This is a genomic window from Hydrogenophaga sp. L99, from assembly GCF_058731905.1.
Map to the genome: position 1 here is coordinate 4030276 of NZ_CM178972.1, position 55426 is coordinate 4085701.

Sequence of the window (55426 nt, forward strand, 5' to 3'; positions counted from 1 at the left end):
TCGTCACCAACCGCAGCTTCATCGAGAGCCGCACCTTTGACGGCTTTCGCAAGACCGTGGCGGCCGAGTTCAGCGACATTTACGTGGTGGACCTGGGTGGCGACGTGCGCGCCAACCCCAAGCTCAGCGGCACCAAACACAACGTGTTCGGCATCCAGACCGGCGTGGCCATCAGCTTCATGGTCAAGCGCCTGGCCGCCACCAAAGACAAACGGCCCGCCCGCGTGTACTACGTGCGCCGCCCCGAGATGGAGACCGCCGACGAAAAACTCGCCTTCATCGCCAGCCACCCCATGCGCGCGCTGCCGTTTGACGAGGTGTCGCCCGACAAGAACGCCAACTGGGTGAACCTGACCAACAACGATTTTGAGACGCTGCTGCCGTTGGCGAGCAAGGAGACCAAGGCGGCGAAGACAGCGGGGAAGGAGCGGGCGATCTTCAAGAACTTCTCTCTCGGTTCATCTACAAACCGTGATGAGTGGGTTGTCGATTTTGATGAGGTAGCGCTCGCAGAAAGAATGCGTTGGTTTGCGGTTGAGTTTGCAAAGGCTGCTAAGTTGGGTGCGCATCCTGACCACCTGAAGTGGTCAAGAAATCTGAAACGACGGATGAACCAAGGTCGGATGGAAGACTTTGATCCATCGATGATCAAACTGACGACCTACAGGCCATTTGTTCGACAGGCTTTGTACGATTCGACGCTCTTCGTTGACGAGAGGGGCGAGACCTCAGCGTTTTTCCCACACGGTTCGACTCGAAATCCCGTCATGTGCGTAATCGCGGGCGATCGTCAGCCGTTTGCATTGATTGCCTCGGACGCGGTGCCAAACTTGAATCTGTATTCAGCGGATGCGACCAAATACGCTGGTCCGTACAGATTCGATGAGACGGGTCAGCGAGTCGACAACATCACCGACTGGGCACTCAAACAATTCGCCGCCCACTACGCCGACGAAACCGGCAAAGGCAAGGGCGCGCGCAAGATCACCAAGGAAGCGATCTTTCACTACTGCTACGCCGTCTTGCACGACCCGCTGTACCGCGAGAAGTACGCGCAGAACCTCAAGCGCGAATTTCCGCGCATCCCCTTCTACGCGGGCTTCTGGCAGTGGGCCGAGTGGGGCGAGCAGCTCATGGCGCTGCACATCGGCTATGAAGCGGTGGCGCCCTTCGCCCTGACCCGGCACGACGAACCCGACGCACGAGCCCGCGCAGCCGGCCAGGCCCCGAAAGCTCTGCTTAAGTCCGACCCGGCCGCAGGCAGCATCACGCTGGACAGCGAAACCACCCTGCGCGGCGTGCCCCCGCAAGCCTGGGCCTACAAACTCGGCAACCGCTGCGCCATCGACTGGGTGCTCGACCAGCACAAAGAAAAGAAACCGAAAGACCCGACCATCCGCGAACGCTTCAACACCTACCGCTTCGCCGACCACAAGGAAAAGGTGGTGGACCTGCTGGCCCGCGTGACCACCGTGAGCGTGGAGACGGTGAAGATCACCGAAGCGATGAAAGGTGCGGCGAGATGATGGATTTGGCGGATGTGACCCGTTTGCTGGACGAGTTCCGAGGCTTGCCGGCAGAAACCGAATGGCTGGACTTCAAAGAGGCCAAACAGTCGTTCGATATGGATGAACTGGGGAAATACCTTTCGGCCCTGGCCAATGAGGCGAACCTTCATGAGCAGGATGGCGGCTGGCTGGTGTTCGGCGTCAAGGACAAACGTGAAGCGGCATCGGGATTGCGCCCTGTGGTGGGCAGCAGCTACAAGGCCAGCGCGGCTGCTTTGAATGAACTCAAATTGCTGATGGCGCAGGGGACGTCCCCCTCCATCACCTTCACCCAGATTTTTGAAGTGTCACACCCTGACTGCGCGCCTGGGAGTCGCGTGTTGGTGTTCCAAATACCGCCGGCTCCGCGCGGGCAGCCCATTGCATGGAAAGGGCATTTCTACGGACGGGCGGGAGAGTCACTCGTTGCGCTGGGCTCGAAGTTTGAAGCGATCCGCATGCAGTCGGCCGCGCTGGACTGGACGGCGCATTGTGTGACCACCGACTGGAGCTGCTTGTCTTCGGGTGCGTTGGCCCGTGGCCGTGCACTTTATGTGCTGAAGCATCCCCGCCGCGCCGACGAGGTGAGCGGCTGGAGCCATGAGCGTTTTCTTGCCGAGCTGCGATTGGCGCGCAATGGCTCGTTGACGCGGGCAGCGTTGTTGCTGTTCGCTCAACCGGGCGCTGTGGCGACGTTGGGCGATGTGTCGCCGCGCCTCACCTGGCAGTTGCTCACGGAACGCGACGAGCCGCTGGACTACCAGCATTTCGGTCTGCCCTTCGCGCTTTCGGTGGATGAGGTGGTAGCCAAAATTCGTATCCACACCGTGCGAATCCTGCCACCCGGTCAGCTCGCCCCGCTGGAGGTGCCCAACTACGACGCCTGGGTGATTCGCGAGGCTTTGTTGAACTGCATTGCGCACCAAGACTACGCCTTGGGTGGACGGGTGCAGGTCAAAGAGTCGCCATCGGCGCTCCTGTTTTCGAACGCGGGTGCTTTCATACCGGGCACGGTTGAGCAAGTTCTGGATGCATCCCACGCGGTTCACCTGTATCGCAACCCTTGTCTGGCGGATGCGATGGTGGAACTGGGGCTGATCGACACGATTGGCAGTGGCATCAAGCGGATGTACCGCACCCAGCGGGAACGGCACTTTCCGATGCCGGATTTTGAAATTGCGTTGGCGCCCCCCACGGTCACCGTGCGTATCCACGGTCGCGAAATTGATCCTGCCTTCACGCGGGCGCTGCTTTCTGCCTCCAGTCTCACGCTGTCCGAGGTGATTGCACTGGATCATGTGCAGAAGCGCCGCCCCATTGATACGAAGATTCTGGCCGATCTTAGGCGCCGGAAGTTGGTGGAAGGGCGCTCGCCTGCTGTGCATATTGCTGCGTCTGTGGCCGATGCCGTTAACCAGCGAGGGCAGTACACCCGCCATGCCGGTTTGCAGAAGCCAGCGCTCAAGCAACTGGTACTCAGCCTGCTCGACAGGTTTGGCAGGGCCACCCGTGAAGAGATTGATCAAACGCTGCTCGAAGCCATGCCCTCTGGTTTGACGCCTCAGCAAAAAGCCAATCGTGTGAAGAATCTGCTGAGCGAAATGTCTGACAAAGACAAGACCATTGTGGCCAACCGCCGTGGCGTGGGAGCCGTCTGGACGCGGAGTCTGCCATTGTCTAAATCATCTGAGTCGGCGGAGGATTCAGACAATATCTAGACAACTGACAGAGAAAAAGTCATAAAAATCAACGGTTTAAATTGGATTCTCGGTGCCGGGAGACCGATATTTAAGCCAATCCAAATCGAGAGCGCACAGCCCTCAACCCTTTAGCAACCGCGCCAGATACCGCCCGGTGTAGCTGCCCTCATGCGCGGCAATGTTTTCCGGTGTACCCTGCGCCAGCACCATGCCACCGCCCGAGCCGCCCTCGGGCCCCATGTCGATCAGCCAGTCGGCGGTCTTGATCACGTCCAGGTTGTGTTCGATCACCACAATGGTGTTGCCCGCGTCGCGCAGCTGGTGCAGCACTTTCAGCAGCAGTTCAATGTCGGCAAAGTGCAGGCCGGTGGTGGGCTCGTCCAGGATGTAGAGCGTGCGCCCGGTGTCGCGTTTGCTCAGCTCCAGCGCCAGCTTGACGCGCTGCGCCTCGCCGCCGCTGAGGGTGGTCGCGCTCTGGCCGAGCTGGATGTAGGTCAGGCCCACGTCCATCAGGGTTTGCAGCTTGCGGTGCAGCGTGGGCACGGCGCCAAAGAAGGCGTGGGCCTGCTCCACCGTCATGTCCAGAATTTGGGCAATGTTTTTGCCCTTGTACTGCACGTCCAGCGTTTCGCGGTTGTAGCGCTTGCCGTGGCAGACCTCGCAGGGCACATACACGTCGGGCAAAAAGTGCATTTCCACTTTCACCACACCGTCGCCCTGGCAGGCTTCGCATCGGCCCCCGGCCACGTTGAAGCTGAAGCGGCCCGGGCCGTAGCCGCGTTCGCGGGCGGTGGGCACCTCGGCCATGAGCTCGCGGATGCCGGTGAACAGGCCCGTGTAGGTGGCGGGGTTGCTGCGCGGCGTGCGGCCAATGGGGCTTTGGTCGACGTTGATGACCTTGTCGAAATGCTCAATGCCTTCTATGGCTTCGTGTGCGGCAGGCTCTTCGTGCGAGCGGTACAGCGTGCGCGAGACGGCCGCAAATAGCGTGTCGTTCACCAGCGTGGACTTGCCCGAACCGGACACGCCGGTGACGCAGGTGAGCAGGCCCACGGGGAACGCCACACTCACGCCCTTGAGGTTGTGACCGGTGGCGTTGATCACGCGAATTTCTTGCAGGTCGCCCAGGGAAGCGATGTGTGCGGCCTCGCGCGCGCTGCGGCGTTCGGCTGCGGGGCTCATGGGAAAGCGTGACTTGATCGGCGCTGCCACTTTGGTTTTCACCACCGGCAGCCAGGGCGTGCGCTGGGCGGGCACGGCAATGGCGCGCGCGCCGCTGAGGTACTGGCCGGTGAGCGAGCCCGGCGTGGCCATCACTTCAGCGCAGGTGCCTTGCGCCATCACGCGCCCACCGTGCACGCCCGCGCCCGGCCCCATGTCGATCACATGGTCGGCGGCGTGCATCATGTCTTCGTCGTGTTCCACCACCAGCACCGTGTTGCCCAGGTCTCGCAGGTGTTGCAGGGTGGCAATCAGGCGGTCGTTGTCGCGCTGGTGCAGGCCAATGCTGGGCTCGTCCAGCACATACATCACCCCGGTCAGGCCGCTGCCGATCTGGCTCGCCAGGCGGATGCGCTGGGCCTCACCGCCGCTCAGCGTGTCGGCGCTGCGGTCCAGGCTCAGGTAGTTCAGGCCCACGTCGTTCAAAAACTTCAGCCGCTGGCGAATCTCGTTGATCACCCGCGCCGCAATGTCGCCCTTGGCGCCAGGCAGGTGCAGCTTTTGAAAGTACGCCAGCGACTCGCCCAGCGTGATGTGGCTGATTTTGTAGATGGGCTGCTTGAGCTCGCCTTCGCCCACGAACACGTGGCGCGCTTCTTTGCGCAGGCGCGAGCCGCCGCAGTCGGGGCAGGGCTGGGTGGCGCGGTAGCGCGACAGTTCTTCGCGCACGGCGGGGCTGTCGGTTTCACGGTAGCGCCGTTCAAAGTTGCGGATGATGCCTTCGAACGGGTGCTTTTTGCTGATCTTTTTGCCCGCGCGTTCGCCCGATTCCAGTGCATAGCTGAACTTGATCTCGTCCAGTCCAGAGCCATACAACAGCACCTGCTGTACCGCTTCGGGCAGGCTGTCCCAGGCCGCCTCGGCGTCAAAGCCGTAGTGCGCCGCCAGGCTCTCGATCATGGCGAAGTAGTAGCCGTTGCGCCGGTCCCAGCCCTTGATGGCGCCACTGGCCAGGCTCAGCGTGGGGAAGGCCACCACGCGGGTCGGGTCAAACACCTCGGTGTGGCCCAGGCCGTCGCAGGTGGGGCAGGCGCCCATGGGCGAGTTGAAGGAAAACAGGCGCGGCTCCAGCTCGCCCACGGTGTAGCTGCACACCGGGCAGGCGAACTTGGCCGAAAAACCGTGCTCCGCGCCGCCGTCCATTTCCAGCGCAATGGCCTTGCCGTCGGCCAGGCGCAGCGCCGCTTCAAAGCTTTCGGCCAGGCGCTGGCGTTGTGGGTTGGTGGTTTCTTCTTCTGCCGAGCGCACCTTGATGCGGTCGATCACCACGTCGATGTTGTGCTTCTCGGTCTTCTTCAGCGCGGGCAGGGCCTCGGCCTCCACCACAGCACCGTTGAGCCGAAAACGCACGTAGCCCTGGGCCTGCATGTCGGCAAAGAGTTCGGTGAATTCACCTTTTTTCTCGCGTGCCACCGGCGCCAGAATCATCAGCCGTGTGCCTTCGGGCAGGGCCAGCACCGTGTCCACCATTTGAGCCACGCTTTGCGCCGCCAGCGGCAGGTCGTGCTCCGGGCAGTAGGGCGTGCCGGCGCGGGCGTACAGCAGGCGCAGGTAGTCGTGGATCTCGGTCACCGTGCCCACGGTGGAGCGCGGGTTGTGGCTGGTGGCCTTCTGCTCGATGGCAATGGCCGGCGACAGGCCTTCGATCAGGTCCACGTCGGGCTTGTCCATCAGCTGCAAAAACTGCCGAGCGTAAGCGCTCAGGCTTTCCACATAGCGGCGCTGGCCCTCGGCGTACAGCGTGTCAAACGCCAGGCTGGACTTGCCCGACCCGGAGAGCCCGGTGATCACCACCAGTGCGTACTTGGGGATGTCGAGGTCGATGTTTTTCAGGTTGTGCGTGCGCGCACCGCGCACCGACAGCAGCGCGGCCGAGCGCATGGCCGCTGTGTGGGCGGGCGACGGCACCGGCGGTGCCGCTGACGGCATATCCAAGAGCGAGGGGGGCAGAATCTGGTTCAAAGCGGTGCACCAGCGCGGGTTCTGGCGTCAAAAAGGCAACCCGACATGATAAGGCGCCAAGCGCTTTTTCACAGGGCTCGCGGGCCTTCGCGCTGTGCCGCACGAGCCTTTCCCGCCGCCAGCGCCGCGTTTGGGCCGCGCCTGTGGGCGCCGCAGGCGGCTTGTGGGCTGCTTTCAGCCCGTGGTGGCGGCGTGGTGCAGCGTCGAGACCAACACGTCACCCGCCGACTGGTTCAAAACCCGCTGGCCCTTGGAGCGTTGCAGGACGTCCCGCATGAGCGAGGCGTCTCGCTTGCCGATGACCGTCAGGTTGATCCCCCGCGCGCTTTGAAGGGACACCAGCTCGCGGGCCGGCTCTCCATAGGCCACAAAAATGTCGGCGGCCTGTCCGGGGGGCACGTGTTGGTCGATCACCTCGCGCAGATAGACCTGCGCGAGCTGGCGTTCGGCGGCACGTCGCTCGTCCAACGACAGCGCCGGTTGTGCGCGGTCCGTGGCTGCGCTGGGGCGCATCACCTGGTTGTCCAGGGCGTGAAAGACGGACATTCTGGTGCTTTGCCCTCCCAGCAGCCCCCAGGTCAGCAGGTGTTCTGATCCCGCTTTCAGGTCGAGCGCCACCAGGGTGTGGCGGTAAGGTTCGGTGGCGGGCCCCTTGACCACCAGCACCGGGCAGCGGCTCGCACGCAGCAGTTGATCGATGACCGAACGCTTGACCAACCCGTCCAGCTTGCCGCACAGGCTGTGGTGCATCACCAGCAGGTCCGCACCCACGGCCGCCGCCTTCACGCTTTTCAGCGTGGCGTCTGCGTTGTCGGCGGGTTCAATCACGATGTTGTGCTGGCGGCCCAAGGCCCGGCAGCGCTGCACCAGGCGGGCCTGGGGATCGGGGTAATGGCTTTTGCCGCCACCCGCAAAGTACACCAGGCGCAGCGGTGCGCGGTGCTGGGCGGCCAGCAGCGCCGCCCGCGACAGCGCCCGTTCGGATTCCACGGACAAGTCTGTGATGGCGACGATCAAGCCCAGCGCCGCCGGCTCGGTGGTCGTGTCACCCGCCAGCGCCATGGGCGAGGGGTGTTCAGGTTGTGAAGTCACCACTGGCCTCCGGCTGAAACAGGATGCTGACGATGTCGGCCTCGCAGACGTCACCGTTGGGCGTGCACCAGGACGCGGTGTCGCCCACGCGCAGGCCCAGCAGGCCCGCGCCCACCGGCGAGAGCACCGAAACAAAACCCGACACCGGTTCGGCGTCGGCCGGGTACACCGGTGTGAGCTGGCGGCGCAGACCGGTTCCCCGCATGCAAATTTCCACTTGCGAGTACATGGTGATCACATCACCGGGCACCTCGCGCGCGTTGACCAGGTCTGCGACCGGCAGGTGGTCGTCCAGCGCATCGGGCAGCAGACCGCCGTTGAGCTTGCACAGCCGGGTGAAATCCAATTGGGTGAGCGTGCGCCCCCCACCTTTGACTGCAGGCATAAAGCACTCCATCAAACGCGGCCGCTCCACCATCAAAAAGGAACGGCCGCAACAGCGCTGGGCAGGTGCCCGGCGATAGCGGTTGTGCGCAAAAGGGAAGGAGGTGTATCGCCGGGCTTAGGAATGTGCGGCCGGCTTATGCAAGCCGTGCGGGCGCATGGCTGCGCCCTTCCTGACGTGGTGTGCCCGGGCCTCAGCCAGGGTCGTCAGGAAGCCAATACAGGTGTTTGGCTGGGAATGCATGGCCGCAGTGTACGGCTTCTGGGCACCGGCCGTGCGTGGCCACCGCGGTGTCCAGCGGAGATGGTTGGCCCTTGGCCTGCCGGGGCGCCTGTAGACACCGGGCGGAGCGCCAGCTGCGCCGCCTTGGCGCACAATATTGGTCTTTGCCAAACACCCCCCGGTATGGCCCAGGCATTGCCTGCGGGTCGCCGGCCTTCACACCGTGTCGCTTTCGCCCGCCGCTCATTCCCCCGATTCTCCCGCTCCGGCCGATGACGCAGCCACCCGCATGACGGGGGCCGAGCGGCGCGCCAGCGCCTCGCTGGCGGCCATTTTTGCGTTGCGCATGCTGGGGCTGTTTCTGGTGTTGCCGGTGTTTGCGCTGGAAGCTTCGCGCCTGCCCGGTGGCGACGACGCCGCCCGTGTGGGCCTGGCCATGGGCATGTACGGTCTCACGCAGGCGTTTTTGCAGATTCCGTTTGGCTTGGCGTCTGACCGCTTCGGGCGCAAGCCCACCATCGTGGCCGGCCTGCTGCTGTTTGCCCTGGGCAGCGGTATTGCGGCCTGGGCGCCCGATCTCACCTGGCTGACCATTGGGCGAGCCGTGCAGGGCGCCGGCGCCATTTCTGCTGCGGTCACCGCGTTTTTGGCCGACGTGACGCGCGACGGTGTGCGCACCAAGGCCATGGCCATGGTGGGTGCCAGCATTGCGCTCATGTTTGCGCTCTCGCTGGTGTTGGCGCCGCTGCTGGCCGCCGGCATTGGTTTGGCCGGTATTTTCACGCTCACAGGTGCGCTGGCGCTGGTCGGCATCGCGGTGGTGATCTGGGTGGCACCGCCCGAGCCGGTGGTGCACAAGCCGTCCGACATGCGCCAGGTGCGCAGTGGTCTGGGCGAAGCGCTGCGCCACCCCGGTTTGCTGCGCCTGAACCTGGGCGTTTTTGTGCTGCATGCCGTGCAGCTCGCCATGTGGATGGCGGTGCCCGCGCTGCTGGTGCAGGCCGGGCTGGCCAAGGTGAATCACTGGCAGGTGTATTTACCCGCTGTGGTGGCTTCGCTGGTGGTCATGGGCGGTGTGCTGTTTCCCATGGAGCGGCGCGGCAAGCTGCGCGGCGTGTTTCTGACGGCCATTGGCCTGATTGCGCTGGTGCAGCTGGGTCTGTGGTGGGTGGCCTCGGGCGGCGGCGGAGCTGCACCGGGTCTGTGGACGCTGGGCTTGCTGATGTTCGTGTTTTTCATCGGCTTCAACACCCTGGAAGCCAGCCAGCCCAGCCTGGCCTCGCGCCTGGCGCCAGCACACGCACGCGGTGCCGCGCTGGGCGTTTACAACACGCTGCAGTCGGTGGGTTTCTTTGTGGGCGGCGCGGTGGGCGGCTGGCTGGCCAGCGTGCACGGTGCCACCGGCCTGTTTGCGGTGTGTGGCGCGGCCATGCTGGTGTGGCTGGTGCTGGCCTGGCCCATGCGGGTGCCGGCGCCCAAGCCCAGCAGGTCAGCGCCCGCCTGAGTTTTCGGGTGCGTAGGCGGGCGCTTGCGGGGTTTTATGCCCTTGCAGCGAGCGCATCATGAGGGTCGACATCGTGCTGTACAGCGGCCGGCTGATCATGCGCGACAGCAGGCTGGCGAGCAACGCGCAGGCCATCAGGCTCAGCACCATGCTGTGACCGTCGGTCATTTCCATCACGATGATCATGGCGGTGATGGGCGTTTGCGTGACCGCCGCCAGAAAGCCGCACATGCCCAGCGCAATCAGCGCCGCGCCGTGCGGCGAGTCCAGCAGCCAGGCCACGTCAGCACCCAGCCCGGCGCCAATGGACAGGCTGGGGCCAAAAATACCGCCCGGCACACCGGCCCAGGCCGACAGCCAGGAGGCCACAAACTTCAACCCGGTGAACAGCAGCGGCTGGTGGGTCTCGGCGGCGGCGCCTGCGGCGGCCTGGTCCAGCAAGGTGTGTGTGTGCTGGTGCCCCACGCCCACGGCGGCGCCGTCGCTCACCACCGCAATCACGGCCACCGCAAACCCGCACAGGGCTGCAAACGTGACCGGGCGCTTGCGGCGGTAGGCACAAAAGCGGTCGGGCAGTCCGGTGAACGAGGCCAGCATCAGCCGCGACAACAACCCCCCCAGCAGCCCGCAACCGAGGGCCACCAAGGCGCCGGGCGCCAGCAGGCTCCACCACGACACCGATTCCGCCCGCACCCGGCCGAAATACGACAGGTTGCCAAACGCAGACACGGCCACCAGACCGGCCACCACAATCGCCGCCAGCATCAGGCCGCTGCTGCGCTCTTGCAGCCGGCGCGACAGCTCTTCGATGGCAAACACAATGCCGCCCAGCGGGGTGTTGAACGCTGCGGCAATGCCCGCGGCGCCACCGGCCACCAACAGTTCGCGGTCGCTGATGCCCGAACGCGGCGACAGCCAGCGCCGGGCGTGCAGCATCACCCCGGCAGCCACCTGCACCGAAGGCCCTTGCCGCCCGATGGACAAGCCCGCCAGCAACCCGCCCGACACCGCCAAAATTTTGGCGATGCTGAGCCTGAGTGAGATGAAGCGCGAGCGCTCGTGCAAGGGCGTTTCGGGCGCCAGTGCGGTCAGCAACTGCGGCACGCCCGAGCCGGCCGCGCCAGGCGCCCAGCGCCGAATGGTCCAGACCACGGCCGCGGTCAGCAGCGGTGTCCAGAGCAGCGGCGCCCACCAGGCGGCGCTTCGCAGGCTCTGGTACAGACCAAACGCCGCGTCTGCCAGCAAGGTGAAGCCCACCACCGCCAAGCCGGCCAGCACCGCGTAGGCCATCACGACGACCCGGTCCATCCACTGCCGCCCGTCGCCCATTTCGGTGCGCAGGTTGTGCAGGAAGTCCGGTTCGCCTTTCATGGATGCGAAGTGTAGGCGCTGCCCGCCGGGTGGTGGCAGTCGGCGGGTGGCGTATTGGGCGGCGGCGGTACTTGCGGCACAATGTCTGACCCAATCGCGGCCCGGGTTTCCTGCGCCGCCCGCATTTTTCTTCAGGGCAACACACCATGGCATCCGTCAACAAAGTCATCCTCGTCGGCAACTGCGGCCGCGATCCCGAAATCCGCTACCTGCCCTCGGGTCAGGCCGTGGCCAATGTCAGCGTGGCCACTTCCAGCCGCCGCAAAGACAAAAACAGCGGCGAGACCATTGAAGACACCCAGTGGCACCGCGTCACGTTCTATGACCGCCTGGCCGAAATCGCTGGCGAATACGTGAAAAAAGGCCGTCCGATTTACGTGGAAGGCCGCTTGAAATACGGCACCTATGTGGACAAAGCCACCGGCGTGGAAAAAAATACGGTGGACATCATTGCCACCGAATTGCAGTTGCTCGGCGGCCGCGAAGGCATGGGCGGTGCCGGTGAAGAAGGCGGCGGTGGCGGTTATTCGCGCCCGGCCGCTGCGCCACGCCAGGCCGCGCCCGCACCCCGTCCGCCAGCGCCAGCGCCCGCACCGGCCCGCCAGTCCAGCGGTTTTGACGACATGGACGACGACATTCCGTTCTGACAGCTACCTTTTTAAATCCGATAAGCCCGACCGGCTCCCAGATTTCAACCGCTCGAAGACGCGGTTGAAACCCCGGTGTGCTTTTTGCCAGCGATGCCTGACCCCGCCCATGGGCTGCGCAAGGAACCTCCAGGGGTGGAGCTGATCCATAGGTATCCGGTGCGTGGTTTCGTCCATGCACCCTCTCTCCCCGGCGCTGGCGCCGGACACCCCCAGAAAGGCAGAGCATGCAAGTTCAAGTCAATACCGACGATCACATCCACGGTGGCGAGTCCCTGGCCCAATGGGTCAATGACGAAGCCCTCAGCCGCCTGAGCCGGTTCCGCGACCACATCACCCGCCTGGAGGTGTTTCTTACCGATCTGGATGGCAGCAAGTCGGGCGTGAAGGACAAACGCTGCCGCCTTGAAGCCCGTGTGGCCAGCCGCCAGCCGGTCAGCGTCACGGCCGATGGCGACAAAATGGCCTCCGCCTTCATGGACGCGGTGGACAAGCTGATTCGGGCGCTGGACGCCGACCTGGGCCGTGTGAAGGACCGCAACGGTCGCGACACCATTCGCAACGCGGCCGACCAGGGCGACTGAGCATCCAAGCCGCAGCGGCCCGGAGCGCTGTCAGGCGCTGCCGGGCATTTTTTTGGGCGGTCGCACCCCGTGTGTGTTTGTGCCATCCCCCATCAGCGGACTGGGCAAGATGAAAATCGGTTGCCGGGTCCGGGGTGGGCGGGCAACGAACTGTCGGCACAATGCTGCCCATGGACACATCTTCCACCCTCGAACCCGGCCTGCTGCCCGACAACGACCCCCAGCGCGAGCTGCTGCACAACGAGGTACACGCGCGCCCGTCGGCCCGCATCCGGCTGCCGGCCCTGATTGTGTTTGTGGCCGTGCTCAACGACGGCGTGACGCGCGAGCAAGAGGGCGATCACCTGCGCCGCCTACCGGGCCTGGCGCAGCTGCCGCAGGAGCGTTTGCAGGGCAATTTTCTGCGGTTGCGCTTTGAAGAGCACACGCTCAAGTGGGAACGCCACACCGAGTTCACCCGCTATTCCATCGTCCAGGAATTGCCCGAGGATGCTGGGCTGGGCAGCACCGACCCGGCGCTGCTGGACGCGCTGGTGACGCCGCCCGGCTGGCTGCGCGACATTCCTGGGCGCACGGTGGCGGCCATCAAGCTGGTGATGCTGCACGCCGACCTGCCCGAGCAAACGCCTGCGGCGCAGGCCGCGCTCATGGGCCCGGCGCAACAGTGGTTTGGCGACCGCGCGGTGGTGGCCTCGCAGCTGGGGGGCGGGCATTCGTGGGCGCTGACCGACTTTGCCCTGCGCCCCACGGGCTTTGAGCGCATGCTGGTGCTGGCGCCGCCGGGCACCACAGAGACCCGCGCCGGCCGCATTTCGCAGCGCCTGCTGGAACTGGAAACCTACCGCCTCATGGCACTGCGGGGCTTGCCAGTGGCCAAGGCGCTGTCGCCCATGCTGGCCGACGCGGAAGCCCAGTTGGCCACCATCACAGCGCAGCTGGAAAACAAGTCAACCTCTGAGCAGGCGCTGCTGGACCAGCTGGTATCACTGGCCGCGAAGGTGGAACGCGCCACGGCCGAAAACAACTACCGCTTTGCGGCCACGCGGGCTTACGACGCGCTGGTCACCCAGCGCATCAGCGAACTGCGCGAAAAACCGATTCCGGGCACGCAGACCCTGGGTGAATTCATGCAGCGGCGGCTCTCGCCGGCCATGGCCACCGTGGCAGCCACGGGGCAGCGCCTGGCCTCGTTGTCCGAACGCGTGTCGCGCACCAGCGCCTTGCTGCGCACGCGGGTGGACATCGTCACCGAAGCGCAAAACCAGCAGCTGCTGGAAAAGCTCACCAAAGGGCAAGAGCTGCAGCTGCGCTTGCAGAGCACGGTGGAAGGCTTGTCGATCGCGGCCATCTCGTACTACGTGGTGAGTCTGGTGTTGTACCTGGGCAAGGCGGGCAAGGCAGCGGGCCTGCCGCTCAACCCCGAAATGCTGGCCGGCGGCATGATCCCGCTGGTGCTGTGGGGCGTGTGGCGCACCACCAAGAAGATCCACGCCAAGCTGCACGCGCCGCACTGAGCGGCAGGCCGCCGCCTGCCTTGGCTCAGACGGCGGTGGCCGCGTCGGTGGTGATCACGCCGCCACCCAGGCAAATGTCGCCGTCGTACACCACGGCGCTTTGGCCGGGCGTCACGGCCCATTGGGGTTCGGTGAAGCGCAGCGCAAAGCCGGTCTCGCCTTGGGCTTCAAACTGACACGGCGCGTCGGCCTGGCGGTAGCGGGTTTTGGCAGCCAGCGCACCCGCTGCGGGTGGGTGGCCCGCCACCCAGCTCGCGTCTTGCGCACGCAGCGCGGGGGACAGCAGCCACGGGTGGTCGTGGCCTTGCACCACCCACAGGGTGTTTTTTTCCATGTCTTTGCGCGCCACAAACCAGGGCGCGTGTTCGTTGCCCCCTTTTTGCGCGCCCTTTTCGCGCACACCGCCAATGCCCAGGCCCTGGCGCTGGCCCAGGGTGTAGAAGCTCAGGCCCACATGCTGGCCCAGCACCCGGCCTTTTTCGTCCTTGATGGGGCCGGGCTCTTTGGCGATGTAGCGGTTCAGAAAGTCGCGAAACGGCCGCTCGCCGATGAAGCAGATGCCGGTGCTGTCTTTCTTTTTGGCGTTGGGCAGCCCAATTTCAGTCGCGATGCGGCGCACCTCGGTTTTGGGCAGTTCGCCCACCGGGAACAGCGTTTTGCTCAGCTGCGCCTGGTTCAGGCGGTGCAAAAAATAGCTCTGGTCTTTCAGCGGGTCCAGGCCCTTGAGCAGTTCAAACGCGCCGTTGCGTTCGCGCACGCGGGCGTAGTGTCCGGTGGCAATCTTCTCGGCGCCCAGGCGCATGGCGTGGTCCAGAAAGGCCTTGAACTTGATCTCGGCGTTGCACAGGATGTCGGGGTTGGGCGTGCGCCCGGCCGAGTATTCGCGCAAGAACTCGGCGAACACGCGGTCTTTGTATTCGGCGGCGAAGTTGACGTGCTCAATTTCAATGCCCAGCACGTCGGCCACGCTGGCCGCGTCCACGAAGTCGATGTTGGACGAGCAAAACTCGCTGTTGTCGTCGTCTTCCCAGTTTTTCATGAAGATGCCGATGACCTCGTAGCCCTGCTGTTTGAGCAGGTACGCGCTCACCGCAGAGTCCACACCGCCGCTTAAACCGACCACCACACGCTGTTTGTTTGCCATGAAGGGGATTATCCCCGCGGCGCTGCCAGAGCGCCGCGCAGGCCGGGGTCAGTGCGCGGGGCGATCAGCCCAGCATGGCTTTCCACATGCCGTTGCCCCAGGCCACCGCTGCCGCGCCCGAGCGGGCGTTGTGTTCCGGGTCCACGCTGAACTTGAGTTTGGGCGCTTCGCCCGGCGCCACGGTGGACGACACGTTGATGTTGATCGCTTCTTTGTGCGTCACGTTGGCCCAGCAGATGCCCAGCGGCAGCTCGGTGGGGCCGTTGGCGGCGGCGGGTGTCTTGCCAGCGATGCGCTCGGCAATGGCTTCGGCCACCTGCTGGCCGCTGCCAAAAGCCACATGACCGCTCTTGGGCAGGGGGGAGCCCTGCGCGTCGCCGATCACGTAGACCCGTTCGTCGGCCTGGCTCTGAAAGCTGGGCAGCTTGATCGCGGCCCAGCGCTCGCCCAGGCCGGCCTGGCGGATCAGCGCCGGCGCCCGCATCGGCAGGATCAGGTTGGCGTGCGCGAAAGGGATGTCGCCCGCCGTGGTGGCGAGCTGGCGCTTGCCCATGTCCACCGCGCGGATGTCGGTGTCGGGCAGGTACTCGATCTGGCTGGCATACAGGCTTTTCATCCCATTCAGGATGGGCTTGGCAATCGGTGCCGGCATCGGGGCCGGGTTGGCATCCAGCAGAATGATCTTGCCTTTGGTGCCGCGCTGCTTCATCTGCTCGGCAATCAGAAACGCGCGCTCGTACGGTGCAGGCGGGCAGCGGTAGGGTGGCTTGGGTGCGCTGATGACGAAATTGCCGCCCTTTTCAAGGAATTCGTCGACCTGCTGGCGCACCGCCATCTGCTCAAACGCCCGGAAGCCCACCGGCAGCTGGGCGCGGGCTGCGGCGTAGCCCTGGATGCTTTCTTCCATGTAGTCCACGCCCAGCGACAGCACCAAAAAGTCGTACGGCACGCGTTGTGTGCCTGTGACCACCACGCGCTGGGTGCGGTCGATCTCCAGCACCCGCTCGCGCACGCGGCGCGCGCCCAGCTGGTCCACCCGCGCATAGCTGCGCTGGAAGTCGCTCGCAGGCTGGTGGCCCGCAATGAAGTGTGCGCTCAAGGGGCATGACATGAAGGCCTCGTTGGGTTCGATCAGCGTCACGTCAGCGGCGCCGCTGGCCTGCAGCCCGCGCACCGCACCCAGACCACCCCAGCCGCCGCCGACCACCACCACGCGGGGCTTGGCTGCAGTGGACACGGCAGCGCAACCAGTGGCCAGCGCCGCGGCGCCCAAGGCGGTGGCTTGCAGGAACTGACGGCGGCGGGTTGGTGTGGTGGTGTGCATGGCACGCTCCTGAGGTTGTGTGTGAAAAATACCCTGCTGGGTAGGGTTCATACTAGGTAAAGAAACCTTGTTGCTCAAAGGGGTAAACCCTGCTTCGGCGGTGGCGTGCGGCTACAGCCTTGGTTGGCGGTGCTTGCCTCATCACCGCCGGTGCCCCCTGCGCTACCCTTGTACCGTCCCCCACAGGTATTCCCCATGACCCCGCTCAATTGCCTCCTGACTTTTGCCGACGTGGAATTCACCGCGATCCGCGCGCAAGGCGCGGGTGGTCAAAACGTGAACAAGGTGTCCAACGCGGTGCATCTGCGCTTTGCCATCCACGGCTCGCCGTTGCCGGTCGCCGTCCAGGAGCGTTTGTTGGCGCTGAGCGACCAGCGCATCACCACCGAAGGCGTGGTGGTGATCAAGGCCCAGACCAGCCGCAGCCTGGAGCACAACAAGGCCGACGCGCTGGAGCGGCTGCAGGCGCTCGTTGACAGCGTGGCCACGGTGCCCAAGGCGCGCAAGGCCACCAAACCCACCTTTGGCTCGAAGCAGCGCCGCCTGGCCGGCAAGGCCACGCGTTCGCAGGTGAAGCAGTTGCGGGGCCGGGTCTCGGGCAGCGATTGACTGGGCTTCTTCAGCGCAAGCCGTTCAGCACCGAGGCGTCGGTGGTCACCACATCCAGCGGGTAGCGCCGGCCAGCCAGGTGGTCTTCCATGCACTGCAACACCAGGGGGCTGCGGTGGCGCGCGGCGCTGGCGCGCAGTTCGTCGGGCGTCATCCAGAGGGTGCGCACGATGCCGTGGTCCAGGGGCCGCTCCGGCTCAAAGGCACCCAGTTCGCCGCAAAAGGCGAAGCGCAGGTAGGTGATGTCTTCGCCGGTGGCTTCGCGCTGGAAACGCGACAGGTACACGCCCACCAGGGCGGTGGGCGTGAACCGGTGCGCAGTTTCTTCCAGGGCTTCGCGTGCCACGCCCTGGGCGGGGCTTTCGCCGGGGTCCAGGTGGCCGGCCGGGTTGTTCAGCCGAAGCCCCTCGGGGGTGTGTTCTTCCACCAACAGGTAGCGGCCGTCGCGTTCAATGATGGCGGCCACGGTGGCGCTGGGTTTCCAACGGTTGTTCATGGGCGGATTATCGACCGGCCTACCCACGCCGTGCTGAAGCCCTGTCACGCTTGATCTTTGCAAAATATCAGTAATGACTTATAAACAGAAGAGCATTGTTTCAAAATGAGATTTCATGCGCTGGCGCCGAAGATTTCAAGCCGCGGCGGGGAAGAACCCTGAGCGGCTTCGAACAGCTTTCAGTTAAGCTGCGCCAAAATACATTTCAACCGCGCGAGTGAGGAGACATTTATGTTGATTGGCGTACCCGCCGAGACCCTGAAGGGCGAGGCCCCCACGGCCGTCGCACCCCAGGCAGCCAGGCTACCCCGATCCCATGGCCGTACCGCGCCAGTACGGGCTCACGCCGGTTTGGCCGCTGACTGAAATCGCTTGGGCCGGCGAGCCGGCTGCGCATGCCCTTCAGCCTGGCCTTGTCGCGCTGGGCTAACGCCTACCCCGTTTTTCCCGACCCCCTTCTGATATCCCTGCATCAAGGACCTTCCTTATGACTTCTGGCGCATCGACCGAAACAGCCGCAGCCAGCGCGGCCGCACCCACACCGCAGCGCATCGGCGTACCGCGTGAAATTTTCCCCGGTGAAAAACGCGTGGCCACCGTGCCCGAGGCCGTGGCCAAGCTGGTCAAGCTGGGTTTTGCCGTGGTGGTGGAAAGCGGTGCGGGCGAGCTGGCCCAGCTCAGCGATGCCGACTACGTGCAAGCCGGTGCAACCATTGCGCCCAACGCCGCGGCGCTGTGGAGCGGCAGCGACATCGTCTTCAAGGTGCGCGCTCCCACGCCCGACGAAGTGGCGCTGATGCACGCAGGCCAGACACTGATCGGCTTCCTCTGGCCAGCGCAGAACCCCGAGCTGATGCAGCAAATGGCCGCGAAACAGGTCACGGCGCTGTCGATTGACGCACTGCCACGCACCCTGAGCCGCGCGCAGAAGATGGACGCGCTGACCTCGATGGCCGGCGTCAGCGGTTACCGCGCCGTGGTCGAGGCGGCCAACGCCTTCGGCCGCTTCTTCAACGGCCAGATCACGGCCGCGGGCAAGGTGCCGCCGGCCAAGGTGTTCATCGCTGGCGCCGGCGTGGCCGGCCTGGCGGCCATTGGCGCGGCCGCCAGCCTGGGCGCCATCGTGCGCGCCAACGACACGCGCGCCGAGGTGGCCGACCAGGTGGTCTCGCTCGGTGGCGAGTTCGTCAAGGTGGACTACGAGGAAGAAGGCTCGGGCGGCGGCGGCTACGCCAAGGTCATGAGCGAAGGCTTCCAGCAGGCCCAGCGCGAGATGTACGCTAAACAGGCGCGCGAGGTGGACATCATCATCACCACCGCGCTGATTCCCGGCAAACCGGCGCCCAAGCTGATCACCGCCGACATGGTGCAGAGCATGAAGCCGGGCAGTGTGATCGTGGACATGGCGGCCGAGCAGGGCGGCAACTGCGAGCTGACCGTGCCCGGCGAGGCGGTGGTGCGCCACGGTGTGACCATCGTCGGCTTCACCGATCTGGCCTCGCGCATGGCGCGCCAGTCGTCCACGCTGTACGGCACCAACCTGTTCCGCCTGACGGAAGAGCTGTGCAAGACCAAGGACGGCGTGATCAACGTCAACATGGAAGACGACGCGATCCGCGGTTTGACCGTCATCAAAAATGGCGAAATCACCTGGCCTGCGCCGCCCATCGTGGCCGCACCCAAGCCAGCCCCCAAGCCCGCGGCTGCGGTGGCTGCCAAGAAAGGCCACGGCCACGGCGAAGCGTCTGGCCCCATGCCAGCGGGCAAGCTTGCCATCGTCGCCGGCGTCACGGCGGTGCTGTTTGCACTGGTGGGTGCTTATGCCCCGGCCGCGTTCCTGTCGCACTTCACGGTGTTCGTGCTGGCCTGTTTTGTGGGTTACATGGTGGTGTGGAACGTGAAGCCCGCGCTGCACACGCCGCTCATGAGCGTGACCAACGCCATCAGCTCCATCATCGCCATCGGCGCGCTGGTGCAGATCTCGCCGATTGCCACCTCAGCCGAACGGCCCAACACGCTCATCATCGGCCTGTCCGCGCTGGCCCTGGTGCTGACCGCCATCAACATGTTCGGCGGCTTTGCAGTCACCCAGCGCATGCTGGCGATGTTCCGAAAGTAATGACTTCGGGGGCAGATCTTCAGCTCTGTCCCTGATTGATTAAGAAAAGAGATATTCATGTCTGCAAGTCTGGCCACGGTCTCCTACATCGGCGCGACCATCCTCTTCATCCTCAGCCTGGGCGGCCTGTCCAACCAGGAAACCGCGCGCCGCGGCAACCTCTACGGCATGGTCGGCATGGCGCTGGCTGTGCTGGCCACGGTGTTCGGCCCGCAGGTCACCATGGCCGGTGTGCCCTGGATCGTTGGCGCCATGGTGGTCGGCGGGGCCATCGGCCTGACCGCCGCACGCAAAGTGCAAATGACGCAAATGCCCGAGCTGGTGGCGCTCATGCACAGCATGGTCGGCATGGCCGCGGTGCTGGTGGGTTATGCCACCTATGTTGACCCCGAAGCATCGAAAAACCTGGACAGCGCGGCCCACGCCATCCACGCGATGGAAATCTACATTGGCATCTTCATCGGTGCGGTCACCTTCTCGGGCTCGGTCGCTGCCTTTGGCAAACTGTCGGGCCGCATCGGTGGCAGCCCCCTGCTGCTGCCTGGGCGGCATTGGCTGAACCTGGCCGGTCTGCTCGCGGTGATCTATTTCGGCCGCATGTTCCTGCAGGCCGAGACGATCGAAGCAGGCATGTTCCCGCTGTTCGTCATGAGCGCCATTGCGCTGCTGTTCGGTATCCACATGGTGATGGCCATCGGCGGCGCCGACATGCCGGTGGTGGTGTCCATGCTCAACAGCTATTCGGGCTGGGCCGCCGCGGCCACCGGCTTCATGCTGAGCAACGACCTGCTGATCGTCACCGGTGCGCTGGTGGGCTCCAGTGGCGCCATCCTGTCTTACATCATGTGCAACGCCATGAACCGCAGCTTCATCAGCGTGATCGCCGGCGGATTCGGCACCACCGCCGCCGCGCCCAAGCCTGCGGGTGGTGCCGCAGCCGAGCCGGTGGGTGAGGTGAACCCCATCCTGGCCGCCGAGACCGCCGAGATGCTGCGCGAAGCCAAGAACGTGATCATCGTCCCCGGCTACGGCATGGCCGTGGCGCAGGCGCAGCACACGGTGTTTGAAATCACCAAGCACCTGCGTGAAAAGGGCGTGAACGTGCGTTTTGGTATTCACCCGGTGGCAGGCCGCATGCCCGGCCACATGAACGTACTGCTCGCCGAAGCCCGGGTGCCTTACGACATCGTGTTTGAGATGGACGAACTCAACGACGACTTCCCCGACACCGACGTGGCCATCGTCATCGGTGCCAACGACATCGTGAACCCGGCCGCGCAAGACGACCCGACCAGCCCGATCGCCGGCATGCCGGTGCTGGAAGTCTGGAAGGCCCGCACCTCCATCGTGATGAAGCGCAGCATGGCCAGCGGCTACGCCGGCGTGGACAACCCGCTGTTCTACAAAGACAACAACCGCATGTTGTTTGGCGACGCGAAGAAGATGCTGGACGAAGTGCTGGTGGCTTTGAAGAGCTGAACGCACATTCGATCTGTTTCACAAGACGGGGGCCTTTGGGCCCCTTTTTTGCGTCGCGTCAAGAAAGGCTTCGGGTACTGTTTTTCATAGCACGCCAGCGCGAGCAACCAATGGGTTAACCTGGCCTGTCAGTCGTTCGTAAGGGAAAAACACGATGCCCAGCGGCCTCGTGGCGAAAGACAATGCGCAGTTGTCGAAAACCCACAAGAGATCTGGAGATACCGCATGACCGAACCGACGGCCGACCGTCCCTGGCTGGGCGCCTACCCCGTGGGTGTGCCCGCCGACATCGATGTGGCCCAGTACCCGTCGCTGGTGCATCTGATGGAAGAAAGCTTCCAGAAGTACGCCAGTCGGCCCGCCTACAGTTTCATGGGCAAAGAGCTCACGTTTGGGCAGACCGACAGTTTTTCGCAGGCGTTTGCCGCCTATTTGCAGGGCCTGGGGCTGGTCAAGGGCGACCGAGTGGCCATCATGATGCCCAACGTGCCGCAGTACCCGGTGGTGGTGGCTGGCATCTTGCGTGCTGGCCTGGTGGTGGTGAACGTGAACCCGCTCTACACCCCGCGCGAGCTGGAGCACCAGCTCAAAGACGCTGGGGCCAAGGCCATCGTGATCGTGGAGAACTTTGCCACCGCGCTGGAGCAATGCGTGGCCAACACACCGGTCAAGCACGTGGTGCTGGCCGCCATGGGCGACATGCTGGGCCTGCTCAAGGGCGGCGTGGTGAACTACGTGGTGCGCAACGTCAAGAAAATGGTGCCGGCCTTCAGCCTGCCGCAGGCGGTGCGTTTCAACGAAGCCATTGCCCGGGGCACGCGCGGCACCTTCAAGCGCCCGGACATCAAGCCCGACGATGTGGCGGTGCTGCAGTACACCGGTGGTACCACCGGTGTGAGCAAGGGCGCGGTGCTGCTGCACCGCAACGTGATCGCCAACGTGCTGCAGTCCGAAGCCTGGAACGAACCGGTGATGAAGCAGGTGCCCGCCACCGAGCAGCCCACCAGCGTGTGCGCCTTGCCGCTGTACCACATCTTCGCCTTCACGGTGAACATGATGCTGTCCATGCGCACCGGCGGCAAAACCATTCTGATTCCCAACCCGCGCGACCTGCCCGCCGTGCTCAAAGAACTGAGCAAGCACACCTTCCACAGCTTTCCGGCCGTCAACACCTTGTTCAACGGCCTCGCCAACCACCCCGACTTCAACACCGTCAATTGGGGCAACCTGAAGGTTTCGGTGGGCGGTGGCATGGCCGTGCAGGGGGCGGTAGCCAAGCTTTGGCTGGACAAGACCGGTTGCCCGATTTGCGAGGGCTATGGCCTGTCAGAGACCAGCCCGTCGGCCAGCTGCAACCCCACCACCAGCACCGAATACAGCGGCACCATTGGTGTGCCGCTGCCCAACACCTGGATGAAATGCCTGGACGACGATGGCATGGAAGTGCCGCTGGGGCAGCCTGGCGAGATCGCCATCAAAGGACCACAGGTGATGGCCGGCTACTGGCAGCGGCCCGACGAGACCGCCAAGGTCATGACGCCCGATGGTTTCTTCAAGAGCGGCGACGTGGGCGTGATGGACGCGCGCGGCTATTTCAAAATTGTGGATCGCAAGAAAGACATGGTGCTGGTGAGCGGCTTCAACGTCTACCCCAACGAGGTGGAAGACGTGGTGGCCCAGCTGGCCGGGGTGATGGAGTGCGCCGTGGTGGGTGTGCCCGACGACAAGTCGGGTGAGGCCGTGAAGCTGGTGATTGTGAAAAAGGATCCGGCCCTGAGCGAAACCCAGGTGCGCGATTTCTGCAAAGCCAATCTCACCGGTTACAAGCAACCCAAGGTGGTGGAGTTCCGCACCGAGCTGCCCAAGACACCGGTGGGCAAGATCCTCCGCCGCGAATTGCGCGACAAGAAGTGACGCAGCCACTGCGACACCATGACAGGGCGGCTTCGGCCGCCTCCGTCTTTTCAGGAGCACCCGAATGACCCGTACCGCTATCGTCGCCGCCTTGCACGACGAACTCGCCAGCGTGCTCGCGCTGATGCCCGACGAATACAAGCAGGTGGTGGGTGGGCGCGAATTCTGGGTCGGGCACCTGCACGGGCAAGACGTGGTCGCGGTGCTCAGTGGCATCGGCAAGGTGGCTGCGGCCACCACCGCCACATTGTTGATCCAGCACTTCGGTGTGCAACGCATCGTGTTCACCGGTGTGGCCGGCGGCCTGGGCGCGGACGTGCAGGTGGGCGATATGGTGCTGGCACGCAGCTTTTTGCAGCACGACATGGACGCGTCGCCGCTGTTCCCGCGCCACGAGGTACCGGGCTATGGCCGAGCGCGTTTCGAGGCCGATGCGCCGCTGACCGACGCGCTGGAGCTGGCTTGCGAGCGCATGCTGCACACGCTGCCGCCGCAACTGGGTGCCGAGGCCGTGGCGGCCTTCGGCCTGAAAGCACCGCGCTTGCACCAGGGCCTGCTCATCAGCGGCGACCGCTTTGTGGCCACCACCGCCGAGAGCCAGGCGCTGCAGCGCGAACTGCCCGACGCGCTGGCGGTGGAAATGGAGGGCGCGGCCTTTGCGCAGGTGTGTCACGACTTCGGTGTGCCCCTGGCGGTGGTGCGCACCATTTCAGACCGTGCCGACGACACCGCGCATGTGGACTTTCCGAAGTTCTTGCGCGAAGTGGCCAGCCGCTACAGCGGCGCGGTGACCGAGGCCTTGTTCAGCGACCGTTGATTGACCGGCGCGCGATGCCCCCAGCCAGAACGCGGCGCAACCGGCTTTGCCGGGGCGCACTGCGTTGCCCCTTGAGGGGCGGAGCCGGTGACACGAAGTGAACCAGCGATGGGGGTGGTCTCACCGCAACCAGCCCCGTTTGCGGAAATACACCATGGGCACGATGGCCGACAACACCATGAGCCCAATGGCCAGCGGGTAGCCGTAGGCCCAGTCCAGCTCGGGCATGAAACGAAAATTCATGCCGTAGCTGCTGGCCACCAGCGTGGGCGGCAGCAGCGACACACTGGCCACCGAGAAAATCTTGATGATCTTGTTCTGGTTGATGTTGATGAAACCGACCGTGGCGTCCATCAAGAAGTTGATCTTGTCGAACAGAAAAGCGGTGTGGCTGTCCAGCGAGTCGAGGTCGCGCAAAATCTGCCGCGCGTCTTCAAACTGCTCGGCGCTCAGCAGGCGGCTGCGCATCATGAAGCTCACGGCGCGCCGGGTGTCCATCACGTTGCGGCGGATGCGACCCGACATGTCCTCGTTGCGCGCGATGGCCGACAGGGCTTCGCTGAGCAGGTTGTCCGAGGCGTTGCTGTTGAGCACCTTTTTGCTCACCGTCTCGATCTCGTCGTAAATGTCTTCCAGCGTGTCGGCGCAGTATTCGGCGTCGGCGTCAAACAGCATCAGCAGCACGTCTTTGGCGTCTTCGATCAGGCCAGGCATGCGGCGTGCGCGCATGCGCAGCAGCCGAAACACCGGCACGTCTTCGTCGTGAATGGAAAACAGCACGCCTTTGCTCTTGAGCGAGTCGTTGTGCTCGTTCAAGATGAACGCCACGCGGATGGCGCGTGGGTCTTCTTCATCGTCGATCAAGAAGTCGCTGCGCACATGCAGTTCGCCGTTGTCTTCTTCAAAGAAGCGGGCCGACTCCTCGATGTCCTCGTCCATCGCGTCTTCGGGAATCGACAGGCCAAAGTGCTGTTTCACCCAGCGCCGCTCTTCGGGGGTGGGGGCTTCCAGGTCGACCCAGATGGGCTTGAACTGCGCCAGTTCTTCGAGCGACTCGATTTCTTCCTGAAACAGGCGGCCGTTGGCCAGGGTGAATACGTTGAGCATGTGGGCGCTCCCGGCGTGAGAGGGTCTGAGGGAAGCGGGGCGCTCGTGCGCCCCCGGGGCGGGTGGGGTGGCGCTTTCAGCCGGCCGTTCGCCTGACCTCAGCGTCCGCGCGGTGGGCGGGGCTCAGACGGGAGCGGGCGGGGCTGAAAGCACACAACTGGGAGGTGTGCTGTCCATGGGGTGTCGCTGGGTTGAAAACTGCCGCCGATTATGGCACTGCAGGCCGCTGGTTGTGGCTCGGCGGTGCGTTCAGAAACATCATCAATTCGTCTTTGCGCCGCCAGGCGTCACCCTCGCCAAGTTCGATCAGGGCGGTGACGAAGTCAGGCTCAAACAGCAGGTAGCTCGCCAGCGCAGCGGCGCTGCCGGCGGCGCCCCGCCCGGTGTCCAGCGCACCCAGCCCCACCAGGGTGTTGCGCGTGGGCCGGGGCAGCGAGCCCATGTATTTGTGGGCCAGTTCGTCCAGCGAAAAGCTGGGCTGCAGCGCCAGCACCTCGACCGGGCGGTAGGGCAGCGCCGCCGCCAGGTGGGGCGGCAGCCGGGCCAGCGTCTGGCTGACCCGCTGGGTTTGCTCCACGTCAGACTGCAGCGTGTCGTGAAACACGCTGGCCATGGCGTGGCCCGCAATGGTGCCGGCGGTGGGTTCGTTACTGACCCGGGCGGCCATGCCCGAGCGCGTGGGTTGGCCCACGCCGATCACCAGCACCCGCCGGGCACCAAAGTGAATGGCGGGTGACAGCGGAGACAGCTGGCGCATGGAGCCGTCGCCAAAGTGTTCTTTGTGCCCGTCCACCCACAGTGGTACGGCCGGAAACAGGAAGGGGATGGCGCTGGACGCCATCAGGTGTTCGATGGTGATGGGCTGAAAGTCGGCGCGCCGGCCCGGGCGGTGCCAGGGTTGCACCGGGCTGTCCGTGCGGGTTTGGCAAAAGGTCCAGTGTTCGCCCGATGTGTAGCTGGAGGCGGTGACGCCGAGCACGTCGATGTGCCGCTGCTCCAGCGCCTGTTCCAGTGCTTGGAGGTTGATGGCCTGGTGCAGCGTGTTCACCAGGGGCAGGGTGTCCAGCAGGGCGCGGTGGCGGCGCACTTGGCGCGCCAGCGTCCAGCCGGCCACCAGGCGGTTGGCACGCACCCAGCCCGGTGCGTCCAGCCGGTACACCTGTTCGGAGCGCAGGGCGCGCCAGAAGCCTGCCAGCTGCGGCAGCGCTGCCAGGCCCAGCGCGGCGTGGCGTGGCTGCCCAGGTAGGCGGCATTGAGCGCACCCGCCGAGGTGCCAAACAAACACCGAAATGGAAACGGCGCCACAGCGCCACCATGGCTGGGTGTGGTGGTACCCAGCATGGCGGCCAGCGCCTTCAACACACCCGCCTGGTACGCCGTGCGGGCGCCACCACCCATGAGCACCAGCGCACAGCCGTCGACCTGCAAGCCGGGCTGTTCGGTTGCCAACATGTTGCGTGAGATCAGGGTATCGAGTGACAACGTGGTTGGCCTGGTGACCCGGCGCCAGCGGCGCCTCGGATACATTGGGTTGTTACCCAAAATCATGACACATTCTCATCTCACCCCTGGCCGCGAACGCTGGCTGTTGCTGACCATTGCCGGCATCCAGTTCACCCACATCCTCGACTTCATGATCATGATGCCGCTCGGGCCGCAATTCACGCGGCTGTTTGGCATCACCGACGCGCAGTTTGGCTTGCTGGTCTCGGCCTACACCTTGTCGGCGGGTATTTCAGGCCTGGCGGCCGCCACCTACGTGGACCGGTTTGACCGCAAGCGCCTGCTGCTCACGCTGTACGTCCTGTTTGCGCTGGCCACGCTGGCCTGCGGGTTGGCGCCGGGGTATGGGTTCCTGATGGTGGCGCGCGTGGCGGCGGGCATGTTTGGCGGCGTGTTGTCGGCACTCTCACAAACCATCGTGGCCGACGTGGTGCCGTTCGAGCGCCGCGGTCGCGCCATGGGCATCGTCATGTCGTCGTTCTCGTTCTCCACGGTGGCCGGTGTGCCCATTGGCTTGTTTCTCGCCTCGCGCCTGGGTTGGCAAGCGCCGTTTATCGGTATCGCTGCGCTCAGTGGCGTGTTGGCCGTGGGTGCCGCGTTGACCCTGCCCAGGCTGAACCAGCACCTGCTGGTGAAAGGCCGGCCGTCCATCTGGCGCGGCATCGGTATGGTGCTGAGCGAGCGCAACCACCAGCGGGCGTTTGCGTTTTCGGCGCTGCTCATGTTCACCGGCTTCACCATCATTCCCTTCATCACCATTTACATGGAGACCAATGTGGGTGTGCGCCCCGATCAGGTTCCGTACATTTATCTGTGTGGTGGGGCGGCCACGCTGATCACGGCGCGGGTGTTTGGCCGCCTGACCGATCGCATGGGCAAGGTGCGGCTGTTTCGCTGGCTGGCCCTGGCGGTCACCGTGCCCATCATGGCCATCACGCTCATGCCCGCCCTGCCGCTGTGGGCGGTGCTGGCCGCGTCCACGGGGCTGTTTGTGTTGCTCAGCGGCCGCATGATTCCCGGTATGGCGCTGGTCACCGGTGCGGCCACACCGGCCTTGCGCGGTACCTTCATGGCGCTCAATGCATCGGTGCAGTCTGCGGCCATGGGCCTGGCGTCGTTTCTGGGCGGTCTCATCATCAGCCGCGATGCCAATGGCCTGGTGCAGTACTACTGGGTGGCGGGCTTGCTTGGCGTGTGCGCCAGTCTGGCGGCGGTGGTCATGTCGCGCCGCCTCAAGGTGCACAGCACGCCCAAGGCCCCCGGCTGAATGACAAGGTTCGCATTTTCACGCTTTGTTGCACTGCAAGCTTGCGCTGCACCCCGTTCATGGGCATAGTGGATTCAAGGCATCCCCGTCGCCGCCGGGAGGTCTGCCCACCCGGCGGCTTGTGTCAACCCGGAGCATAAGGAGGCTCATGTATGAACCTGACGATCAGCGGTCACCACCTCGAAGTCACCCCCGCCTTGCGCGGTTATGTCACCAGCAAACTCGAACGCATATCCCGACACTTTGACCAGGTGGTCGATATCAAGGTGCTGCTCACGGTAGACAACCTCAAAGAAAAAGACCTGCGCCAGCGTGCCGAGTGCAACATCCACGTCAAGGGCAAAGACCTGTTCGCTGAAAGCGCCCACGCCGATCTGTACGCCGCCGTGGACGACTTGGCCGACAAGCTGGACCGCCAGGTGCTGCGCTACAAGGACAAGGCGCAAGACCACCACCACGAGGCCGCCAAACGCCTGATGTAAACCCCGCGAAGGGCCGCTGGAAGCGGCTCTTATGTTGCACTGCAGCAAGCCGCTTGAAAAGTCAAGCGGCTTTTTTGTTGCCAGAGTCTAGCCAACGCCGCTCAACTCGGCATAATTTGCGGTCCAAGAGGCCCACATGAACCGACTATCTGCCATATTGCCCGCCGCGCAAGTGCTTGTGAGCGTCGACGCGACCAGCAAGAAACGTGCGTTTGAAGAAGCGGGCTTGCTGTTTGAAACCCTGCACGGCCTGAACCGCGCCCTGATCACCGACAGCCTGTTTGCGCGCGAGCGCCTGGGCTCCACCGGTCTGGGCCACGGCGTTGCCATTCCCCACGGCCGCATCAAGGGTCTGAAGCAGCCGTTGGCTGCGGTGTTCCAGCTGGGCAGCCCCATCGGGTTTGACGCGCCCGACGAGCAGCCCGTGCAGCTGATGATCTTCTTGCTGGTGCCCGAAGCGGCCACCCAGAAACACCTGGAGATCCTGTCCGAAATTGCCGAGCTGTTGAGCGACAGCGCCCTGCGCGAGCAGATGAAAACGTCTGGCGAAGCAGCGGCGTTGCACGGCCTCATCACGTCCTGGCAGTCGGCACACGCCGCCGCCTGAATGCAGCGCTTCGCTGCTGCGTGCTGCAAGGCCGCGCGCGAAGCCGGCTGGCGTGCCGAATCCACACCAACAGCCCCTGCATGGGGCTGTTTTGCCTTGTGCGGCACCCGCAAGCTCAACACGCTGGCGGTAACTGCCTGCCCTTGAGTGAAAGTGATCTGACATGAAACCCACCGTCGTCAGCGCAGACGTCCTGTTTGAAGACCACCGCGAAGCCCTGAAGTGGCAGTGGGTGGCTGGCTTGGGCGCCTCTGAGCGGCGCTTTGATGAGGTGGCCATTCGCGAGGCCCGCTCGGGTGCCGACCTGGTGGGCTACCTCAACTACATCCATCCCTACCGGGTGCAGGTGTTTGGTGAGCGCGAGGTGGCTTACCTCACGAGCGCCAACGACGACGACAACCGCCGCCGGGTTTCGCGCATCGTGACGCTGGAGCCGCCGGTGCTGGTGGTGGCCGACGGCCAGACCGCACCCGATGCGCTGCTGGCCATGTGCGAACGGGCTCAAATCCCGATGTTTTCCACCACCGAATCGGCGGCCTTTGTCATCGATGTGTTGCGCGCCTACCTCTCGCGCCACTTTGCCGACCGCGCTTCCATGCACGGCGTGTTCATGGACATTCTGGGCATGGGTGTGCTGATCACGGGCGAGTCGGGTCTGGGCAAAAGCGAACTCGGGCTGGAGCTGATTTCACGCGGCCACGGCTTGGTGGCCGACGACGCGGTGGACCTGTACCGCATCAACCAGACCAGCATCGAAGGCCGTTGCCCCGAGTTGCTGCAAAACCTGCTGGAAGTGCGTGGCATTGGTCTGCTCGACATCAAGGCCATCTTTGGCGAAACGGCTGTGCGCCGCAAAATGCGCCTCTCGCTGATCGTGCACCTGGTGCGCAAGGAAACCATGGAGCGCGACTACGAGCGCATGCCGCACGAGCCGCTGTACCAGGACGTGCTGGGCGTTCCCGTGCGCAAGGCGGTGATTCAGGTGGTGGCCGGGCGCAACATCGCGGTGCTGGTGGAAGCGGCGGTGCGCAACACCATTTTGCAGTTGCGTGGCATTGACACCTACCAGGAGTTCGTTTCGCGCCACCGCGCGGCCATGTCGCGGGGAGAGTGAGGAGCAGCTGCCCCCACGCTCCCCACTGCGTGCGGTTCGCTGCCCCCCGAGGGGGCTGGCCTTGCTTGGGGCGGCCCGGCGCTGCGGCCTGCTGCCCCCACGCTCCCCACTGCGTGCGGTTCGCTGCCCCCCGAGGGGGCTGGCCTTGCTTGGGGCGGCCCGGCGCTGCGGCCTGCTGCCCCCACGCTCCCCACTGCGTGCGGTTCGCTGCCCCCCGAGGGGGCTGGCCTTGCTTGGGGCGGCCCGGCGCTACGGCCTGCTGCCCCCACGCTCTCCGCTTCGTGTGGTTCGCTGCTCTCTCAGGCCCTTTTGGTGCGGTGCTGGCAGTCGGTCTTGGTGCAATTCGCGTAAAGCGAGAGCGCGTGCTCTTGCAGCACGAAACCACGCGTCTTGGCCACCAGGTGCTGGCGTTTCTCGATTTCTTCGTCGAAAAACTCTTCCACGCGGCCGCAGTCCAGGCACACCAGGTGGTCGTGGTGCTGGCCTTCGTTGAGTTCAAACACGGCCTTGCCCGACTCGAAGTTGCTGCGGGTGAGCAGACCCGCCTGTTCAAACTGCATCAGCACGCGGTACACGGTGGCCAACCCGATGTCGGAGCGGTCTTCCAGCAGCACGCGAAACACATCCTCGGCGGTCATGTGGCGCTGCTTGGCGTTTTGAAACACCTCCAGAATCTTCAGTCGCGGTAGCGTGGCCTTGAGCCCCGTGCTTTTGAGTTCTTCGATGTTGGTCATGGGAGGGCAGGGTGCAAGGGGTGGGGTGGCCGCCAGCGGCAGGGCCGCCGGGCTGCCGGCGTGTGGGGGCCGGGCCTGCGGGCTGCTGTACCCCGGGGCTACAATGTTTGGATCATATCGCCAGCGCGCGCGATGTGCAGCATGGCCATACTGCTGGTGGCTGTACCACGCGCCTTTCACGGTTTGCCCACATGCATCACCTCACACCTCCTCGCTCTTCTTTATATGAGCGCCTGCCGCGTCTCAGTCGCCCGGGCCGTGTGCTGTGCGCCCTGAGCGCCGTGCTAGCGCTCACCGCCTGTTCCAGCCTCGGTGACCGCATGCCCAGCATTGGCAGCCTGGTGACGCCCTACAAGATCGACATTCAGCAAGGCAACGTGGTCACGCGCGAGCAGGCCCAGGCGCTGCAGCCTGGCATGTCGCGCCTGCAAGTGCGCGATATTCTGGGTTCGCCCCTGCTCACCAGCGTGTTCCATGCCGACCGCTGGGACTACGTGTTCACCTTCAAGCGCCAAGGCCAGTCGCCGCAGCAGCGCAAGCTGGCGGTGTTTTTCAAGGGCGAGGTGATGGAGCGTTTTGAAGGCGACGAGCTGCCCACCGAGGCCGAGTTTGTGGCCTCACTGGACGTGCGCCGCAAGTCCGACAAGCCGCCTGTGTTGCAGGCCACCGAAGCGCAGCTGCAAGCGTTTCAGGAACGCAACGCCAAAACCGCGCAAACCCCACCCACGCCGCCCAGCGTGGCGCCCGGCACCAGCTACCCGCCCCTGGAAACCCCGGGAGTCGCCCGATGAGCGCTACCACTTCAAGCCCGCTGCGCATTTGTGTGGCCGGCGCCAGTGGCCGCATGGGCCAGATGCTGGTGGACGCGGTGCGTGCCAGCGGCGACTGCGCGCTTTCCGGTGCACTCGACATCACCTCCAGCCCAGCCCTGGGCCAGGACGCGGGTGCCTTTGGCGGTCAGTCCACCGGCGTGAACATCACCGCCGATCTGGATCTCGGGCTGGCCGGTAGCCAGTGCCTGATCGACTTCACCCGACCCGAGGGCACGCTGGTTCACCTGCGTGCGTGCGTGAAGCACGGTGTGAACGCCGTCATCGGCACCACCGGTTTCAGCGACGAGCAAAAAGCCGAAATTGCCGAGGCCGCGAAGTCCATTGCCATCGTCATGGCGCCCAACATGAGCGTGGGCGTGAACGTGACGCTCAAGCTGCTGGAGATGGCGGCCAAGGCGCTGTCTACCGGGTACGACATCGAGATCATCGAAGCGCACCACCGCCACAAGGTGGACGCACCCAGCGGCACCGCCCTGAAAATGGGTGAGGTGATTGCCGACGCGCTGGGCCGAGACCTCAAAGATTGCGCCGTGTACGCCCGCGAAGGCGTGACCGGTGAGCGCGACCCGTCGAGCATCGGTTTTGCCACCATCCGCGGTGGCGACATCGTGGGCGACCACACCGTGCTGTTTGCCGGTACCGGCGAGCGCATTGAGGTCACCCACAAGTCCAGCAGCCGCACCACCTACGCCCAGGGCAGCTTGCGTGCGGTGCGCTTCCTGGCCGGCAAACCCGCAGGCCTGTACGACATGTTCGACGTGCTCGGCTTGCACTGAGCGGGCTATACACATGGGCATTCTGGACACGCTGGCGCAAGCTGACGCCTTGGGTCGCGCCGTGGCCCTGATGTTGCTGGCCATGTCGGTGGCCAGCTGGGTGGTGATTGTGTGGAAAAGCTGGCTGTTGCGCCGCGCCGTGCACGACGTGCGCCTGAGCACAGCCGCCTTCTGGCAAGCCAGCGACCTGGACGACGCCGACAAGCGGCTCGCGGCCTTTGACGCCCGCCAGTTGCTGCTGCCGTTGCTGCGGGCTGCCCGAAGCCTCGGCAGCGCGCCCGCCCACACGCTGGCCACCGCAGGCGACCGATCGCAGCAACTCACCCGCGTGCTGCGCGACGCTTTGCACCGCGTCCTGGCCCGGCTGCAATACGGCCAGGTGCTGTTGGCCACGGTGGGCTCTACGGCGCCATTTGTGGGGCTGTTGGGCACGGTCTGGGGCATTTACCACGCGCTCACCAGCATCGGGCTCGACGGCGGTTTTCGCATCGAGCAGGTGTCGGGCCCGGTGGGCGAGGCCCTGGTCATGACCGCAGCCGGCCTGGCCGTGGCCATTCCGGCGGTGTTGGCCTACAACGTGCTGGGCCGCAAGGTGGCCGAGATCGAGGCCGAGCTGGAAGGCTTTGCGCGCGACCTGCGCGAACTGCTGTGCCACACGGGCACAGAGCCAGCGCCCACGGCCTGAGCACCATGGCCTTCGGCAGACTGGAAAAACCCGCCGGCCACCGGCCCATGAGCGACATCAACGTGACCCCGCTGGTGGATGTGATGCTGGTGCTGCTGGTGATATTCATTTTGGCCGCACCCCTCATGGCCAGCCGACTGGCGCTGGAGCTGCCCCAGGTCGAAGCGGCCGGCACAGCGGCCCCGGACGCCCCCGCCGCTTTCGTGACCTTGAGCGTGGACGCGCAAGGCCAGGTTTACTGGGATGACCAGCCCCTGAACGCTGACGCCTTGCGCCAGCGTCTGCAAGCCACCGCCGAGCGCGACCCGGCCACCGAACTGCAGTTGCGCGCCGACACCGCCGCGCCCTATGGCCGCGTGGTGGCGTTGATTGCGTTGGCCCAGGCGGCGGGTCTGTCGCGCATCGGTTTTGTGGCCGATCCATCGACGGCGGCCGCCTCGCTGCCCGTGCCTGCCCGCTGAATTTCGCCGGGGGTCCCCAAGGCCTAAAATCGTGGGTTACCGTCTTGGGCGGTTGCGGGCCGATCGCTGTGTGCCCAACCCCGTCCCCGAACCCTCTTTCCCGACAGTCCTCCTTACCGCTCGCCCGGTCCCTGCTTCATGCAAGAAAAATACGCCCACAAGGAAGTCGAGCGCGCCGCGCACGCCCACTGGAACGCCACCGACGCCTACCGCGTGACCGAAGACGCGGGCAAGCAGAAGTTTTACGCCTGCTCCATGCTGCCGTACCCCAGCGGCAAGCTGCACATGGGCCATGTGCGCAACTACACCATCAACGACATGCTCACGCGCCACCTGCGCATGAAGGGCTTCAACGTGCTCATGCCCATGGGCTGGGACGCGTTTGGCCTGCCGGCTGAAAATGCCGCGCTGAAAAATGGTGTGCCGCCCGCCAAGTGGACGTATGAAAACATCGCGTACATGAAGCAGCAAATGCAGGCTATGGGCCTGGCCATCGACTGGAGCCGTGAGGTGGCCACCTGCGACCCCAGCTACTACAAGTGGAACCAGTGGCTGTTTTTGAAGATGCTGGAGAAGGGCATCGCCTACCGCAAGACCCAGGTGGTGAACTGGGACCCGGTGGACCAGACCGTGCTGGCCAACGAACAGGTGATCGACGGCAAGGGCTGGCGCACGGGTGCGGTGGTGGAAAAGCGCGAAATTCCGGGCTACTACCTGAACATCACGTCCTACGCCGAAGAGCTGCTGGACCATGTGCAGATCGGCAACCCCAAGGCCACGCTCAACGGCTGGCCCGACAAGGTGCGGCTGATGCAGGAAAACTGGATCGGCAAGAGCCAGGGCGTGCGCTTTGCGTTCCCGCACACCATCGCGGGTGCCGACGGTGCGCTGATCGGTGAGGGCAAGATGTATGTGTTTACCACGCGCGCCGACACCATCATGGGTGTGACGTTTTGCGCCGTGGCGCCCGAGCATCCCTTGGCGCAACATGCGGCTGCGAGCAACCCGGCGCTGGCGGCGTTCATTGAAGAGTGCAAGAGCGGCGGCACCACCGAGGCCGAGCTGGCCACGCAGGAAAAGAAGGGCATGGCCACCGGCCTGTTCGTCACGCACCCGCTCACTGGCGCGCAGGTGGCTGTGTGGGTGGGCAACTATGTGTTGATGTCGTATGGCGACGGCGCGGTGATGGGTGTGCCCGCGCACGATGAGCGCGACTTTGCGTTTGCGCTGAAGTACGCGCTGCCGATCCGCCAGGTGGTGGCGGTTGAAGGCAAGTCGTTTGACGACAGTGCCTGGCAAGAGTGGTACGGCGACAAGCAGAGCGGCGTGTGCGTGAACTCAGGCGATCTCGATGGCATGAATCAGAAGACGGCTGTGGACCGGGTGGCCGAACTGCTGTCCGGCAAAGACCTGGGCGAGAAAAAAACCACCTGGCGTCTGCGCGACTGGGGTGTGAGCCGCCAGCGCTACTGGGGCACGCCGATTCCCATCATCCATTGCGACGAACACGGCGCGGTGCCGGTGCCTGAAAAGGACCTGCCGGTGGTGCTGCCGCAAGACTGCATCCCCGACGGCTCGGGCAACCCGCTGCACAAGCACGAAGGTTTCCACGCCGGTGTGGTTTGCCCAGTGTGTGGCAAGCCCGCACGCCGCGAGACCGACACCATGGACACCTTTGTGGACTCGTCCTGGTATTTCATGCGCTACTGCGACCCGGCCAACACCGAGAAAATGGTGGCCGAAGGCGCGGACTACTGGATGCCGATGGACCAGTACATTGGCGGTATCGAGCACGCCATCCTGCACCTGCTGTACGCGCGCTTCTGGACCAAGGTGATGCGCGACCTGGGCCTGGTGAAGGTGGACGAGCCCTTCACCCAGCTGCTCACGCAGGGCATGGTGCTCAACCATATTTACAGCCGGCGCACCGCCAAGGGCGGCAAAGACTATTTTTGGCCGCACGACGTGGAGCATGTACTCGACGAAGCCGGCAAGGTGGTGGGCGCCCAGCTGAAGAACCCGGCCACCAGCGGCGACGGCATGTTGCCCGTGGGCACGGCCATTGACTACGAGGGCGTGGGCACCATGTCCAAGTCCAAGAACAACGGGGTGGACCCGCAGGACCTGATCGAAAAGTACGGCGCTGACACGGCCCGCCTGTACACCATGTTCACCGCGCCACCCGAGGCCACGCTGGAGTGGAACGACGCGGCGGTGGAGGGCAGCTACCGCTTCTTGAAACGCGTGTGGGGCTTTGGCGCCAAACATGCCGACGCGCTGCGCCTCGCCACGGCCAGCAACCTGTCCAGCGCCGCTTTGCGCCCCGAGGCGAAAAAGCTGCGCCGCGAGATGCACCTGGTGCTCAAGCAGGTGAGCTACGACTACGAGCGCATGCAATACAACACCGTGGTGTCGGGTTGCATGAAGCTGCTCAACACGCTGGAAGATTTTGCTTTCGACGGCAGCGCGGGCGACAACGCCCTGCGCTGCGAGGGCATGTCGCTGCTGCTGCGCATGCTCTACCCCGCATGCCCGCACATGGCCCATGCGGCCTGGGTTGAACTGGGTTTTGCCGCCGCCGCTGGCGAGTTGCTCGACGCCCCGTGGCCGCTGGTTGACGAGTCAGCCCTGGTGCAGGACGAGCTGGAGCTGGTGTTGCAGATCAACGGCAAGCTGCGCGGCAGCGTGACCGTGCCCGCCAGCGCCGACAAGGCCGCCATTGAGGCCGCCGCGCTGGCCAGCGAAGCCTTCATCAAGCAGGCCAATGGCGCCACCCCGAAAAAGGTGGTGGTGGTGCCCGGCCGGCTGGTCAACATCGTGATTTGAGGCTCCACACCATGCATGGCAACCGCCCCGTTTTGTCCCGCCGCACCGTGTGGCTTGGCGCCTTGGCCGGGGCTTGCACCGCGGCGCTTTCGGGCTGTGGCTTTGCCTTGCGTGGTGCGCCGAAGTTTGCGTTTGAGTCCGTGCGCTTGCAGGGCAGCGAAGCCACGCCCGTGGCGCGCGAACTTCGCCGGGCGCTTGAAAGCGCGGGGCTGCGCGTGTTCACCTCAGACACCCCCGCCAGCCCAGAGGGCGACACCGGCCAGGTGGTGATGACCGTGGTCAGCGATCAGCGCGAAAAAACCGTGGTGGGCCAGACCGCTGCCGGCCAGGTGCGTGAAATGCAGTTGCGCACCCGTTTCGCGTTTCGCCTGGCCACGGCGGCCGGAAAAAGCTTGCTCGACAACACCGAGCTGCTGCTGGAGCGCGACATCAGCTTCACCGAAACCGCCGTGCTGGCCAAAGAGGCCGAAGAAGCGCTGCTGTACCGCGACATGCAAAGCGACATCGTGCAGCAGGTCATGCGCCGTCTGGCTGCTGTGCAAGTGCTTTAAGCGCGTACCGAACCTCGCCCATGCAAGTCGCCGCGCCCCAACTCGATGCCCAGCTGCAACGTGGACTGAAAAGCCTGTACACGCTGCACGGCGACGAGCCGCTGCTGATCCAGGAAGCCGCCGATGCCTTGCGTGCCGTGGCGCGCCAGCAGGGCTACACCGAGCGCACGGTGCACACCGTGGCCGGTGCCCACTTTGACTGGAGCGAGGTGCTGGCCAGCGGCGGCTCGCTCAGCCTGTTTGCCGACAAGCAGCTGATCGAAATCCGCATCCCATCGGGCAAGCCCGGCAAAGACGGCTCGCAGGTGCTGCAGCAACTGGCGCAGGCCTCGCAGGGCAACGACAGCATGCTCACGCTGGTGATCTTGCCGCGGCTGGATGCCGCCACGCAAAAGGGCGCCTGGTTTGCCGCGCTGGACAGTTTTGGCGTGACCGTGCGCGTGGACCCGGTGGACCGCAAGGCGCTGCCGCAGTGGATTGCCCAGCGCCTGCAGCAGCAAGGCCAGCGCGTGGCCGCGGGTGAAGAAGGCCAGCGCACGCTGCAGTTTTTTGCCGACCGCGTGGAAGGCAACCTGCTGGCCGCGCACCAGGAAATTCAGAAGCTGGCGCTGCTGCACCCCGCAGGTGAGCTGGGCTTTGACCAGGTGGAAGCGGCGGTGCTCAACGTGGCCCGTTACGACGCCTTCAAGCTCGCCGAAGCGGTGCTGGGCGGCCAGAGCCTGCGCGTGCAGCGCATGCTGGACGGCCTGCAGGCCGAGGGCGAGGCGGCGGTGCTGGTGCACTGGGCATTGGCCGAAGACATCCGCACGCTTAACCGCATTCGCCGCGCCATGGACGGGGGCCGCCCTCTGCCCATGGCCTTGCGTGAAAACCGTGTGTGGGGCGCCAAAGAAAAGCTCATGGAACGTGTGCTGCCGCAGCTGACCACGCCCACCCTCACGCGCTGGCTGCGCGACGCGCACACGGTGGATGGCATCGTCAAAGGCCTTAAGCAGCCCGACTGGCCAGCCGACCCGTGGGTGGCGCTGCAGCAATTGGCCCTGCGCGTGTCGCAAGGCTGCGCGCTGCGCTGAGCGGGCGCTGAATCAAATAGCGGCTGACTGGCGCAGCGCCGTTTCCCGGAAGTCGCTGGGCGACAGACCGGCGTGCTCCCGGAACACGCGGCTGAAATGGGCGCCGTTGTTGAAACCCCAGGAAAACGCGATGTCGGTGATGGTGCGCTGTGCCTGGGCCGGGTTTTTCAGCTCGCGCATGCAGGCCTGCAGCCGCCGGCGCAAGATGTAATGCGCCAGCGTGTCGTCTTCGGCGCTGAAGGCGTTGTGCAGGTGGCGCTTGCTGCAGTTGAGCGACTGCGCAATGCGGTCGATGGACAAACCGGGGTCGCGCAGGTGTTGGCCGATGTGCTCGCGGATGCGGTCGCGAAACGCTTCGAGCTGGGTGGTGGCGCTCTCGCGCCCGGCCAGTTCCTGCAACGACAGCCGCACCAGTTCGATGATCATGGCACCCGCGCCGCGCGCGGTGGTGGCGTTCATGGCGGGCAGCTCCTGAAAGGTGCTGCGCATGGCTTCGAGCGCCACGCGTGAAATGCCGCTGGCGCCGCCCACGTGGCGCGCCATCAGGGGCTCCAGCCGCAGGCCGCGCTCAGCCAGCTGTTCTCTGGGCAGCATCACGATGAGGTGTTCCACCCGCTCCGGGTTGGCAATTTCATAACTGCCCGCGGTGTCGTAAATGGCCCAGCCACCGGGCTTCACCCAGGCTTGGCGGCCTTGCTGTTCCACCGCCGCACTGCCTTGCCAAGGCGCCACGATCTTCAGGTAGCTGGTGTCGCTGGCGCGTGCCAGGCGGGGGCTGCGCAGCACGCGGTGTCGGTTGGCTTCCAGCTTGGTCAGCACCACGTCACCCGCCTGCGACGCGCTCATGTGGCCGTCAAAACCGGTGTCGCCGTACAGATCGGATTCCAGTCCGCCGAAGTGCGTCCACACCCAGTCGCGCCAAGCCGCAGCGCGCTCGCCCGGGGCGACGGCGTCGGTGGTCATCAGGGACGCGGATTTCATGGTGGGTTCTGGCTCTGGGGTGCGGAACGCAAATTATGGGTGGTCTGTTGAGCCCTTGGGGGGTGGATGGTTGAGGGTTATCCCGCATCCGCGTGCACGCTCAGACAAGCCGCTTGTGCGCAGCCAGCAAAGCGCCCGGGGCAGGGCCTGCCTAGTATTCAGTGGTCCGTATTTCTCGAACACCACAGGAGACAAACCATGGTTCAAGCCAATCGCCGTCTGGTCATCAAGAGCGCCGCCGCTGCGGTGGGCGCCATGTCGTTCGCTCCCCAGCTCATGGCGCAGTCGGCGCCGGTGCGCATCGGCTATTCGATGTCGCGCACCGGCCCCTGGACGGGCGGCGCGCAGGTGAGCCAGGAGCCCAACTACCTGCTCTGGGCCGAGCAGCAAAACGCGGCGGGTGGTCTGGATGTGAAGGGTGTGAAGCGCCGTATTGAGCTGATCAGCAGCGACGACCGCAGCGATACCGAAACCGTGGTGCGGACCTACGAAAAACTCATGGGCAGCGACAAGGTCGACCTGGTGCTGCCGCCATGGGGCTCCAACGCCAATTTCGCCGTGGCCCCGCTGGCCAACCGCTTTCAATACCCGTTCCTGGCGCCCACCGCGCTGTCGCGCCGCCTGGTTGAAATGCGCCTGCCGTATTTCTTCCTGCTGCTGCAGCAGCCCGCGCCCATGACCAACGCGCTGGTCGACATGCTCAAGGCCAACGGCGTGAAGACCGTGGCGCTGATTTACGTGGACGACCTGTTTGGTCTGGAAAACTACGCCGCTTTCAAGGTGGCGCTGCAGGGCAGCGGCATCACCATGGTGGAAGACAAGAGCTACCCTGGCGGCGTGAAGGACCTCTCGCCCGTGCTGCGCTCCATGAAGGACAAGAACCCCGACGCGTTTGTGGGCTTCACCTACCCGCCCGACACCATTCTGGCCAGCCGCCAGGCCAAGGAAGTGGGCTTCAACCCGAAGTTCTTCTACGCGTCGGTGGGTACCGCTTTCCAGCTCTACCGCAACGTGATGACCCCGGCCGGCGCGGAAGGCGTGCTGGGCATGGGCTCTTGGAACGGCAAGACCAGCCCGGGCGCCAAGGCCTACTTCGACGCGCACACCAAGAAGTTCGCCGGCAAGGAACCCGACCGCTGGGCCAGCGGCGCTTGCTGGGCCGGCCTGGAGATTTTGACCAACGCCGTGAAGGCCCAGGGCCTGGACCGAAAAGCGATCCGCGATTACGTGGCCAACACCACGCACAAAACCATCATTGGCGATGTGAAGTTCAACGGCAGCGAAAACGTGGGCACGCCCGGCACCGTGGGGCAGTGGCAAAACGGGGAGTTTGAGGTGGTGTGGCCGAAGTCGGTGGCGACCGCTGCTCTCAACCCCAGCAAGCCTGTTTGGAAATAAGAGCCTTCGTTTACACGTACATCCGTTCGGGCTGAGCCTGTCGAAGCCCATCCCCACACCGTTCGCGTGAGCCCTTCGACAGGCTCAGGGCGAACGGGGTTGTGTTTCCGGCCCTCCAAATCCCATGTCCTTCTCCGCCTGGCTCGAACTCCTCGCCTCCGGTCTCATCACCGGTGGCATCTACGCGCTCGTCGCGCTCGGGCTGAACCTGCAGTACGGGCTGATGCGCATCCTCAACATCGCGCACGGCGAGTTTCTGATGGTGGGGGCCTACCTCACCTGGATGGCGCAGACCTCGCTGGGCCTGAATCCGCTCTTCATGGTGCCGGTGTCGTTCGGCATGCTGTTTGTGCTGGGCTGGGTGATCCACCGCCTGTGTTTCCGCCGCCTTACCGTCACCTCGCCCAATCTCGACATCTTTGAAGCGCGTGGGCTCATGGTGGCCTTTGGTCTCATGTTCCTGGTGCAAAACTTCGCGTCGTGGATGTGGGGCGGCGACCTGCGCGGTTACGACTTCCTGACCGAGCCGGTGCAAATTCCCCTGCCCGATGGCACGGCGCAGTTTGCGGGCAACAAGCTGCTGGTGTTTGCGCTGGCCCTGCTGTTTGCGGGCGCGCTCATCGTGCTCATGCGCACCACGCTGCTGGGCAAGGGCGTGCGCGCGCTCATGCAGTCGCCCACCGGCGCGCAGCTCATGGGCATCAATACGCAGCGCCTGCACCCGCTCATGTTCGGCATTGGCCTCGGTCTCTCAGGTGTCGCGGGCGCGCTGTTGTCCATGTCGTACACCATCAGCCCGTCCATGGGTGAGCCCTACACCGTCACCGCGCTCATCGTCATCACCCTGGGCGGCTTCGGCAGCATGGGCGGTGCGCTCGCCGGTGGTTTGCTGCTGGGCGTGATCGAAGCCCTGGGCATGCACTTCACCAACCCCTCGCTCAAGGCCTTGTTGAGCTACGTCGTCTTCATCAGCGTGCTGCTCTTGCGCCCCGAAGGACTGTTCTCGCGGAAATCAAGAAAAGCATGAATTCAAGACAATTCCTCATCCGCGACCTGCTGGTCCTCTTCGGCCTCACCGGCTGGGCCATCGCGTTGCCCAGCTTCGCCAGCGAGTTCGCCGTGTCCATGGCGCTCACCTGCCTGATGTACATCGCGCTCTCGTCGAGCTGGGCGCTGTTCTGCGGCACCACGCGCTATTTGTCGCTGGCCACCTCGGCCTTCTTCGGTATCGGCGCCTACACCAGCGCCATCTTGCTGGAGCAGGTGTCCTGGGCACAGGCCATCGGCCTGGGTGCGCTGATTGCCGCCGCCGTGGCCGTGGTCATGGGCGCGGCCGTGCTGCACCTGCGCGGCACTTACTTTGCCGTGCTCACCTTCGGCATGACCGAGCTCATCCGCCACGCCATCAGCTATTTTGAGAAGAGCGTCACCGGCACCGTGGGCCGCGTGCTCATGGTGGTGCCCGAGCGCGACACCATCTACCTCACCGTGCTGGCGCTGGCCGTGATCACGGTGGCGCTGTCCATCTTCATTCGCCGCACGCGCTTCGGCCTGGCCATGCTGGGCATCGGGGCCGACGAGCAGCGTGCCCAGACGCTGGGTGTGAACACGCGCTGGGTGAAGGTGGCGGGCTTTGCGCTCACCGCCGCCGTGGCCGGCGCGGTGGGCGCGGCCATGTCAGTGCGCTGGACCTACATCGACCCGCACACCGTGTTCAACCCCTTCATCGGTTTCCAGACCGTGCTGATTGCGCTCATCGGCGGCGCCGCCACGCTGTGGGGCCCGCTCATCGCGGCCATCGTTTTCAGCGTGTTGGCCGAAACGCTGCGCCTGCAGGTGCCGCAGATCTACATGATGTCGTTGGGTTTGCTGCTCATCCTCTCGGTGTTGTATCTGCCCGGTGGCCTGGCTTCGCTGCGCACCGAGACCTTCCGCGGCTGGCGCGATGGCGCCAAGCTGTGGTGGCAAGAGACGCGCGACGACCTGAGCGGCGAGACCAAGCGCCGTAAGCAACTCGAAAAAAGCCTGAGGGAGCGCCGCGATGTGTTTTGAAGTGAAGCAAGCTCCGTTCGGGCTGAGCTTGTCGAAGCCCCTCCACGCACACATCGCAAGAGCCCTTCGACAGGCTCAGGGCGAACGGGGGTTTGTGGTGAATGGCGCTGGAAGAGGTCGGTCATGACTCCACAACCCCTGCTCGACGCCCGCGACATCACCGTGCGCTTCGGTGGCCTCACCGCGGTGGACGCGGTCAGCGCGCGCTTCATGCCGGGCGAACTCGTCGGCATCATCGGCCCCAACGGTGCGGGCAAGACCACCTTTTTCAACGCCATCTCGGGCGTGACCCAGGCCACCAGCGGCGCGCTCCTGATGCAGGGGCGCGAGCTCAGCGGCCAGGGCCCGCACCGCTTCGCGGCCAACGGCCTGGCGCGCACTTTCCAGACGCCGCGCACCTTCCCCGACATGCTGGTGCGCGACAACATCGCCTTCGGTCTCAAGTTCGCCGGACGGCGGCCGCGCAAGTACATCTGGTGGGGCGAAGAGACCACGGTGCCCTGGGTGCTGCGCACGCCAGAGAGCATTCTGGGCCTCATCGGTCTGAGCGCACAGGCCGACGTACCCGCTGCCGCCATCACGCCCTCGCAGCAGCGCCTGCTGGAAATTGGTATGGCGCTGGCCACGCGCCCGCGCATGCTGCTGCTGGACGAAGTGGCCGCTGGCCTCACCGAAAACGAGGTGGAGGAAATGGCGCAGCTGATACGGCGCCTGCGCGACGAGCTCGACCTCACCGTGGTCTGGATCGAGCACGCCGTGACCACGCTGCTGCGCCATGTGGAGCGCGTGATCGTGCTGCACCAGGGCAAAAAGATTGCCGACGGCACACCGGCCGAGGTGGTGCGCAACGCCGAGGTGATCGAGGCCTACCTGGGCGACGAAATGAACGAGACAGAGGAGACCACCGCATGATGTGGTACCGCCCATCCCCATTCGAACTCGGTGGCGGCGCACGTGCGCGCCTCAAGGTGGACGGCCTTTCGGCCGGCTACGGCGCCTTCCTGGTATTGCGCGACCTGAAGCTCGACATCCAGCCCGGCCTGACCGTGGTGCTCGGCCCCAACGGCGCCGGCAAGACCACGCTGCTCAAGGCGCTCAACGGTTTGATTCCGCGCGGCGGCTCGGTGCTGCTGGACGGCACCGAGATGCCCGAAAAGACGCACGAGATCGTGCAGGCTGGCGTGGCCCTGGTGCCCGAAGGCCGCCAGCTGTTTCCGCAACTCACCGTGTCCGAAAACCTGGAGCTCGGTGGCTGGCTGGTGCCCAAGGCGCTACGCGGCGAGCGCCTGGCGCAGGCCTTTGTGGACTTTCCCAAGCTCAAGGAACGCGCCACGCAACTGGCCGGCACCATGAGCGGCGGCGAGCAGCAGATGGTGGCCGTGGCGCGCGCCATGATGTGTGCGCCGCGCCTGCTCATGCTCGACGAACCCTCGCTCGGCCTGGCGCCCAAGATGGTGGACGAGCTGCTCACCATCGTGCGCCGCATTGCGGACGCGGGCACCACCGTGCTGATGGTCGAGCAGAACGTGAAGAAGGCGCTGGCCGTGGCCGACCGGGGCTACGTGATGGAACGCGGCACGCTGGTGGCCAGCGGCCCGGCCAAGCTGCTCGCGCGTTCCACCGTGATCCGTGAGGCGTATCTGGGCGCCGACAAAGACCCCGCCACCGGCACCACCAGCGCGGCCGATGCCGTGCAGCGAAAGAAGGCCATCGCGACAACCAACTAGCGTCTATTTGTGCTGAGCCAACACCCCGTTCGCCCTGAGCCTGTCGAAGGGCTCATACACAAGGTGGCGTGAAGGCTTCGACAGGCTCAGCCCGAACGGTGTTGTTTCGCTCATCCTGAGCTTGTCGAAGGGCAGGCTCAGTCCGAACGGGACATTGCCAAGCTCAGTGGAGTTTTTTTCAGTCCTACCGGTTTCATTTCTGATTTAAAGGAGAACCCCATGTCCGACATGTCCATGCTCATCAACGGCCTGAAGGTCACCGCCGAAAAAGGCGCCACCTTTGAGCGCCGCAACCCGCTTGACGGCAGCGTGGCCACGCGTGCGCCCGCCGCGTCACCGGCCGACGCCGTGATGGCGGTGGAAGCCGCCGCCGAAGCCTTCAAAACCTGGAGCGAAACCGGCCCGAGCGCGCGCCGCGCGCTGCTGCTGAAAGCGGCCGATGCGCTCGAAGCCAAGACGCCTGCCTTCATCGAAGCCGTGTCGGCCGAGACCGGTGCCACCGGCATGTGGGGCGGCTTCAACGTGATGCTGGCCGCCGGCATGATCCGCGAAGCCGCCGCGCTCACCACCCAGGTGTCGGGCGAGGTGATCCCGTCGGACGTGCCCGGATCGCTCGCCATGGGCATCCGCCAGCCGGCTGGCGTGGTGCTCGGCATTGCGCCGTGGAACGCGCCCATCATCCTGGCCGTGCGCGCCATCTGCGTGCCGCTGGCGTGCGGCAACACCGTTATTTTGAAAGGCAGCGAGAACTGCCCGCGCACGCACCAGCTGATCATTGAAGCGTTTCAGGACGCGGGCTTTCCGCCCGGCGTGGTGAACTACATCACCAACGCGCCAGCCGACGCCGGTGCCGTGGTGGAAGCCATGGTGGCGCACCCGGCGGTGCGCCGCGTGAACTTCACCGGTTCCACCAAGGTCGGCAAGATCATCGCGGCCACCTGCGCCAAATACCTCAAGCCCGTGGTGCTGGAGCTGGGCGGCAAGGCGCCGCTGGTGGTGCTGGACGACGCCAACCTGGACGACGCCGTCAATGGCGCGGCCTTTGGTGCGTTTGCCAACAGCGGCCAGATCTGCATGAGCACCGAACGCATCATCGTGGACAACAAGATCGCCGACGCCTTCGTCAAGAAGTTCAGCGACAAGGCCAAAAACTTGCCGCTGGGCGACCCGCGCAAACCCGAGCCGGTGGTGCTGGGCTCGGTGATTGGCATGGGCACGGTCAACCACTGCAACGAACTGATTGACGACGCCCTGGCCAAAGGCGCCAAGCTCGCCTGCGGCGGCAAGTCTGACACCACGCTCATGCCCGCCACCGTGCTCGACCATGTGACGCCTGCCATGCGCATCTACCACGAAGAGACCTTCGGCCCGGTGAAATGCGTGGTGCGCGTGAACGGCGTGGAAGAAGCGATTGCCTGCGCCAACGACAACGAGTACGGCCTGTCAGCCGCCGTGTTCGGCGGCGACATCGCCCGCGCCTTCAACGTAGCACGCAAGATCGACAGCGGCATCTGCCATGTGAACGGCCCCACCGTGCACGACGAAGCGCAAATGCCGTTCGGCGGTGTGAAGGGCTCGGGCATTGGGCGCTTCGGTGGCAAGGCCGGCATTGCCGAGTTCACCGAACTGCGCTGGATCACCGTGCAGACCACCCCACGGCACTACCCGTTTTGAGTGGGGGCCAGGCCGGCGGTGAGCGCGATCAGCCGAACGACGGCAGCTCGGGCTTCACCACCGGTTTGCCGGCGGCTACCCAGGCGTCAAAACCCCCGGCGATGGACTTCACGTTGAGGTAGCCCATCTCTTGCATGGCGGCGGCGGCCAGGGCGGCCCGGCCGCTGGTCTTGCAGTACAGCACCACCTTCAGGTCGCGCGCGGTGAGCGCCGGGGTACTGCTGAGTTTGAATTCGAGCATGCCGCGCGAGGCGTGCACGGCGCCGGGCAGGTGGCCGTTGGCAAATTCGTCGCCTTCGCGCACATCCAGCAACACATCCGCATCGCGAATGGCCGCTTCGGCCTCGCTCACAGGAATTTCGCTTACACGGGCTTTGGCAGCGGCTACGAGGTCGAGGGCGGTTTTCATGGTCGGTTCCTTGTGTAGTGGGTGGGTGTTGCAGAAGGCATTTTGGCCTCAGGCGGTGGCGTGTCTGGCGTTACTCCCGCTCCAGCTCCAGGTAAGTGCGGCTGGCGTTGCCGGGGTGCAGTTCGGCTGCGTTGAGCAGGCGCATGAAAGGCGCGGCGTCAAACGACCGGATGGCCGCGCCGATGTCGGTGCCGTCTTCCACCGCCTTTTTCATGTGGGTGCGCAGCGCCTGCAGGTAGTTGCGCGTGTCGGACTGGGCGCGCGCCAGTTCGCTCACCTGGCCGTGGCCGGGCACAATGCGCGCCGGCTGCAGCGCTTCCAGCGCGGCGAAGCTGTCCAGCCAGCGCCCGGTGTGGCTGACCGGAATCACACCCAGCATGCGGTCCACATAGACCACATCACCGCTGAACACCACACGCTGCTGCGGCAGCCACACCATCACGTCGCCGGGGGTGTGGGCGCCGCCCCGGTGCTTCACCTCCACGGTCAGGCCGCCCAGGTTCAGGGATTCGTCGTTGCCGCTTAAAAAGCGGGTGGGCAGGCTGGGCACGGTGCCGTCGAGCTTTTCTTTCAGCTCGCCTTTGAGCGCCTGCAGGTGGTCGTTGCCCCGGTTGAGCATGTCGGCGCGCGCGTTGGCGTGCGCCATGACTTCGGCGCCTTGGGCCTGAAAGTAGCCATTGCCCAGCCAGCGGTGGTCTTGCCCGCCGGTGTTGATGACCCATTTGACCGGCTGCGTGGTGACCCGCTTCACCGCTTCATGAATTTGCCGGGCGCCTTGCAAGCTGGCGCCGCTGTCCACCAGCAAGGCGCCGGCGGGCGTCACCACCAAGCCTATGTTGGCGTTGAGCCCCTCATTGGCATAGGTGCGCCCGCCGGTTTCGCCGACGAAGGCATAAACGCCGGGAGACACCGCTTCAAACTTCACCTCCACCGCGTGGGCCAGGCCCGCCAGGGTGGCGAGCCAGCCGCTGCCGATCAGCAGGGCGGTTTTCAGCAGCGGGTGTTTCATCGGGGTCTCCAGTGCGGTGGTGGGTGTCGGGTGCCTGCGGAACACCCGTTTAGGGCGTGTAAATATACACCCCTCAGTATGCAAGTGGTGTGCGGGTGTCGCGCGGCTTTCCCTTGGCGGTGCGAAAATCAGCGGCATGAACGCGACCAACACCACTGAACTCATGAACACCTTGGGCAGCCAAGCCAAAGCCGCCTCGGCCCTGATGGCCAAGGCCAGCGCCGCCACCAAGCTCAAGGCCCTGCGCGGTCTGGCGGCTTTGCTGCGCGCCAACGTGGCGCCGCTGCAGCTTGAAAATGCCAAAGACCTGGAGCGCGCCCGCGCCGCCGGGCTGGCCGAACCCATGGTGGACCGCCTGAAGCTCACGCCCCAGGTGATCGAAACCTGTGCCCAGGGCTGCGAGCAGTTGGCCGCCATGCCCGACATCATTGGCGAAATTTCGGGCTTGAAGCAAATGCCCAGCGGCATCCGCGTGGGCCAGATGCGCGTGCCCATTGGCGTGTTCGGCATGATCTACGAGAGCCGGCCCAACGTGACGATTGAAGCGGCCAGCCTGTCCATCAAAAGCGGCAACGCCGCCATCTTGCGCGGTGGCTCCGAGGCGATTGATTCCAACCGCGCCCTGGCCGCGCTGGTGCAGCAGGCGCTGACGGAAGCCGGCTTGCCGCTGGACGCGGTGCAGCTGGTGCCCACCACCGACCGCGCCGCCGTGGGCCAGCTCATCACCATGCCGCAGTATGTGGACGTGATCATCCCGCGTGGCGGCAAGGGGCTCATTGAGCGCATCAGCGCCGAGGCCAAGGTGCCGGTCATCAAGCACCTGGACGGCAACTGCCACACCTATGTGGACGAGCCTTGCGACATGGCCATGGCGGTGAGGGTGGCCGACAACGCCAAAACCCAGAAATACAGCCCCTGCAACGCCACCGAAAGCCTGCTGGTGGCGCGGGGTGTGGCGGCCGAATTTTTGCCGCAAATTGGCGCCATTTACGCCGCCAAGGGCGTTGAAATGCGCTGTTGCCCCGAGGCCCGGGCCGTGTTGAGCACGGTGGCCGGTGCGCAGCTGAAAGACGCCACCGAACAAGACTGGAGCGAGGAATACCTGGCGCCTGTCATCAGCGTGAAGGTGGTGAGCGGCCTGGACGAAGCCATTGCCCACATCAACCGCTACAGCAGCCACCACACCGAAGCCATCATCACCCGCGACCACATGCACGCCCAGCGTTTCTTGCGCGAGGTCGATTCGTCGAGCGTCATGGTGAATACGAGTACCCGCTTCGCGGACGGTTTCGAGTACGGGCTGGGGGCTGAAATCGGTATTTCCACCGACAAGTTTCACGCCCGCGGGCCAGTGGGTGTGGAGGGGCTGACCTCGCTCAAGTACGTGGTGCTGGGTGAGGGTGAGGTCAGGGGCTGACCCCACGCGGCCCCTTTGGCCTACACCCGCCGTCTGAGCGGGCCTGTGCAGCGGCGGTGCTGCGAAGAGTCGTGCATGCCACCGCAGCGGAGCTGGGAAGCCCGTGCTTTGCGCCGGGCGCGGCCTTGTAGGCTCCACATTCGCCCCCATTTTTGCCTTTCGACGGCAACGGCCGCTCTCTACAATGGGCCCACCGACTCCCATCTTCTGCAAAGGCCCCTATGGTTCCGCATCTCGTCACCGCCCTGACCGGCCCCATCAACGAACTGGAACAGCGCATTCTGGAGTCCACGCCGGTGATCGAGCGCTGGTTTCGTCTGGAGTGGATGGAGCACACGCCGCCGTTTTATTCGTCGGTGGACGTGCGCAACGCGGGCTTCAAGCTTGCGCCGGTGGACACCAACCTGTATCCCGCGGGCTGGAACCACCTCACCCCTGAAATGATGCCGCTGGCGGTGCAAGCCGCCATGGCCGCCATTGAGAAGATTTGCCCCGAGGCCAAAAACCTGCTGTTGGTGCCCGAGAGCACCACCGACATTTTTTACCTGAGCAACCTGCGCCAGTTGCAGCGCATTTTTTACCAGGCCGGGCTGAATGTGCGCCTGGGCTCGCTGTCCAACGACATCAAGGAGCCCACCACCATTGAGCTGCCCGGTGGCGAGTCGGTGACGCTGGAGCCGCTCATTCGCAGCAAGCGCCGCCTGGGCCTGAAGCATTTTGACCCCTGCACCATTTTGCTCAACAACGACCTGAGCGCGGGTGTGCCCGGCATTCTGGAAGACCTGCACGAGCAGTACCTGCTGCCGCCGCTGCACGCCGGCTGGGGTACGCGTCGCAAGAGCCACCATTTCAAGGCCTACGAAGAGGTGTCCAAACGCTTCGGCAAGTTGCTGGGCATGGACCACTGGCTCATCAACCCCTTGTTCAACCAATGCGGTGAAGTCAACTTTGCCGAAGCGCATGGCCTGGAATGCCTGCGCAGCAACACCGACGCGCTGCTGGGCAAGATTCGCCGCAAGTACAAGGAATACGGCATCAACGAGAAGCCGTTTGTGGTGGTCAAGGCCGACAACGGCACGGGTGGCATGGGCATCATGACGCTGCGCGACGCCAAAGACATTGACGCGCTGAGCCCGCAGGCGCGCGAGCGCATGGCCTCGGCCCAGGGCGGCCAGCCGGTGACCGAAGTGATCATTCAGGAGGGCGTGCTGACCAACGAGCGCATCAACGCGGCTGTGGCCGAGCCGGTGGTCTACATGATGGACCGCTACGTGGTGGGCGGTTTTTACCGTGTGCACGCCGAACGCGGTGTGGACGAAAACCTCAACGCGCCCGGCTCGCGTTTTGTGCCCCTGGCGTTTGAGCAAAGCGCGCAACTGCCCCAGCCCGGCGTGAAGCCCGGCGCCAGCGTGCCCAACCGTTTTTACATGTACGGCGTGATCGGCCGCCTGGCCATGCTGGCTGCCAGCTACGAGCTGGAAGCGACCGACCCGGACGCAGAAATCTACGAGTGACCCCCGCGCCCCGCCTGCGGCGCGTCACCCCCTTTCAGGGGGCAACACCTGCGGCCTGGCAAAGCCAGTTCCGCGGTGTTCTTGGGTGAGGCCCTCGCGCCGGTGAGGGCCTAGCGCCAGGCATGGCTTGGTTCCAGCGGCACAATCGCGCGATGCAATTTTTTCGTGACCTGAACCTGTCGGCCGCCACGGCCGGTTTTGTGGCGGTGCTGGTGGGGTTCACCAGTTCGGTGGCCATTGTTTTTCAGGCGGCGCTGGCGTTTGGCGCCACGCCCGAGCTCATCACGTCGTGGATGTGGGCGCTGGGGCTGGGCATGGGTTTGTGTTCGGCCATTCCTTCGCTGGTGCTCAAGCAACCGGTCATGGTGGCCTGGAGCACGCCGGGGGCGGCCGTGCTGGCCACGGCTGGGCTGGCTGGCGGCTTCACCATGCCGCAGGCGGTGGGGGCGTTCATGGCGTGTGCGGCGCTGATCGTGCTGGTGGGGGTGACGGGCTGGTTTGAACGCGTCATGAACCGCATTCCCGTGGCGCTGGCTTCGGCCTTGCTCGCGGGCGTGCTGGCGCGCTTTGGCCTGCAAGCCTTTGCTGCCGCGCAAACGGCGCTGCCGCTGGTGGTGCTGATGCTGCTGGCCTACTTGGTGGGCCGGCGATGGCTGGCGCGCTATGCGGTGCCGCTCACGCTGGCCGTGGCGGTGGCTTATGTGGCGGCTCGGGGGCAGTTCAACGGTGGTTCGGTGTCGTTTGCGCTGGCGCGCCCGGTGTTCACCATGCCCGAATTCACGCTGGCCGCGCTGGTGAGCCTGGCGCTGCCGCTGTTTGTGGTCACCATGGCTTCGCAAAATTTGCCGGGGGTGGCGGCCATTCGCGCAGCGGGTTACACCATGCCCATTTCGCGCATCATCACCCTCACCGGCTTGGCCACGCTGATGCTGGCGCCGTTTGGCGCCTTTGCGCTCAACCTCAGCGCCATCACGGCCGCCATTTGCATGGGCCCCGAAGCCCACACCGACCCCAAAAAGCGCTACACCGCCGCGGTGGCCTGCGGCGCCCTGTATGTGGTGATCGGCCTTTTTGGCGCAGCCGTCACCGGGCTGCTGCTGGCGTTTCCCAAAGAACTGGTGCTGGCCATTGCCGGGCTGGCGTTGCTGGGCAGCATTGGCAGCGGCCTGCACGCAGCGCTGCGCGACGATGCCCACCGCGAAGCCGCCCTCATCACCTTCCTCGTCACGCTCAGCGGCGTGGTCCTTGCCGGCATCGGCTCCGCCTTCTGGGGCGTGGTCGCCGGCGCGCTGGCGCTGTTTGTGCAACAGTACGGGGCTGCCCGCAATGCCTCTTGAACGCAACATGAACATTCTTTTCGTCGCCGATCCCATTGAGTCCTTCAAGATTTACAAGGACACCACTTTTTCCATGATGCGCGAGCTGCAAAAGCGCGGCCACCGCGTGGCCAGCACCGAGCCGCGGTTCATGAGCTGGCGCAGTGGCCAGCCGGTGACTGCGCAGGTGCGCCACCTGCAGCTCACCGGCCATGCCGACGACTGGTTCACCGTGACCAGCGAAACCATGGAGCCGGTGCACGCCTTTGACGCCGTGCTGATGCGCAAAGACCCACCGTTTGACAGCGAGTTTTTCTACACCACGCACTTGCTGGAGCAGGCCGAGCGCGAAGGCGCGCGCGTGTTCAACAGCCCACGTGCGCTGCGCGACCACCCGGAAAAACTGGCGCTCATGGAGTTCGCCGCCTTCGCACCGCCCACCCTGGTGACGCGCAACGCCAACGAGCTGAAAGCCTTCCACGCCGAACACCGCGACATCATTTTGAAACCGCTCGACGGCATGGGTGGCACCGGCATTTTTCGCGTCAGCGCCGACGGCATGAACCTGGGTTCCATCATCGAAACCCTGAACCAGGGCGGTGCCACGAGCGTGATGGCGCAGGCCTATCTGCCCGAGATTGCGCTGGGCGACAAGCGCTTGTTGTTGATCGGTGGCCAGGTGGCGCCGTTTGTGCTGGCGCGCATTCCGCAGGGCAACGAGGTGCGCGGCAACCTCGCGGCCGGCGGCAAGGGCGTGGCGCAGCCGCTGACCGACGCTGACCGCGCCGTGGCCGAGGCCATCGCGCCCACGCTGGCCCAGCGCGGCCTGCTGCTGGTGGGCCTGGACATGATCGGCAACAAGGTCACCGAAATCAACGTGACCAGCCCAACCTGCTTTCAGGAAATCACCGACCAGACCGGTTTTGATGTGCCGGCCATGTTTGTGGACGCGCTCGAAGCTGCCATGAAGGGGCCTGTATGAGCGCAGCGCCGGGCCGCTCCCAAGCCAGCTCGCACCGCAGCCTGCCGAGCGAAGGTACACCCGTGAACGGCGAACCCGTCGCCCCGTCAGCCGAAGAGGCCCCCAAGCCACCCGCGCCCCAGGCGCGCAACCCGCTGCACGGCCTCACGCTCGAAGCCATCGTGACCGCGCTGGCCGACCACTACGGCTGGGAAGAGCTGGGCCAGCGCATTCCGGTGCGCTGTTTCAATGTGGACCCCAGCGTGGGTTCGAGTCTGCGGTTTTTGCGCAAAACACCGTGGGCGCGCGAAAAGGTGGAAGGTTTGTACCTCTTCATGCTGCGCGAAGAGCGCCGCGCCAACAGCGCTCAGTCGCCCCATCGGGGCCACCGCTGATCGGGTCTTGCGGGCCGTTCGTCGCAGGTCGTTTTGTGACCTACGCGCCTGTGCGCGGCGTGATGGGCGCGACGGTTTTGGATGGGTGTTCTCACGGTGTCGCAAGGGCACCACGCCGTGCGCTCGCAGCGCCTTTGTCGGCCGGGGTTTTGTAATTCAAAAGAATTGTTTGTAGCCCGTGTCATGGCATACCCGGGTTGTTGAGTGCGTGCGTGTGCAGTACAACGGGCCGGTTGAGAGAAACCATAACAATCACCGTGACGCAGCATGACCGAAACGCTTGATTTAACTGCCGCGATTTTTTCCAAGACCCCCGCTGGACAGCAGGAAATACAGTCCCGCGCGCTGGGCCTGGCGCCGCTGGTTCGGCGCATTCTGGTGCTGGTTGACGGCAAGCGCAGTGGACGCGATCTGTCGGCCTTTGTCTCGGGCAGCGACGACATTGAGCAGATTCTGGGCGCGCTGCTGTCGCAAGGTTGTGTGGCGGCCGAAGTGCCAAGCAAGGCGGCGGTGCCCGCTGCCAAGGCCGCCGCGCCTGCCGCCAGCGCCGCATCTGAAACGGCTGCGCCCGCCGCAGACGCCCTGTTGGGCTTGCCGGCCGCTGAAACGCGCACCGCCAAAGACAACGACATGGCGCGCAATTTCATGATCAATTCGATCAACTCGATCATTGGTCAGCAGATGCGCGTTTCGCTGATCCACGACATTTTTCATGCCGGTTCAACCGAGGCGCTGCGCACCGTGTACCACGCCTGGGCAGCCAGCATGGCCGGCCACGGCATGGGTTCCAAGCGTCTGCCCGAGTTGCGCGAAAAGCTGTTCAAGGTGCTGTGAGCTGGCGCGGGCGGTGCGCGCACTTGCGGCTTCGGTCAGTGCACCGCTGCTTTTGAAAACACGTTGAGTACCACCACGCCGGCCACGATCAACCCCATGCCGATGAGCCCGGGCAGGTCGATTTTTTGCCCGTACACCACAAACGCCACCAGGGTGATGAGCACGATGCCCAGGCCCGACCAGACGGCGTAGGCAATACCCACGGGCACTGTTTTGAGCACCAGCGACAGGCAGTAAAAGGCGACCGCGTAGCCCAGCACCACCACCACCGAGGGCAGCAGCCGGGTGAAGCCCTCGCTGGCTTTGAGTGCGCTGGTGCCAATGACCTCGGCCACGATGGCTGTGCCCAGCAGCAGCCAGGCGTTCATGGGTGGGGCGCCTCGGTGGGCAGCGGCAGCCCGTCCACAAACACTTTCAGCTCGTTGGGCTCGAAGGCGGTCCAGTGTTCGTTGCGCGTGAGCGGGGTGGTGACGATCACGGCGGCGCGGTCGCCAGGTTTGTTGAGGTCGGCGAAGTTCACCGTCCAGTCCTGGTCCATCAGGGTGGCCTGGGCAAACGGGTGCTGGCGCACCAGGTAGTGCAGTTTGGTGCTGCAGTGCGCCCACAGCGCATCGCCGTTGGAGAGCAAGAAGTTGAAGGTGCCAAAGCGGCGCACCTGCGGCACGAGTTCGCGCAGGGTCAGCGTCAGTTCTTCGGTGCTGGGCAGCGCTGCATGCGACTTGGCCAGCTCTTGCATGAGCCAGCAAAACGCGCGCTCGCTGTCGGTGGTGCCCACGGGTTGAAACTGGCTGTGCAGCCGGGGCTGGTAGTCCTTCAGGTCGCCGTTGTGCGCAAACACCCAGTGCCGGCCCCACAGCTCGCGGGTGAAGGGGTGGGCATTTTCCAGCATCACCTCGCCCACCGTGGCCTTGCGCACGTGGGCAATGATGTTGCGGCTCTTCAGCGGGTAACTGCGGAGGAACTCGGCCATGCGCGATTCGGCGGCGCATTCGTGGTCCACAAACAGGCGCAAGCCGCGGCCTTCAAAAAACGCGATGCCCCAGCCGTCGGCGTGGTGGTCGGTGGCGCCACCGCGCTGGCAAAAGCCGGTGAAGCTGAACGAGGCGTCGGTGGGGGTGGCGCAGTTAAGGCCGAGCAGTTGGCACATGGCGTTATTTTGAACCCTGCGTGGGTGGGGTCGCTTTCAATTTCAGGGCTGCGACCAATGCCACCGCGCACACGGCAGCGAGCATGAAGAAGGTTTCGTCAAACGCAGCCAGGCGCTCGGGGCTGGTGCTGGCGGTGTCCAGCCGGAAGCCGTGGGCGGCCACGCGCCATTCCAGCACGATGCCGCACAGGCTCACCCCGGCCGCGCCGCCGAGCATGCGCAAGAAGTTGATCACGCTGGCGCCCTGGGGAATGTGGGCATGGCCCAGCCCGCGCATGGCCCCGATGTTGAGCGAGGGCAAGATGAAGCCCAGCCCGATGCGCCCCAGCACGGCCCACACCACCAGCAAGGGCACGATCTGGGTGGGTCGACGCACATCGATGGTGAACATCATGGCGAACGACACCGCCAGCAGCACCAGCCCGATGCTCACCAGCACATGCGTGGGCTGCCGGTCGGCCAGGCGGCCCACCGCGGCAATGGTGACGGCCAGCACCACGCCCGCCGGCAGCAAGATGGTGCCTACATATGAGGGAGAAAGGCCCAGCCCCATTTGCATGTAAACCGGCAGCAAATAGGTGGAGCCGAACAGCGCAATGCCGTAGATGAACGCTACGATGCTGCCCATGGCAAAACGCCGGTCGGCAAACAGCGAGAGGTTCATCAGCGGGTCCGTCCCCCGCTCAGGATGGCGCTGGCGTGCCTTCAGCGTGTGCCGCTGCAGCGCCACAAAGCCCACCAGAATCAGGGCCGCGCCGCCCAGCAGCGCGCTGGCGCTGGCGGCGGTACCGGTTTGCAGCTCGACCAGACCGTTGAGCAGGCACAGCGTGCCCGCTGTGGCCAGCAGCAGACCGCGCCAGTCCAGCGCGGCGCCCTGCGGGTTGGCGGCCCCGCCGCCTGGCGCAGAGCCCGGCACAAAGCG

The 55426-nt window shown here is 65.0% G+C and carries 51 protein-coding genes (2 of these 51 running past the window's edge); 34 read left to right on the top strand and 17 right to left on the bottom strand.

Features of this window, described 5'->3' with window-relative positions:
• Positions 1-1526: the 3' end of a type ISP restriction/modification enzyme gene (locus AC4QBL_RS19290; RefSeq protein WP_472907188.1), read on the top strand. The gene continues 1549 nt to the left of window position 1, outside the view; the window shows 1526 of its 3075 coding nt (coding positions 1550-3075); its start codon lies off the left edge, out of view; it ends in the stop codon at positions 1524-1526.
• Positions 1523-3265, top strand: coding sequence for an RNA-binding domain-containing protein (locus AC4QBL_RS19295; RefSeq protein ID WP_472907189.1), 1743 nt, complete (start codon positions 1523-1525; stop codon positions 3263-3265). The genes AC4QBL_RS19290 and AC4QBL_RS19295 overlap by 4 nt, the downstream gene beginning before the upstream one ends.
• A 102-nt stretch (positions 3266-3367) precedes the next feature.
• On the opposite strand, the gene uvrA is transcribed toward AC4QBL_RS19295, so the two are convergent.
• The 3 genes from uvrA to AC4QBL_RS19310 all read right to left on the bottom strand — a co-directional run bounded on the left by uvrA (position 3368) and on the right by AC4QBL_RS19310 (position 7907).
• Positions 3368-6349: an excinuclease ABC subunit UvrA gene (gene uvrA, locus AC4QBL_RS19300; RefSeq protein WP_472907246.1), complete on the bottom strand. Its 2982-nt coding sequence runs from the start codon at positions 6347-6349 to the stop codon at positions 3368-3370.
• A 255-nt stretch (positions 6350-6604) separates the two neighbouring features.
• On the bottom strand, positions 6605-7522 hold the full coding sequence (locus tag AC4QBL_RS19305) for a universal stress protein (RefSeq protein ID WP_472907190.1): 918 nt from the start codon (positions 7520-7522) through the stop codon (positions 6605-6607).
• Positions 7506-7907 carry a GreA/GreB family elongation factor gene (locus tag AC4QBL_RS19310; RefSeq protein ID WP_472900588.1) on the bottom strand — a complete coding sequence of 134 codons (402 nt, stop codon included), beginning with the start codon at positions 7905-7907 and terminating at the stop codon, positions 7506-7508. The genes AC4QBL_RS19305 and AC4QBL_RS19310 overlap by 17 nt, the downstream gene beginning before the upstream one ends.
• 511 nt (positions 7908-8418) lie before the next feature.
• Here AC4QBL_RS19310 and AC4QBL_RS19315 point away from each other — a divergent pair.
• Positions 8419-9633 carry an MFS transporter gene (locus AC4QBL_RS19315; protein WP_472900631.1) on the top strand — a complete coding sequence of 405 codons (1215 nt, stop codon included), beginning with the start codon at positions 8419-8421 and terminating at the stop codon, positions 9631-9633.
• On the opposite strand, the gene AC4QBL_RS19320 is transcribed toward AC4QBL_RS19315, so the two are convergent.
• Positions 9619-11004 carry a chloride channel protein gene (locus AC4QBL_RS19320; protein WP_472907191.1) on the bottom strand — a complete coding sequence of 462 codons (1386 nt, stop codon included), beginning with the start codon at positions 11002-11004 and terminating at the stop codon, positions 9619-9621. The genes AC4QBL_RS19315 and AC4QBL_RS19320 overlap by 15 nt on opposite strands.
• Before the next feature lie 146 nt (positions 11005-11150).
• Between AC4QBL_RS19320 and ssb the strand changes: the two genes are divergently transcribed.
• The 3 genes from ssb (at position 11151) to AC4QBL_RS19335 (ending at position 13749) form a co-directional block, all read left to right on the top strand.
• Complete coding sequence (gene ssb / locus AC4QBL_RS19325) at positions 11151-11651, top strand: single-stranded DNA-binding protein (protein WP_472907192.1); 501 nt, start codon at positions 11151-11153, stop codon at positions 11649-11651.
• 227 nt (positions 11652-11878) lie between these two features.
• Positions 11879-12235: an HPF/RaiA family ribosome-associated protein gene (locus AC4QBL_RS19330; RefSeq protein ID WP_472907193.1), complete on the top strand. Its 357-nt coding sequence runs from the start codon at positions 11879-11881 to the stop codon at positions 12233-12235.
• Between the two features lie 170 nt (positions 12236-12405).
• Positions 12406-13749, top strand: coding sequence for a DUF3422 family protein (locus tag AC4QBL_RS19335; RefSeq protein WP_472907194.1), 1344 nt, complete (start codon positions 12406-12408; stop codon positions 13747-13749).
• 25 nt (positions 13750-13774) lie between these two features.
• Here AC4QBL_RS19335 and mnmA read toward each other — a convergent pair whose 3' ends face one another.
• Positions 13775-14893, bottom strand: coding sequence for a tRNA 2-thiouridine(34) synthase MnmA (gene mnmA / locus AC4QBL_RS19340; RefSeq protein ID WP_472907195.1), 1119 nt, complete (start codon positions 14891-14893; stop codon positions 13775-13777).
• A gap of 64 nt (positions 14894-14957) precedes the next feature.
• Entirely contained in the window at positions 14958-16217 is a 1260-nt protein-coding gene (locus AC4QBL_RS19345) for an FAD-dependent oxidoreductase (RefSeq protein WP_472907196.1), read from the bottom strand.
• A 195-nt stretch (positions 16218-16412) separates the two neighbouring features.
• Here AC4QBL_RS19345 and arfB point away from each other — a divergent pair, with 195 nt between their 5' ends.
• Positions 16413-16826, top strand: coding sequence for an alternative ribosome rescue aminoacyl-tRNA hydrolase ArfB (gene arfB, locus AC4QBL_RS19350; RefSeq protein ID WP_472900581.1), 414 nt, complete (start codon positions 16413-16415; stop codon positions 16824-16826).
• Between the two features lie 10 nt (positions 16827-16836).
• Here arfB and AC4QBL_RS19355 read toward each other — a convergent pair whose 3' ends face one another.
• The gene (locus AC4QBL_RS19355; RefSeq protein WP_472907197.1) at positions 16837-17322 is read right to left on the bottom strand and encodes an NUDIX hydrolase; all 486 of its coding nucleotides are present in this window, start codon (positions 17320-17322) and stop codon (positions 16837-16839) included.
• A gap of 487 nt (positions 17323-17809) precedes the next feature.
• Here AC4QBL_RS19355 and AC4QBL_RS19360 point away from each other — a divergent pair, with 487 nt between their 5' ends.
• The 4 genes from AC4QBL_RS19360 (at position 17810) to AC4QBL_RS19375 (ending at position 23651) form a co-directional block, all read left to right on the top strand.
• Positions 17810-19441, top strand: coding sequence for a Re/Si-specific NAD(P)(+) transhydrogenase subunit alpha (locus AC4QBL_RS19360; RefSeq protein ID WP_472907198.1), 1632 nt, complete (start codon positions 17810-17812; stop codon positions 19439-19441).
• Positions 19442-19498: 57 nt separating this feature from the next.
• Positions 19499-20920, top strand: a complete 1422-nt coding sequence (gene pntB / locus AC4QBL_RS19365; protein ID WP_472900578.1) for a Re/Si-specific NAD(P)(+) transhydrogenase subunit beta — start codon at positions 19499-19501, stop codon at positions 20918-20920.
• 225 nt (positions 20921-21145) lie between these two features.
• Positions 21146-22834, top strand: coding sequence for a long-chain-fatty-acid--CoA ligase (locus AC4QBL_RS19370; RefSeq protein ID WP_472907199.1), 1689 nt, complete (start codon positions 21146-21148; stop codon positions 22832-22834).
• A gap of 64 nt (positions 22835-22898) precedes the next feature.
• A complete protein-coding gene (locus AC4QBL_RS19375) occupies positions 22899-23651 on the top strand; it encodes a 5'-methylthioadenosine/adenosylhomocysteine nucleosidase (RefSeq protein WP_472907200.1) in 753 nt (250 codons plus the stop codon).
• A 120-nt stretch (positions 23652-23771) separates the two neighbouring features.
• On the opposite strand, the gene corA is transcribed toward AC4QBL_RS19375, so the two are convergent.
• The 3 genes from corA to AC4QBL_RS19390 form a co-directional block, all read right to left on the bottom strand.
• Entirely contained in the window at positions 23772-24758 is a 987-nt protein-coding gene (corA, locus tag AC4QBL_RS19380; protein ID WP_472900575.1) for a magnesium/cobalt transporter CorA, read from the bottom strand.
• 208 nt (positions 24759-24966) lie between these two features.
• Positions 24967-25890 carry a patatin-like phospholipase family protein gene (locus AC4QBL_RS19385; RefSeq protein WP_472907201.1) on the bottom strand — a complete coding sequence of 308 codons (924 nt, stop codon included), beginning with the start codon at positions 25888-25890 and terminating at the stop codon, positions 24967-24969.
• The gene (locus AC4QBL_RS19390; RefSeq protein WP_472907202.1) at positions 25803-26210 is read right to left on the bottom strand and encodes a patatin-like phospholipase family protein; all 408 of its coding nucleotides are present in this window, start codon (positions 26208-26210) and stop codon (positions 25803-25805) included. The genes AC4QBL_RS19385 and AC4QBL_RS19390 overlap by 88 nt, the downstream gene beginning before the upstream one ends.
• 94 nt (positions 26211-26304) lie before the next feature.
• On the opposite strand from AC4QBL_RS19390, the gene AC4QBL_RS19395 reads away from it, so the two are divergent.
• From AC4QBL_RS19395 to hprK, 4 genes are all read left to right on the top strand, one after another.
• Entirely contained in the window at positions 26305-27528 is a 1224-nt protein-coding gene (locus tag AC4QBL_RS19395) for an MFS transporter (protein WP_472907203.1), read from the top strand.
• Positions 27529-27680: 152 nt separating this feature from the next.
• Entirely contained in the window at positions 27681-28010 is a 330-nt protein-coding gene (gene hpf / locus AC4QBL_RS19400) for a ribosome hibernation-promoting factor, HPF/YfiA family (RefSeq protein ID WP_304833866.1), read from the top strand.
• A gap of 136 nt (positions 28011-28146) precedes the next feature.
• Positions 28147-28617 (top strand): PTS sugar transporter subunit IIA, encoded by a 471-nt coding sequence (locus tag AC4QBL_RS19405; RefSeq protein WP_322305180.1) that lies wholly within the window; start codon positions 28147-28149, stop codon positions 28615-28617.
• Positions 28618-28780: 163 nt separating this feature from the next.
• A complete protein-coding gene (gene hprK, locus AC4QBL_RS19410) occupies positions 28781-29731 on the top strand; it encodes an HPr(Ser) kinase/phosphatase (protein WP_439114843.1) in 951 nt (316 codons plus the stop codon).
• Positions 29732-30030: 299 nt separating this feature from the next.
• Here hprK and fur read toward each other — a convergent pair whose 3' ends face one another.
• Complete coding sequence (gene fur / locus AC4QBL_RS19415) at positions 30031-30465, bottom strand: ferric iron uptake transcriptional regulator (protein ID WP_439114842.1); 435 nt, start codon at positions 30463-30465, stop codon at positions 30031-30033.
• 191 nt (positions 30466-30656) lie between these two features.
• Between fur and AC4QBL_RS19420 the strand changes: the two genes are divergently transcribed.
• The 7 genes from AC4QBL_RS19420 to holA all read left to right on the top strand — a co-directional run bounded on the left by AC4QBL_RS19420 (position 30657) and on the right by holA (position 37670).
• A complete protein-coding gene (locus tag AC4QBL_RS19420; RefSeq protein WP_472907204.1) occupies positions 30657-31256 on the top strand; it encodes an outer membrane protein assembly factor BamE in 600 nt (199 codons plus the stop codon).
• Positions 31253-32074 carry a 4-hydroxy-tetrahydrodipicolinate reductase gene (gene dapB, locus AC4QBL_RS19425; protein WP_472907205.1) on the top strand — a complete coding sequence of 274 codons (822 nt, stop codon included), beginning with the start codon at positions 31253-31255 and terminating at the stop codon, positions 32072-32074. The genes AC4QBL_RS19420 and dapB overlap by 4 nt, the downstream gene beginning before the upstream one ends.
• A 13-nt stretch (positions 32075-32087) precedes the next feature.
• On the top strand, positions 32088-32759 hold the full coding sequence (locus AC4QBL_RS19430) for a MotA/TolQ/ExbB proton channel family protein (RefSeq protein WP_472907206.1): 672 nt from the start codon (positions 32088-32090) through the stop codon (positions 32757-32759).
• Positions 32760-32764: 5 nt separating this feature from the next.
• Positions 32765-33220 (top strand): ExbD/TolR family protein, encoded by a 456-nt coding sequence (locus AC4QBL_RS19435; RefSeq protein WP_472907207.1) that lies wholly within the window; start codon positions 32765-32767, stop codon positions 33218-33220.
• Positions 33221-33358: 138 nt separating this feature from the next.
• Complete coding sequence (gene leuS / locus AC4QBL_RS19440) at positions 33359-36046, top strand: leucine--tRNA ligase (RefSeq protein ID WP_472907208.1); 2688 nt, start codon at positions 33359-33361, stop codon at positions 36044-36046.
• Between the two features lie 11 nt (positions 36047-36057).
• Positions 36058-36597, top strand: a complete 540-nt coding sequence (locus AC4QBL_RS19445) for an LPS-assembly lipoprotein LptE (protein ID WP_472907209.1) — start codon at positions 36058-36060, stop codon at positions 36595-36597.
• 20 nt (positions 36598-36617) lie between these two features.
• Positions 36618-37670, top strand: coding sequence for a DNA polymerase III subunit delta (holA, locus tag AC4QBL_RS19450; RefSeq protein ID WP_472907210.1), 1053 nt, complete (start codon positions 36618-36620; stop codon positions 37668-37670).
• 12 nt (positions 37671-37682) lie between these two features.
• On the opposite strand, the gene AC4QBL_RS19455 is transcribed toward holA, so the two are convergent.
• The gene (locus AC4QBL_RS19455; protein WP_472907211.1) at positions 37683-38651 is read right to left on the bottom strand and encodes an AraC-like ligand-binding domain-containing protein; all 969 of its coding nucleotides are present in this window, start codon (positions 38649-38651) and stop codon (positions 37683-37685) included.
• Between the two features lie 198 nt (positions 38652-38849).
• On the opposite strand from AC4QBL_RS19455, the gene AC4QBL_RS19460 reads away from it, so the two are divergent.
• The 6 genes from AC4QBL_RS19460 to AC4QBL_RS19485 all read left to right on the top strand — a co-directional run bounded on the left by AC4QBL_RS19460 (position 38850) and on the right by AC4QBL_RS19485 (position 45502).
• Positions 38850-40049, top strand: a complete 1200-nt coding sequence (locus tag AC4QBL_RS19460; protein ID WP_304833843.1) for an amino acid ABC transporter substrate-binding protein — start codon at positions 38850-38852, stop codon at positions 40047-40049.
• Positions 40050-40173: 124 nt separating this feature from the next.
• On the top strand, positions 40174-41076 hold the full coding sequence (locus tag AC4QBL_RS19465) for a branched-chain amino acid ABC transporter permease (protein ID WP_472907212.1): 903 nt from the start codon (positions 40174-40176) through the stop codon (positions 41074-41076).
• Positions 41073-42101, top strand: a complete 1029-nt coding sequence (locus AC4QBL_RS19470) for a branched-chain amino acid ABC transporter permease (RefSeq protein WP_472907213.1) — start codon at positions 41073-41075, stop codon at positions 42099-42101. Before AC4QBL_RS19465 ends, AC4QBL_RS19470 begins: the two co-directional genes overlap by 4 nt.
• 123 nt (positions 42102-42224) lie before the next feature.
• The gene (locus tag AC4QBL_RS19475) at positions 42225-43013 is read left to right on the top strand and encodes an ABC transporter ATP-binding protein (protein WP_472907214.1); all 789 of its coding nucleotides are present in this window, start codon (positions 42225-42227) and stop codon (positions 43011-43013) included.
• Positions 43010-43828 (top strand): ABC transporter ATP-binding protein, encoded by an 819-nt coding sequence (locus AC4QBL_RS19480; RefSeq protein ID WP_472907215.1) that lies wholly within the window; start codon positions 43010-43012, stop codon positions 43826-43828. The genes AC4QBL_RS19475 and AC4QBL_RS19480 overlap by 4 nt, the downstream gene beginning before the upstream one ends.
• Positions 43829-44047: 219 nt before the next feature.
• Positions 44048-45502 carry an aldehyde dehydrogenase gene (locus tag AC4QBL_RS19485; RefSeq protein WP_472900562.1) on the top strand — a complete coding sequence of 485 codons (1455 nt, stop codon included), beginning with the start codon at positions 44048-44050 and terminating at the stop codon, positions 45500-45502.
• A 28-nt stretch (positions 45503-45530) separates the two neighbouring features.
• On the opposite strand, the gene AC4QBL_RS19490 is transcribed toward AC4QBL_RS19485, so the two are convergent.
• Together AC4QBL_RS19490 and AC4QBL_RS19495 are read right to left on the bottom strand one after the other, a co-directional pair.
• The gene (locus AC4QBL_RS19490) at positions 45531-45911 is read right to left on the bottom strand and encodes a rhodanese-like domain-containing protein (protein ID WP_472900561.1); all 381 of its coding nucleotides are present in this window, start codon (positions 45909-45911) and stop codon (positions 45531-45533) included.
• A gap of 70 nt (positions 45912-45981) precedes the next feature.
• The gene (locus AC4QBL_RS19495; protein ID WP_472900560.1) at positions 45982-46920 is read right to left on the bottom strand and encodes an MBL fold metallo-hydrolase; all 939 of its coding nucleotides are present in this window, start codon (positions 46918-46920) and stop codon (positions 45982-45984) included.
• A 136-nt stretch (positions 46921-47056) separates the two neighbouring features.
• Between AC4QBL_RS19495 and AC4QBL_RS19500 the strand changes: the two genes are divergently transcribed.
• The 6 genes from AC4QBL_RS19500 (at position 47057) to AC4QBL_RS19525 (ending at position 53357) form a co-directional block, all read left to right on the top strand.
• Positions 47057-48337 (top strand): glutamate-5-semialdehyde dehydrogenase, encoded by a 1281-nt coding sequence (locus tag AC4QBL_RS19500; RefSeq protein WP_472900559.1) that lies wholly within the window; start codon positions 47057-47059, stop codon positions 48335-48337.
• Between the two features lie 221 nt (positions 48338-48558).
• Complete coding sequence (gene gshA / locus AC4QBL_RS19505) at positions 48559-49851, top strand: glutamate--cysteine ligase (RefSeq protein WP_472900558.1); 1293 nt, start codon at positions 48559-48561, stop codon at positions 49849-49851.
• 152 nt (positions 49852-50003) lie between these two features.
• Positions 50004-51188, top strand: coding sequence for a benzoate/H(+) symporter BenE family transporter (locus AC4QBL_RS19510; protein ID WP_472900557.1), 1185 nt, complete (start codon positions 50004-50006; stop codon positions 51186-51188).
• 7 nt (positions 51189-51195) lie between these two features.
• Positions 51196-52149, top strand: coding sequence for a glutathione synthase (gshB, locus tag AC4QBL_RS19515; RefSeq protein WP_472900556.1), 954 nt, complete (start codon positions 51196-51198; stop codon positions 52147-52149).
• The gene (locus tag AC4QBL_RS19520; protein ID WP_472900555.1) at positions 52146-52523 is read left to right on the top strand and encodes a VF530 family protein; all 378 of its coding nucleotides are present in this window, start codon (positions 52146-52148) and stop codon (positions 52521-52523) included. Before gshB ends, AC4QBL_RS19520 begins: the two co-directional genes overlap by 4 nt.
• Positions 52524-52790: 267 nt before the next feature.
• The gene (locus AC4QBL_RS19525; protein WP_472900554.1) at positions 52791-53357 is read left to right on the top strand and encodes a hypothetical protein; all 567 of its coding nucleotides are present in this window, start codon (positions 52791-52793) and stop codon (positions 53355-53357) included.
• 35 nt (positions 53358-53392) lie between these two features.
• Here the strand turns inward: AC4QBL_RS19525 and AC4QBL_RS19530 are convergent, their stop codons facing one another.
• The 3 genes in view from AC4QBL_RS19530 to AC4QBL_RS19540 are tightly spaced (at most 4 nt apart) and all read right to left on the bottom strand, a layout consistent with a single transcriptional unit that may run on beyond the window.
• On the bottom strand, positions 53393-53725 hold the full coding sequence (locus AC4QBL_RS19530) for an SMR family transporter (RefSeq protein WP_472900553.1): 333 nt from the start codon (positions 53723-53725) through the stop codon (positions 53393-53395).
• Positions 53722-54504 carry a class II glutamine amidotransferase gene (locus tag AC4QBL_RS19535; protein ID WP_472900552.1) on the bottom strand — a complete coding sequence of 261 codons (783 nt, stop codon included), beginning with the start codon at positions 54502-54504 and terminating at the stop codon, positions 53722-53724. Before AC4QBL_RS19535 ends, AC4QBL_RS19530 begins: the two co-directional genes overlap by 4 nt.
• Positions 54505-54508: 4 nt before the next feature.
• Positions 54509-55426, bottom strand: the 3' portion of a protein-coding gene (locus AC4QBL_RS19540) for a DHA2 family efflux MFS transporter permease subunit (protein WP_472907216.1). It continues 585 nt past the right edge of the window; only the last 918 of its 1503 coding nucleotides appear in the window; its start codon lies off the right edge, out of view; the stop codon is at positions 54509-54511.

Excerpts from the sequence above, each read along its gene's own strand:
- ssb (WP_472907192.1), top strand. The coding sequence starts at position 11,151 with ATGGCATCCGTCAACAAAGTCATCCTCGTCGGCAACTGCGGCCGCGAT.
- AC4QBL_RS19455 (WP_472907211.1), bottom strand. The coding sequence starts at position 38,651 with ATGAAATCCGCGTCCCTGATGACCACCGACGCCGTCGCCCCGGGCGAG.
- AC4QBL_RS19490 (WP_472900561.1), bottom strand. The coding sequence starts at position 45,911 with ATGAAAACCGCCCTCGACCTCGTAGCCGCTGCCAAAGCCCGTGTAAGC.
- mnmA (WP_472907195.1), bottom strand. The coding sequence starts at position 14,893 with ATGGCAAACAAACAGCGTGTGGTGGTCGGTTTAAGCGGCGGTGTGGAC.
- AC4QBL_RS19535 (WP_472900552.1), bottom strand. The coding sequence starts at position 54,504 with ATGTGCCAACTGCTCGGCCTTAACTGCGCCACCCCCACCGACGCCTCG.
- AC4QBL_RS19530 (WP_472900553.1), bottom strand. The coding sequence starts at position 53,725 with ATGAACGCCTGGCTGCTGCTGGGCACAGCCATCGTGGCCGAGGTCATT.
- AC4QBL_RS19370 (WP_472907199.1), top strand. The coding sequence starts at position 21,146 with ATGACCGAACCGACGGCCGACCGTCCCTGGCTGGGCGCCTACCCCGTG.
- uvrA (WP_472907246.1), bottom strand. The coding sequence starts at position 6,349 with ATGCGCTCGGCCGCGCTGCTGTCGGTGCGCGGTGCGCGCACGCACAAC.
- AC4QBL_RS19315 (WP_472900631.1), top strand. The coding sequence starts at position 8,419 with ATGACGGGGGCCGAGCGGCGCGCCAGCGCCTCGCTGGCGGCCATTTTT.
- gshB (WP_472900556.1), top strand. The coding sequence starts at position 51,196 with ATGAACATTCTTTTCGTCGCCGATCCCATTGAGTCCTTCAAGATTTAC.
- AC4QBL_RS19445 (WP_472907209.1), top strand. The coding sequence starts at position 36,058 with ATGCATGGCAACCGCCCCGTTTTGTCCCGCCGCACCGTGTGGCTTGGC.
- AC4QBL_RS19360 (WP_472907198.1), top strand. The coding sequence starts at position 17,810 with ATGACTTCTGGCGCATCGACCGAAACAGCCGCAGCCAGCGCGGCCGCA.
- AC4QBL_RS19310 (WP_472900588.1), bottom strand. The coding sequence starts at position 7,907 with ATGCCTGCAGTCAAAGGTGGGGGGCGCACGCTCACCCAATTGGATTTC.
- AC4QBL_RS19465 (WP_472907212.1), top strand. The coding sequence starts at position 40,174 with ATGTCCTTCTCCGCCTGGCTCGAACTCCTCGCCTCCGGTCTCATCACC.
- corA (WP_472900575.1), bottom strand. The coding sequence starts at position 24,758 with ATGCTCAACGTATTCACCCTGGCCAACGGCCGCCTGTTTCAGGAAGAA.
- leuS (WP_472907208.1), top strand. The coding sequence starts at position 33,359 with ATGCAAGAAAAATACGCCCACAAGGAAGTCGAGCGCGCCGCGCACGCC.
- AC4QBL_RS19330 (WP_472907193.1), top strand. The coding sequence starts at position 11,879 with ATGCAAGTTCAAGTCAATACCGACGATCACATCCACGGTGGCGAGTCC.
- AC4QBL_RS19430 (WP_472907206.1), top strand. The coding sequence starts at position 32,088 with ATGGGCATTCTGGACACGCTGGCGCAAGCTGACGCCTTGGGTCGCGCC.
- AC4QBL_RS19355 (WP_472907197.1), bottom strand. The coding sequence starts at position 17,322 with ATGAACAACCGTTGGAAACCCAGCGCCACCGTGGCCGCCATCATTGAA.
- hpf (WP_304833866.1), top strand. The coding sequence starts at position 27,681 with ATGAACCTGACGATCAGCGGTCACCACCTCGAAGTCACCCCCGCCTTG.
- AC4QBL_RS19375 (WP_472907200.1), top strand. The coding sequence starts at position 22,899 with ATGACCCGTACCGCTATCGTCGCCGCCTTGCACGACGAACTCGCCAGC.
- pntB (WP_472900578.1), top strand. The coding sequence starts at position 19,499 with ATGTCTGCAAGTCTGGCCACGGTCTCCTACATCGGCGCGACCATCCTC.
- AC4QBL_RS19335 (WP_472907194.1), top strand. The coding sequence starts at position 12,406 with ATGGACACATCTTCCACCCTCGAACCCGGCCTGCTGCCCGACAACGAC.
- AC4QBL_RS19320 (WP_472907191.1), bottom strand. The coding sequence starts at position 11,004 with ATGAAAGGCGAACCGGACTTCCTGCACAACCTGCGCACCGAAATGGGC.
- AC4QBL_RS19475 (WP_472907214.1), top strand. The coding sequence starts at position 42,225 with ATGACTCCACAACCCCTGCTCGACGCCCGCGACATCACCGTGCGCTTC.
- AC4QBL_RS19480 (WP_472907215.1), top strand. The coding sequence starts at position 43,010 with ATGATGTGGTACCGCCCATCCCCATTCGAACTCGGTGGCGGCGCACGT.
- hprK (WP_439114843.1), top strand. The coding sequence starts at position 28,781 with ATGAAACCCACCGTCGTCAGCGCAGACGTCCTGTTTGAAGACCACCGC.
- AC4QBL_RS19520 (WP_472900555.1), top strand. The coding sequence starts at position 52,146 with ATGAGCGCAGCGCCGGGCCGCTCCCAAGCCAGCTCGCACCGCAGCCTG.
- AC4QBL_RS19485 (WP_472900562.1), top strand. The coding sequence starts at position 44,048 with ATGTCCGACATGTCCATGCTCATCAACGGCCTGAAGGTCACCGCCGAA.
- AC4QBL_RS19525 (WP_472900554.1), top strand. The coding sequence starts at position 52,791 with ATGACCGAAACGCTTGATTTAACTGCCGCGATTTTTTCCAAGACCCCC.
- arfB (WP_472900581.1), top strand. The coding sequence starts at position 16,413 with ATGACCCCGCTCAATTGCCTCCTGACTTTTGCCGACGTGGAATTCACC.
- AC4QBL_RS19345 (WP_472907196.1), bottom strand. The coding sequence starts at position 16,217 with ATGCACACCACCACACCAACCCGCCGCCGTCAGTTCCTGCAAGCCACC.
- gshA (WP_472900558.1), top strand. The coding sequence starts at position 48,559 with ATGGTTCCGCATCTCGTCACCGCCCTGACCGGCCCCATCAACGAACTG.
- AC4QBL_RS19470 (WP_472907213.1), top strand. The coding sequence starts at position 41,073 with ATGAATTCAAGACAATTCCTCATCCGCGACCTGCTGGTCCTCTTCGGC.
- AC4QBL_RS19390 (WP_472907202.1), bottom strand. The coding sequence starts at position 26,210 with ATGTTGGCAACCGAACAGCCCGGCTTGCAGGTCGACGGCTGTGCGCTG.
- dapB (WP_472907205.1), top strand. The coding sequence starts at position 31,253 with ATGAGCGCTACCACTTCAAGCCCGCTGCGCATTTGTGTGGCCGGCGCC.
- AC4QBL_RS19295 (WP_472907189.1), top strand. The coding sequence starts at position 1,523 with ATGATGGATTTGGCGGATGTGACCCGTTTGCTGGACGAGTTCCGAGGC.
- AC4QBL_RS19460 (WP_304833843.1), top strand. The coding sequence starts at position 38,850 with ATGGTTCAAGCCAATCGCCGTCTGGTCATCAAGAGCGCCGCCGCTGCG.
- AC4QBL_RS19395 (WP_472907203.1), top strand. The coding sequence starts at position 26,305 with ATGACACATTCTCATCTCACCCCTGGCCGCGAACGCTGGCTGTTGCTG.
- AC4QBL_RS19495 (WP_472900560.1), bottom strand. The coding sequence starts at position 46,920 with ATGAAACACCCGCTGCTGAAAACCGCCCTGCTGATCGGCAGCGGCTGG.
- AC4QBL_RS19500 (WP_472900559.1), top strand. The coding sequence starts at position 47,057 with ATGAACGCGACCAACACCACTGAACTCATGAACACCTTGGGCAGCCAA.
- AC4QBL_RS19510 (WP_472900557.1), top strand. The coding sequence starts at position 50,004 with ATGCAATTTTTTCGTGACCTGAACCTGTCGGCCGCCACGGCCGGTTTT.
- holA (WP_472907210.1), top strand. The coding sequence starts at position 36,618 with ATGCAAGTCGCCGCGCCCCAACTCGATGCCCAGCTGCAACGTGGACTG.
- AC4QBL_RS19405 (WP_322305180.1), top strand. The coding sequence starts at position 28,147 with ATGAACCGACTATCTGCCATATTGCCCGCCGCGCAAGTGCTTGTGAGC.
- fur (WP_439114842.1), bottom strand. The coding sequence starts at position 30,465 with ATGACCAACATCGAAGAACTCAAAAGCACGGGGCTCAAGGCCACGCTA.
- AC4QBL_RS19420 (WP_472907204.1), top strand. The coding sequence starts at position 30,657 with ATGCATCACCTCACACCTCCTCGCTCTTCTTTATATGAGCGCCTGCCG.
- AC4QBL_RS19435 (WP_472907207.1), top strand. The coding sequence starts at position 32,765 with ATGGCCTTCGGCAGACTGGAAAAACCCGCCGGCCACCGGCCCATGAGC.